Below are 43,230 nucleotides of genomic sequence, written 5' to 3'. Positions count from 1 at the left end.
GGCGCCGGCGTCGCGCCGGCGTGGGCGGCCACGGCGACGGGGGGCGAGGTGACGGCCGTCGCGGGGGTGCGGCCGTCCACCCCGCCCGGCCCCGGCCGGGCCACCGCGGAACTCCAGCTCTACGTCCACCCCGACGCCCGCCGCCGCGGCACCGGCACCCTGCTGCTGGCCGCCGTCGTCGCCGCGGCCCGCGACGAGGGCTGGGACACCCTGCGGGCGGCGGCCCCGGCGGGCACCCCCGCGGACGTGTTCTGCCTGCGCCACGGCTTCGTCCGGGACCGCGTCGTGCACCACCTGCTGGTGCCGCTGGCCGAGGTGCACCGCGCCTGGCTCGCGGAACTGGTCTTCGCCGACCACCCGGGCTACCGCCTCACCACCTGGTACGCCCCGCCCACCGCGCCGGCCGCCGGTACCGCTCCGTCCCGTACCGAAGCCGCGCGCGAGACAGCCGGCCCCGGTGACCTCGCCGCCGCCGTCCCCGGCATCGCCTTCGGCACCGCCGGGGCCCCCGACCCGCGGCACGGCCGGCTGCTGACGGTGGCCGCCGTGCACACCGGCACCGGGACCGTCGCCGGCTACACCGAGGTGCTGGTCCCGCCCGCCCCCGCGCCCCGCGCGCAGCACTGCCACACCGCCGTCGTACCGGCGCACCGGCGCCGCGGCCTCGGTCGCTGGCTCACGGCCGAGATGCTGCGCCGGCTGCACGCCGAGCACCCGCAGATCGCCGAGGTCGAGACGGCCGCCGCCGACGGCGACACCGCGGTCCTCGCCCTCGCGGAACAGCTCGGCTTCCGCCCGTACCGCCGCACCCACACCTACCGGCTGCACGTGCGCCGCTGACCTCCGGCGACGTCAGCCGGAGACCCGCCCCGGAGCGGCAGCGAGCGAGCCGAGGAGCGCGAGCGCCTCGGCGCTCGGCGACCCCGGTTCCGCGTGGTAGACGACCAGTTCCTGGCCCGGGGCCGCACGCACGTCGAACGTCTGCACCGTCAGCGTCAGCGGCCCCACGTCGCGGTGCTCGAAGCGCTTGCGCTCCAGCGCCTTGCCGCGCCCACAGCTCCGCGAACTCCGGACTCGACGCCAGCAGCCCGGCGAGCACCTGCGCCACCCGCGGATCGTCGGGTGCCGTGCCGCGGCCGAGGCGGAAGCCGGCCACGGCGCCCAGCGCCACGTCGTGCCAGTCGCGGTAGAAGGAGCGGGCGTCCGGGTCGGTGAACACGGCGTGCATGAGGTTGCGCGAGTGCGCCCAGCCGAGGAAGAGCGCGTCGGCGAGAGCGTTCGAGGCGAGGACGTCGTAGGCGCGGTTGTGGACGACCGCCGGGTTGTTCGGCCAGGCGTCCAGCAGCGACCTCAGGTTCGGGTCCACCCGCTCCGGTACGGCGCCCGTACGGGCGCGCGGGCCGAGGCCGGCCAGCCGGAACAGGTGCAGGCGGCCGTCCTCGTCCAGCCGCAGGGCGGCGGCGAGCGCGTCGAGGACCTGCGCGGAGGGCGACCGTTCCCGGCCCTGCTCCAGCCGGATGTAGTAGTCGGCGCTGACTCCGGCGAGCAGCGCGACCTCCTCGCGCCGCAGCCCCGGCACCCGACGGTGCCCGGTGACCGGCAGGCCCGCCGCGGCGGGGGTGACTCCGGCGCGCCGGGCCCGCAGGTAAGTGCCCAGCTCGCTAGGTGCCATACCGCCATGCTACGGGCCCGCCATCCCGGGCCGACTCACAACGCCGGCACGGCCGGCCCGCACCCCTGCCTGGGTGCGCCACACCCAGGAGAACGCCGCCTCTCCCGCGGGCACGCCGGGCGGGCGATTCTCGAAGCCATGACCACACAGCACACGGAACACACCCCCGCCCTCGACGTCACCGCGGTCGGCCGCAAGACCGTCCTCGTCACCGGCGCCAGCAGCGGCATCGGTGAAGCCGTCGCCGCCCGGCTCGCCGTGGAGGGCCACCGGGTGGTGGCCGGCGCCCGCCGTATGGACCGCCTCCAAGCCCTGGCGGAGCGTACGGCTGGTGCCGCGGCCCGGGCCGGCGGCGTGCTGGAGCCCGTGCGGTTCGACGTGACGGACCGGGCGGACGTCGCCGGCTTCGTCGCCGGCGCCTGTGAGCGGCACGGCCGCGTCGACGTCCTCGTCGCCAACGCGGGGGTGATGCCGCTGTCGCGGCTGGACTCCCTGCTGGTCGACGAGTGGGACCGCATGATCGATGTGAACGTCCGCGGACTGCTGCACGGCATCGCCGCCGCCCTGCCGGTGTTCGGAGCCCAGGGCTCCGGCCACTTCGTGACCGTCGCCAGCGTTGGCGCCCACGAGGTCGTGCCCACCGGTGCCGTGTACTGCGCCACGAAGTACGCGGCCTGGGCGGTCACCGAGGGCCTGCGGCAGGAGTGCGACCCCTCGGTGCGGGTCACGACCGTCTCGCCCGGCGTCGTCGCCTCCGAACTCGCCGGTACGATCACCGACCCCGGCGCCGCCGAGGCCATGCGCACCTACCGCGCCCATGCGATCGACCCCGACGCCATCGCCGCCGCTGTCTCCTACGCCCTGTCGCAGCCGCCGGAGGTGGACGTCAACGAGATCGTCGTACGCCCGTCCCGCCAGCGCTGACGCTTCCCAGCGGCCCCGGGCAGGCGTTCCGCGGGCGGAGAAGGGTAGTTTGGGGCGCATGGCAACGGCTGCGGCGGGCCCGCCCACGGACCCGGGGACTTCGAAGGACGACGCGCAGGCACTGCGGTCCCGGATGCGCGCGGACCTGCGCTCGGCGATGAAGGCGCGCCGGAAGGAGGCCGTGTCCGCGCTGCGTACCACCCTCGCCGCCTTCGACAACGCCGAAGGCGTCGCCCCCGCCGACGCCCCCGCGACGCCGACGAGCGAGCACGTCGCCGGCGCCCACGCCGGCGTCGGGGCGGCCGAAGCGGCCCGGCGGGTGCTGACCGCCGACGACCTCCGCGCCGTGGTGCGGGCGCAGATCGAGGAGCGCCGCGCCGAGGCCGACGGCTACGAGGCACACGGGCGCGGCGACGCCGCGGACCGGTTGCGCCGCGAGGCGGACGTGCTCGGCACCTACCTGACGCGCTAGGAACCGCGCCGGCATGGGACGGACCGAGTACTGGTACGACGACCGGGCACCCCGCCCCAACTCGCTGATCCCCGCGTGCAACATGCTGGTCGCCCGCGACGACGGCGCCATCCTCCTCCAACGCCGCCGGGACACCGGCCAGTGGGCGCTGCCCGGCGGCGCGATGGACATCGGTGAGTCACCCGCCGAGTGCGCGGTGCGCGAGTGCGCGGAGGAGACCGGGATCGTCGCCGAGCCGGTCGGGCTGCTGGGGGTGTACTCGCCGCCGCGCCATGTGGTCGCGTACAGCGACGGCGAGATCAGGCAGGCGTACGAGGTCACCGTCCTCGGCCGCCCGGTCGGCGGCCGCCCCACAATCAACGCCGAGGCCGACGGCGTCCGGTGGGTCATGCCGGACGACCTGGGGGAGTTCGACGTCCACCCGTCGATGCGCCGCCAGATCGACCACTACCTGACGGGCGCCCACCCGCACGTCGACTGAACCGGCCCCCGGCACCCAACCGGCCCCGCCCGCGGGCGGGTTCGCGGCGCGATGTCAGACCCCCTCGGCACACTGGGGGCGTAGGACAGGTCCGACGAACGGAGGCGACGATGGCGGGCAACACCGCCGAGATCACCGCGGCGCAGGCGTACCGCCGCCTCGTGCGCAGCGCCCAGGCCGCACTCGCGGAGCCCGGCAGCCCCGCGCTGGCCGCAGCAGTGCTGGCCGGCCCGCTGGCCGACGCCGACAGGGCCCTGGCGGCCGCAGGGCTGGCCGGCAACGAACCACGCTTCTTCGCCGCAGTCCGCGTCGCCACAAAGCTCCCCCCCACCCCAACCGACCCCACCCCCACGTAGCACACGCGGCACCTCTGTCTCGGTTCGTCGGCCGTGGCCGGGTTGGAAGGGGAGGTGAAGTTGTAGTCCTTCAGCGGTAGGTCCCGCATGCTCAGCGAGCCGGCGGTATCCGCTTGTTCGGTGGGGCCCCTGTTTGCTGGTGCCTTCACTACATCGGGGTCCTCGAGGAACTCGTTTTGTCTGATCGGACACTCCGTGCACGGTCGTTGTTGCCGTGGGGGTGTCCTTCTCGTCGCGGCCTAATACCACGGCGGTGGCAACGCCGCCGATCAGCAGAACCGCCAGGACAATTCGCAGGATTCGTCTTACACCACCAGGATGCTTCCCGAAGCTGGCCATTCCCCTGGGCCTCGGCTGAAAGGGGAGGGTATGCGGGCCGTCTCGGTTGTACGGGGCGATGGGCTGTCGCAGGCTTCACAGGCACGTGGCGTCGGGCCGCGGACGGCTCAGGGGAGCGGCGCAGCCCTGTCCCGCTGCACGGCCGCATACGGTGTGGCGGTTCTGGCGTGGCTGAGTGCGGCCACGACGGCTTCGATGTCGTCGGGGCCGGTGCGGTGGCTGGTGAGGCACCGTCGGATTGCGGGACGGCCGTTGAGTCGTGTGCGGCTGACCCAGGCGCGGCCGCTGCGTACGACGTGTGCGGCCACCGCTGCGTGCCATTCGGCGCTGTGCTGCGGGCCGCCGGCCTCGGCCTGGGGATCGGCAACGCATACCACCGGCAGCGGTGTGTCGTTCACGCGCTGCCAGCCGTCCTCGGTCAGCCGCCGGGCCAGTAGGGTTCCCAGCTGCGTGTCGCGTTCCACTTGCCGTGCGAAGGCGTCCCGGCCGGCCGCTGCCAGGGCCAGGAACACTTTCAGTCCGGTGAACCGGCGGGACCACTGCACGCTGGTGCTGTACGGGTCGGGGGTCGTGTCGCTGTCCGGGGGCATGTAGGAGGTGCTGACCCGGAAGCTGTCGGCCAGGGCGTCGGGGTGCCGGGTGAGGAAGACGCCGGCGCCCATGGGGGCGGACAGCCACTTGTGCGCGTCGACGGTGACGCTGTCGGCGTGTTCCACGCCGTCGAGCAGCGGACGCAGCCGGTCCGAGAGCGCCACCGCACCGGCCCATGCCGCGTCGACGTGGAAGTGCAGGCCCCAGGTGGCCGCGAGCCGTGCCAGTTCCGGCAGCGGGTCCACGGCGCCGCCGGCGGTGGTGCCCGCGGTGCCGGCGAGCAGGAACGGTACCCGGCCGGCGGCGACGTCGTCGTCGTGCAGTTCGCGCAGCCGTACGAGGTCCAGCCGGCCCGCGGAGTCGACCGGGACGAGCCGGACGGCGCGCCGGCCGAGCCCGGTCGTGTGCGCGATCTTGAGCCAGGCCAGGTGGCTCTCGGCCGAGGCGTAGAGCACCGGCGGGCCCGGGAGCGCGGCGAGTCCGTCGTCCGGGTAGGCGGGGAAGCGGCGGGTCAGGGCGACGACGACGGCGGTGAGGTTCGCCTCGGCGCCGCCGGTGGTGAAGCTGCCGTCGGCGGCGGGCGGCAGGCCCAGGCGGGCGGCGAGGAAGCGCAGCACGTGCCGTTCGATCTCGACCGCGGCCGGGGCGTGTTCGTACGCGGCGAGCTGCGGGTTGACGCCCGCCGCGAGCAGTTCCCCGGCGACGCCCCACCACGTGGGTGTGGGGACGAACAAGCCGAGGTAGCGGGGGTGCGTGGTGTGCACGCCCCAGCGCCGCAGCGCCGCGGTCACCTCCTGAAGCAGCTCGCCCGCCGGGCGCGGTCCGGCGAAGTCGTGGGCGGCCAGCCAGTCGCGGATCCGGTCGGTGCCCGGTTCGGCGGGTGCTACCGGGCCGTCGGCGACCGTCTTCGCGTGCTCGACGACGAGCCTGACGGCCTCGGTGATCAGCCCGGCCCCCGCCTCGGCGCCCACGTCCAGCGGACCGGGCCCGGCGAGGCCGGCAGACGGGCCGGCGGCGCTTTCCTCCATGCCCCCACTCTGGACCGCAATCCCGCGCACCCTCCAGGGCCAAATCCGGCGCAGTCGACCGGGCCAAACGACGTGCCCGCCGGCCGCTGCACACAGGGGGCGGCACGTGCGCGTACGCGGTTGCGAGGAGCTGCTTGCGCAGCAGGGCGGTGCCGGATTCGGCTAGCCAGTCCGCGAACGTACGCAGCCCGGGGGTGGATGACGCGCAGCGCTTCGATGTCCGCGCGCCAGCGCAGACCGGCTGCCCAGTGCTGGCGGACCTGGGCTGATGTCGGGGCCGAGTGCGGCCGCCTCGGCGTGGGTGAGCTGCTCGTAGAGCACCGCGACACCGGTGGCCTTGCTGATCGCGGCGGCCGCCTCGGCCGGGGTGAGGGCATCCCCGGCCAGCTCCAGCGTCCGTCCCGCGAACCGGTCCGGCTGCTCGAAGGCCAGCGCGGCGAACTCGGCGATGTCCTCCACCGCGATGATCTGGACGGGGTCGTCCGGCGTGAAGATGTGCCGGTGCACGCCGCCGGCGATGCCGTCGAAGGCCACGGGCATCGTCCCGAGGTAGTTCGACATGAACCGCACCGGGCGCAGCACGGTCGCCGACCGGATCCGTTCACGCAGGTGGTCCTCGATACGCGCCTTTCCCTCGGAGCCGGCGAGGCGACCCGGTGTGGAGGCGATGCCCGTGAACACGACGTGCCTGACTCCCGCCGCTGCCGCGGCGTCGACCAGCGCCCGGCCCCGTGCGAACTCCTGCTCCACGCCGGTGCCGTCCGGTCCGTACGCGGCGGGCGGCACGGCGAACAGCCCCGCCGCCCCCTCCAGGGCTGCGGGCAGACTCGGGGGGTCGTCGAGGTCGCCGCGCACGAGTTCCGCCCCCGCGGTGGCCAGCGCCCTGGCCGGGGGAGCGGCCGTGTCCCGTACGAGCGCGCGCACCGGCGTGCCGGCTGCCAGGAGCCGGCGCGCGGTGGCTCCGCCCTGCCGGCCGGTCGCACCGGTCACGACGATCAAACGGTCAGTTGCCACATCGTCCTCCACCCGGGATGGTCGGCGAGTACGGTCGGTTCGGGCCCCGGGGTCGATGTGGAATGCTCCACCCGGTTGAACGGCACCGACAAGGGATTACGTGACATGACCGCAGCTCCCCGGGACGCCGGCCGGGCCGATGCCCGCCGCAACCGCGCCAAGGCGCTCGCCGCCGCCTCGCAGGCGTTCGACGAGCACGGTCCGGACATCTCGCTCGGCGTGATCGCACGGCGGGTGGGGGTCGGCGCCGGCACCGTGTACCGGCACTTCCCCGGCAGGGAGATCCTGCTGGAAGCCGTACTCGTCTGGCGAATCGGCGCCTTGGTGGTCGCTGCCCGTGGGTGGTCGGTGCGTAGCGGCCGCGTTGAGGGGCTTTTTGGCTTTCTGTTGGGGCTGTCGAGACCTGGCGGGGGCGCGCGTGCGCGTGGGAGGCGCTGAGCGGGCAGGTGAGCTGGTCGCAGCCTGCGCTGGCGGCGTCGGCGTGCTGGTTGTGTCAGGCGCTGGACGGGCTGGTGCGCGCGGCCCAGCGGGCCGGTGGCGTGCGCCGTGACGTCGGGGTGGACGGCGTTCTTGCGCTCGCTGCCGGGTGTGCGGCGGTGCAGGCTGCGCACCGGGGCCGGACGGGCGGTGCGCGGGTCGTGTGGCTGGTGCTGGAGGGCCTGTGGTCTCCTCAGGCTGTCACGCCAGGGTGGGGTTTTCGTGACAGTGCCCGTGTGGCTGACGCGGAGTTGCGCTGTGCGGACTGCGGGGCCCGGCTCCGGGCCCGTTCCGCCGGTCGTCTGGCCCGCTGCTGCGGGCCGGGCGGCCGGCGACGGGCGCACCGTCGCCGTCGCCGTCGGGCAGTGCCCTCCCGGGCGTCGACGGGTCCGGGAGCGCCGGCGCCGCCGTGACGGGCCGGGCGGCCGGGCGCGTGGGCGGTGCGGGCGTGACGTGTGTCCGCCGCCGCACGTCGCAGAGTCGTCCCCCCGGGCCGCCCGGCCCGGGATTGTGGTGGGGTTGTTCAGGGGGGTGGGGTGGTGGGTTTTGTTGTCTGGTGTTTGGGGGGTGGTTGGTTGGAGGGGCGGCAGGGTGTGGTGGTGGGGGTCGTGAGTGGATGTGTGCGGCTGGCGCTGGGGTTGGTCTTGGTCGCCGCTTGTTTTGCTGTCTGTGTGGGGGGCGTGTTTGCCGTGCCGGGCTGGCGGGTGTGGGCTGGCGGGTGTGGGCTGGCGGGTGTGGGCTGGCTGTGGGGGTGCGGGTGGTGGTCTTTTGGTTGTGGCGTGTTCTTAGCTCTCGGGGTGGCGGGGCTGTTCTGGTTGCTCGGTCGCTGTCTGGGGCTGGAGTTCAGCCGCCCCGCTTCTTGGTCCTCCTGGTTTCTGGTTTCTGGTTTGTGGCTCGGGGTCCGGTTGCACGGACGGGTCGGTGGGTCGTTGGGACGGGATGGGTTGTATGTCTTCGGCCGGGGATGGCTGGTCGCGCCGCGGTGGTCCGGCAGGGTGGTTTCCTGTTGTTGATGCTTGTGGCAAGTACGCCATACGGTGGCTGTGCTGGTGCTGAACGGTGCCGCTGTGCGTGCGTACCTCGATGCTCCCTTTGTCGTCCGCGCCGTGCGGATGGCGGGCTTCGGTGGTGTGGTGGCTGGAGCGTCGAGGGGTCGGACCGGCCCGGACGGGATCTCGGTCTTCTGTTGCGTTGGTCTCGCCGGCATTGAGGTAGCCGTCGCCGCTGCGCTGGGGGGGTGCTCCGCGGCAGCGGTGCACCGTCAGCAGGGGTCCGGTCCTCGTCGAGCTGGATGATGCCGTGTATGCGGCCGGCCCGGGTGCCGTCTGCCGGGCGGCTTCCGGGTCGGCCGCGGGGTGCGATGCCGCCGTCCCCGTCGCGGCCGGGGGCCGGGCGGGGGGGGGGCGGAGGTGTTGTGCGGGCGGGGTGCGCGGGTGGGTGCCGGTGTGGTGTGGGCGCCCGCCCGTGCGGGGGTGGTGCGGGCTGGGGGTCAGTCGGCGTGTGGGCCGGGGGCAGCGCTGCCGACGTATTCGTCCAGGTCGGAGACGAGTTGGGTGAGGTCGGGGAGGCTGTCGTAGCGTCGTTGGTGCATTGCGGCGATCTTTTCGCCGGTGTCGGGGGCCGGGTCGTCGGTGATGTCGAAGGAGGCGAACGTGTCGACCAGCGGCAGCCCGGTCCGGTCGGTGTGGAGGTGGGCGGGGTGGATGAGGTATTCCCAGTAGCCGTCCAGGTCTTCGATTGCGAAGGTGGCTCCCCACTCGTATGCGCCGCCGTAGTCGCGGCCGACGACGAAGGACGTGACGGAGGGGATGACGCGGCCCTGGTTGCGCAGGCTTTCGAGGGCCTCTTCGCGCTGCTGCGGTGTGACGCCGGGTTTGAACGTGAAGCGGATGCCGTGGTGGATCATCAGGTTTTCCTTTCGGTGGGGTGGGTGGGGGGGGGGGTGTCGCGGTCTGGGCTCGTGCGGGTCGGGAGTGCGGTGATGGCGGTGAGTGCGGCCGCTGCCGCCAGTGCGGTCCCGGTCCAGGTGAACGCGGCGGCGATGCCGGTGCTCTGGATGAGGGGCTGGACGGCCAGCGGGGAGAGGAACTGTCCGAGGAAGATCCCCGTGACCAGGCCGCTGAGGACCCGGCCGCGCCGGTGGGGGTGGGCGATCTCGCTGAGCCGCAGGTTGAGGTTGGGTACGACGAGTCCGACGCCGAGGCCGCCTACGAGCAGTCCGGCCGCGATCTGCGCAACGCCGGGTGCGGTGCCCACCAGCAGCCAGCCGGCGCCCAGCAGTCCGATGCCGGCCGTGGTGATCACGGTGGGTGTCAGGCGCCGGCGCAGGGCCGGGAAAGCCAGCGCGCCGGCAGCGCTGGACAGTGTGCTTCCGGCGATCACCGCGCCGGCGGCGGCGGGTCCGCTGCCGTGGCTGCGGAGCAGGAACGGCAGTTGGGTCGGCGCCATGTAGAACACCAGCGTCGCGGCGAGCGCCAGGGCGTACACGCCGAGGATGCTGCCGGTCCTCATCCTGCCGGGCCGATGCGGTGAACGGCCGGGCGCCTCGGCGGGCTCGGTGCGTGGCTCGTGGCGCAGGGCGCGGATCGCCAGGACGGCGACGGCGGCCGAGGCGGTGTAGATCCACAGCGGTGCGCGCCAGCTGATCGTGGCCAGCAGCCCGGCGAGCGGCAGGAAGACGACGCCGCCCAGGCTGGCGAAGACCTGCTGCAGCCCGAGGAAGGAGGCACGCCGCGGCCCGTTGAACCAGTCGGTGATCGTGGCGCTGACCGCCGTCATGATCCCGCCGGCCGCGGCGCCGAGCAGGGCCCGGGTGGCCAGCAGGACGTACAGGTCGGTGACGAAGAAGCCGGCGGTGCCGCTGACCGCGTACAGCACCAGGCCGAAGACGAGCAGCGGGCGGCGTCCCAGGCGGTCGGCGACCAGCCCGCAGGCGGGGGCGCTGACGGCGATGGCGAGGGAGGTGACGGTCAGCGTGAAGCGGACGAGGAGGTCCGCGCCGGGGGTGCCGGCGAAGACCTCCCGCATCGCGGGCAGGCTGGGGGAGATGATCGCCGCAGCCATGATCGTGAGCGTCGCCGACGCCAGGACCGCGGCGCGCGCCGGGCGCGTCGGGGCGCGGTGGGGCCGGGCCGGCTGGGCCGGCACTGCCGCCATGGGGGTCGCTCCTTTCTGCGGGCGGCCGGGGTTCGCCCGGGGTCAGTCCCAGAGCGTGACCATGAAGGCCAGCGCGAGGACCAGGACGGTGAGCGCCGCCCGCCAGGCAAGGCGCTCGGCGCGCCCGGCGCGCGAGCCGGTCGGAACAGTCGGGGTCATGGCGATCTCCTCCATCTGTGTGTGGTTAACCACTCACTCTTCGGGCCGGAAAAACGGCCGCCTGGATGCCGGTGCGAGGGCGCTTTAGCGCCACAGCATGAACAGCACCGCGTCCAGCGCGGCCAGGGGTGCCAGCGCGGCCCAGCGGGCCGCGACGTTGCGCGTCATCTGCTCACCTCCTCCTCTCCCGTCCCGGTGTGGTCAGTAGTGCCGCAGTCCGTCGGACAGCGTCAGCGCCCACGGGGCGTCGATCCGGCCGGCGTCGAGGGCGGCCACCAGGTGGCACAGCATGCCCGTGGCGAAGAACCGCTGGACGTCGGCGTCCGCCGCCCCGCAGACGCCTCGCACGTACTCGACCAGGCGGGCGTACCCCGCGCGCACCGTCTCGCCGATCGCCGGCTGTGAGGCCGCCGCGCACTGCGCGTGCAGCTGCAGCAGCAGCAGGTCCCGGTCGGCGATGAGCCGGGCGTAGGCGTCGCCCATCGCGTCCAGGACCGCCTCCGGCGAGCTGCCGCAGGCCGCGGCCGCCCCGTCGCCCAGGCTCTCGCGGACCAGGGCGAAGCAGTGCTCCACCACCGCTGTGAACAGGGCCTCCTTGTCCGGGAACAGCCGGTAGAGATACGCCTGCGAAATACCCGCCCGGTGGGCCACGTCCGTTGTCGTGGTCCCGAAGTAGCCCCGGTCGGCGAACGCGCTGATCGCGGTCCGCAGGACCGTCCTCCTGCGTTCGTCGGCGGTCGACAGCTGCCGGCGGGACCCTGGTGTCGTCATGTGAGTAATAAACCACTCACACCTGCGGATGTCAAACCCACGGAACCCCGCAACCGGCACCCGGCCCGCCGGCCCGCCTCACCCCGCCACCGCAGGACCGCGCACGAGAGCCGCAGCGCGAGCCGCACGCGGGACGCGGCCGCGCCCCGCGCGGACGAGCCCGGACCGAGGACGACGTGACCGGACCCAGAACCCCCCGACCCGCCGGGACGCACCCGCGCACGTCCCGGCCACTCCTTGACGTCCACGGTCCCCGGGGCGACCGGGGCCGCCATAAGAGCGGGCAGGGCCGCGACGCCGGCCTCCGCCGGGCGCAGCCGGGGTTCACCCTCGGCAAGGACGAGGACGACCTGGACGAGGACGTGCGGCGCTGGATGCTGGGCCGGGTCGACACCCGCGGCGAGTGGTTCAGCTTGCGGGAACCCGCCCGCGGCGAAGCCCTGGGCGACCTCCTTGAGGACCTGCACGTGCCGTGCGTGGCGCTGCCGGGCGAGATTGCGCAGGCAGGACTCGCCTGTGGAGCGGCGCCCACGAGTGCGGGGTGCCCAGGTGCCGGATGGGCGCTGCCCGCGGACTACGACTCCGCCCCGGACAGTTCGCGCCGGAGTTTCAGGCCGCGCTCGGGGCCTGCCTGGACCACCCCGCCTGCGTTGCCCGCACTGCACGCGAGACGGACTGAGGGGAGTCCGAACCCTATCGTCAACAACCTCGGCTGTCGGCAAGCAAATAGACAGCCAGAGCGGCAGCGCAGCCAACGCCCAGCGTCTCCGGGCACACAACCAAATCTGCGAGTATGCCACCCGCGGCGAGGTTACAGAACATGTCATGCGACATGTCGGTTATAACGGGGCCTTCACCTCTAAGATCCTGAGTCTTGGCCCGAATGTTCCTACGCTCAGTCGTTGCTTGCTGGGCTATGGACTCGGCTACTTCCAACCCTCTACGCGCATAGTCGCCATCCCTCGCCGATACTAGACGTAGGATTCCTGCCCGCTGATCCTGAGTGGAGAACTGGCCATCGATCTCATTCTGCACACGTTCGTTCGTCCATTCAGGGTAGGTTCGGAAGAGAATCTCTCATGCCGCCATGTATCGTTCGGAGGCTGCAATCTCCGTATCAATGGAATTCGCCACGGAGATGAGAGTTTCCCGGCCTCGACCGCTTAGGTATTTCTGTCCTTGGCGCGTCCGCAGCCTATCCAGATGTAGAAGCCGACTGATATCGGCTGCGCCGGCGGGCCGCCCCCGCGGATACCGCGGTGCGGGACGGCGGGCCGGTTCGCGGCCCGCCCGCTGGCACCCTTGCCCGCGGCCGCCGTCACCGCATGCCGTCACCGCATGTGGTCGGTGCTGGTCTGGGGTGATGTTGAGCATCGCGCGAGTGCGCGCCGGGTCGGTGTGGCGCTACTACCTCCCTGTCACCGCGGGCGTTTGCCGTCCGCGCCGCGCCCGTCCTCCCTCCGAGCAACTGCAGTTGCCGCTGCCACCGTCGACGACGTCGACGGTGGCAGCGGCCGGCGGGCGGGGTGCCACCGCCCGGGGTGTGGACCGGCTGGGCCTGCCCGGCCCTCGGCGTTGCCGGCGTCGCGACCGAGCGGGAGCTGGAGTTGCTGTTCGGCCAGGGCATGCACCCCCGTGCCGACGCCATCACCGCCGAGCGCCTGGCCGCTGGCCACAGTCCAGCCGCCGCGCACCAGGCGGTCAAGCTCGGTGACGCCGTCCGCGAGCGCACCGGCAAGGGCGGCTCCGTGGCCGCCTGGGACATGGTGCTGCGCCCACCGCCGTCGGTCCACCTGCTGTGGGCCCTGGCTGACGACGCCACCCGCCGAATCCTTGAGGACTGCCACCTTGTCGCCAGCGACGACACCCTCGCATCGCTGGAGGAGCGCGGGCTGATCGTGCGCTCCGGCCGGGGCAGCACCGTAACGGCGCCGCGCCCCGAGGGCGACTGGTCCAACCTGCACGGCCGCGCATTGCTGAAACAGGCGGACGCCGCCGGCACCTTCTACACCCAACGGGTTATGGAAAAGGTGTGCGATCGCCTGCAACTGGCCACCACCGAACGGGAGACCACCCCCGGAATGCGGACCGTGCCGGAGATCGCCGGCATCCCCGGGGACCTCATCGCCTGGATCGGCTCCCGCAACGAGCAGATCATGTGCCGCCTCGAAGCGCTCGCCGCCGAGTACGAGCCGCTCTACGGGTACGGGCCGGGGCCGCGAGCCCGGGTCAAGCTGATCAGCCGGCGGTGCCGCTGCCGGTGCTGCGGGCGACGTGGCGGACCGCCGCCATCGCCCGCTTCGGCGCCGAGCACGTCGACCGGCTGCTCGCGGTGGCGCGCCGCGCGGCCGCCGCGATCCGGGCCGCCGCCCGGCCGGTGGTCGACCTGGCACGCGCGCCGCCGACGTCGCCGCCGTCGTCGTCCACGTCCACCGCGACCGCTTCCGCCGCCGGCACCTGCTCGCCGAAGCCCGCCGCCACCTCACCCACCAACTCCGCGGCCAGCGCGCCGAACCCGGCCTGGACGAACGCATCGTCGACGCCACCCTCGCCCACTGCCGTGCGCTCACCACCCCCGCCGGGACGCTGGCCGCCGATCACACCGCCTACACCCTCACCCTCGCCGACCAACTCCCGCGCCGACCGCCGCCCGGTGCCCGCGTCACCGCCTCCCGGCACCAGCGGGCGCGCATCGCCAGCCTGCGCCTCCACGGCATCACCACCGGCCAGACCGAAACCGGCGTGTCCGGCGGGAGCGCGTACGAGAAGCCCCGGAGCATTGCCCCTCCCCGCCGGCACCAGCCGCCCCGCAGCGCCGAACTGCCGCTCCCACGACCCCAGAAGCCCGCCACAGCGCCTCACACCGGCTCGCCGGGCCCCGCGGGCAGCCATCAAGGCGGCGACAGCCCGTCTGCGACCCGTTAGCTGTGGTGTCTCACGAGGTTGCGCTGCGAAGCCGTCGGGCCGGGAACGATACGGGCACGACCGATGACCTCACCGCCAGCCAGGGCTCCGAGCCGGCGTCGCGCCCCGGCGGCGCGGACGCGCTTGGCCTATGGGCGGCTACGCGCCGGCTCAGCGCGTGGACGACCACATGTTCACTGCTTCACTGCCCCCGGGCTGCCGGGGACGTTCCGGCTGCAGCTGTTCACCGCGTCCGGCGCGCGCCCGGTCGCCGTGGCCACGCAGGTCGCCCTGGCGGAGGGCATGGGGCTGATGAACGGGGCGGACAGCTCCGCCGGCGACGTGGTGGGTGCCCGCCGAGCAGGCGTCGTGCCGGTACCTGAGCGAGTGGACCGCCACGAAGTTGCGCTGGGGCCTCAGCGCTGACGACGCCGAACTCGCCGCGCTCACCGAGCACGCCGAGGCATCCCCGGACGCCACGGTCACCTTCGAGAAGGCGGGCTGACGCCCGGGCGCCGGCTGCGGACGGGGGTGTTCTCGCCGGGGGCGCACTGAGCGGGTGAGCAGACGCGGCCGTCCCGCCGGCGGTGCGGGGCGGGTGGCCGCCGTGCCCCGGTGCCCGGCACGGGGGGCGCCGGGCACCGGGCCGTACCGCACCTGGAGGTGAGGGCCGGGCGTATGAAGGCGCCCGTCGGTCGCCGCGGGGCACTTCGTCGTCGTCACGCCGGACAGCGCTCCGGCCGCCTGAGGGTCCTGCGGTTTAGATGCAGCCCGGCTTGTGCGCTCGCCTTGTGAGTGCCGTGGTCCAGGTGGCGAGAGTGACCCGGCCGGCTGGTGTGGGCGATGCGTTTTCGGTGCAGGTGCAGCCGCCGCGGTCTTGGACCAGGTCGGGCCGCGCCGCCTGGGGCCGGAGTACCGACCGGGCGGTGGCAGGCACCGGTCCGGGTGTGCGGTGTTCGTGCGGGCGCTGCCCGTTCTCCGTACGGTCCTTCGTACGGCTGTTGGTGGCGCGGGCCCCACTTGGGTTCGTACGACCGGGCGTTGCCGGTGCCGGGGGCTACTGTGTGAATCGGCCGTCTCGCGCCGGCAGCAGGCCCGGGAGGGCGCCGTCGGCGAAGGCGTACTCGTAGGCGGCTTCGTGCTCGAAGGACAGGAGCGGCTCCCTCCACTCGGGCACAGCCGGGCCGAAGACCTCCCCCCTGCGGCCGAACGGCCTGCTGCTGGTGACGACCAAGCTGGCACCCGTCCGTGTGCTGCGCCCGAGCGGTGGTCCGGCGGCCCCTCCGGGGAGCGAGGAGGACGAGGGCGTCCGCAGCCTCGGCCGGCCCACCGGCCCGGCCGAGGGGCAATCCGGTGCGGGTGTGTCCCGCGAAGGGAGCCGGTGCGGATCTCCACGTTCCGGCCGCCTCGCGGAAGACGGCGACTCGCGGTGCCCGGACCGGCGGCCCGCGGGGCCGGGCACCGCGAGGTCGTCTACAGGAAGGCAATCGAGGAGGCCCGGTCGTTCATGGCATCCCCGACATAGGAGGTGGACTGCCGGTACTCCTGGTGGAAGCCGGCCGTGGCGGGGGCGTCCCACAACTCCAGCCAGCACGAGAGCGTGGTGAGCGAGCTGATGGAGTTGTTCCAGATGCCGGACAGGTCGAGTTGAGCGTCCCGGCCATTTCCGCTCCGGCACCCGCTGGACGCCTCGAAGATCACAGAAGAGCCCCCGTAGTTCGAGTCCGTGAAGACGGCGCCGAGCTGCACGGCCTGTGCTCCCGCGGTGTCAGAGGCGGCGCTCAGCCGGTCGGCCAGCTTCCGGTCGATGCCCTTGGCGGACAGCGGCGCATTGGTGATCTTTCCGTGCGTAGTGGCGGCGATGGCCTCGCGGAAGGTGCCGAAGCACTGACTGCTGCCCGAATCGACGTTGACGACACAGTCGTCAGCGCGCTGGACCTGAGCGGTGGCGGCATTCGCACCGGACGCGGACAGCCCCGCACCGAGGACAGAGGCAGCGACCGTCGCTAACGCGACCGGCAACCTCCGCTTGAACGTCTGACGCATCGTTCACTCCCGTGATCGATGGGATGATGACGCCCCCACCCTCCCCGCACCACCAATGCACAGACAGTGCCCCGCACAGCCTGTGGACTGCCAATACCAGGCTGTCCCGGCACCGTGGCCACATACTGGGGAACGTGAGCGGATCCAGCGAACTAGGCCGGGCGCTGCACAGCTGGCACGACCGCACATCCCCCGCCGCGGTGGGACTGCCCGCCGGCGGGGTACGACGGGCCGCCGGGCTGCGACGTGAGGAACTGGCGCAACTGGCCAGCCTGTCGGTGGACTACATCGTCCGCCTGGAACAGGGCCGGGCCACCTCCCCGTCGACGCAGGTGCTCTCCGCACTGGCCCGCGCACTGCGGCTGTCGGCAATCGAGCGTGAACACCTCTACCTGCTCGCAGGCCAGCCGGTACCGGGTCCCGGAGAGGTGTCGACATACATCCCGCCGAGTGTGCGAAGGCTGCTCGACCAACTCGACGGCGCGGCGCTGAGCGTGTACGACGCGACATGGAACCTGATCCTGTGGAACCCGCTGTGGGCCGCGCTGTTCGGCGACGCCTCCACATGGCGCGGACGCCAGCGCAACGTCCTCTGGCGCCTGTTCGCCGGTGCGCCCACCCGCGTCGGCCCCGACACCCAGCAGCAGAGCCGGTTCGAGGCCGCCGCGGTCGCCGACCTGCGGGCGGCGACCGCCCGCTACCCCACCGACACCGCCCTGCACTCCTTGATCAAGGACTTACGAGCCGTCAGCACCGGCTTCGTGCGTCTGTGGGACAGCGCGACCGTGGGCGCCCACGAGCCCCACACCAGGACGATCCACCATCCCAAGGCCGGCATGCTCACCCTCGACTGCGACATCCTCACCGCTCCCGGCAGCGATCTACGCATCGTCGCCTTCACCACCGCGCCCGGCACTGACGCCGCCGACCGCCTCAAGCTCCTCAACGTCATCGGCATCCAGGCCATGACCGAACAGGACGCCCCGACATAGCGATTGGCGGACGCCGGCCACGGCACACCAACGATCACCGATCGGTCCTACGGCGTCGTCGAATCCCGACGGCGGCGCCGACCGCTCGTTGAGCCGGTCCAACGCCACATACCAGTCGACCTGAGCCTGCAGGACATCGGCGGGGAACGTGCGGGCCATACTGCCCCGCGCCGTGAGGAAGAGAACGGTTTCCCCCGTGTGGTACTGGACGAGGCGGCACGCGCCGGCACGACGGCAGCACTGCCGCCCCGCGCGAGTCGGCCAGCGCCAAGATCAGCCGAGACCACCACCGGCCGCACGTGGTTGCGCCGGCTTCCTGCCGGGCTTCTCGCGACCCCCACCGGAATGCCGAGCTTCCGGCCGCCGTGATGGCGATTTCCGTGATCAATGAGCACCGTCACCAGCGAGGGCGGACCGCAACCAACGATCCGCCCCCGCTCCGAACCTGCTTATGTCCAGCGCAGCCCGAGCTCGTTCAGCGCCTCGGCACGCTCGGGGGTCAGACTCCCGCGCCTTGAACGCACGTTCGACAACCAGACCCCCATGCTTGTCTGCGGGGGAGTGTCAGTTGGACCTCGTCATCTGAGCGTCAGCGGTACAGGCTTACTGACCTGGCGCTTGGCACTGACAGATGGTGCTTACGTGTTGCTGACATGAGTGACGAAAGCCCAGGTCGTTCTCGCGCCGACTGCTATAGCGGGTGTGGAGTTTTCCCTGGCCAGGAGCGTGGCGCCGGCGGACACGGCCGAAGTTGAGGAGACTTCGCGGCCGTTGGACTGCTTGGCTGGGAGCGGAGCTGCCGGAGTATGGTCCCGGCTTGGATTGGGGAGAGGTGCCGGCTTAGGCGGCGGTGGTACTGGCGGCTGGTGCTTTCGTCGTGAGTGTCAAGGCTCGCCAGGACGGGCGGCGATCTGCGGATGCATCAGCCAAATCGGCTGATGCAGCGGTCCGTTCCGCAGAGGTTGCTGAGGCCACGCTGGCTGATCAGCGACGGGCGGCAGAGGAGGAACGTCGAGCGGGCTCGAGGCCGAGCGTCCTTGCCTGGATGTTCGCGTCGAGTACGTAGGCGGGGATACATGGCGCTGCGTAAGGCAGGGTCCGCTCCTGCCGCCGCTGTGACAGTCGCGGAGCGTGACTGGCCACCAGGCACGGAGCGGCCGGTGGATTGGGAGCTCGCCTGCGGTGAGGCCCGGGTGTTCGTGATGACGGAGGACATGGCGCACTCAGTGCCCACGCAGCTGTGGCGGACGTGGTCCGGCCAGCAGGAACCGGAAGCCCGCCAGGTTCCGCGCCGCGCCGCGTGAGTCCGTGAGGGGTGATGAGTTGCTCGGCCATCGGGTTGGATGGCCGAGTGCAGAGGCTGGCCTCCTGCCGTAGGAAGATGATGGGGACTGGCTCGGACAGTTCGTCAACGGCGGTATCCGCGCTTGAAGTCGGCCTCCTGCCTGGCGTCCTCGTCCTCGATGGCGTCAAGGCGACGCAGGGCATCCGAGGCGAAGGCCCGCACCGCCGCGTTCGCATCGGTCACAAGCGGAGCCAGGGCCGTGCGGCGGGATTCTGGGTCGTCGGGGAGATCGGTGTCCAGGCCGGGCAGAACGATGCCCGCCAGTATCGCGTCCCGGCTGGCAACGTCGATGTCTGTGGCCAGCAGGCTGGAGACGGTTTCTGCCCACAGCGGTGTCTGCCATGCGTGTTGGATGGCGGCAGCGGCCTGCTGGCGCTGGGCCGGTGACCCCGATGCCCACTGCCGTACGCGCCCTGCCCATTGCTCCGTGCCGCGCCCGAGAGCTGACAGCAGCCGCGCGGCTGCCAGTTCGATGCGTTCACTGACCTCTGCTTCGGAGCGGGCCCGGTCCAGCTGTCCGAGATAGGCGCTGACCAGCTGCTCGCGCACGGGCGGTGTGAGCCTGGCAAGCGACCGCGCCCAGGCACCGGGCAGCTCATATCCGCCGCCGACGGCCAGCAGCTGTTCAACGAGGACGGCGGCGAACTGCTCGGGGAGGGAAGAAGCGATCGCGACGGCGCCGGAGGCCGTTTCCTCGTCGAAGTGCACCGTATGGGGGATCTGGTCGGCGTGGCCGAGCCGGCGGCGCAGCGCTTCAGCGAACAGGCCCGCCACTTCACTTTCGACGGGGACACTGTCCTTGCCTGCCTCCTGAAGCAGGAAGCCGATGACCTGAAGAGTATTGGGAAGGGCCGCGGGTGGACACTGCGATGCCAGGGAGGCGAGGACCTTCATGCGCTGTGCGAGTGGCTGCTTGCACGGCACCAGATGCCAGTTCAAGATCCACGCCAGTCGGGACGCCACCTCATCACCTGCCGCCGATCCCTCTGCAGCGGATTCCAGGAGCAGGGGGAGCAGCCGCAACTCACGGTTGGGGTGCTCGTCGGCACAGGTGAGTGCTGCGGCGGCCAGGCGAGGATCGCTGACGCGTTCCTCAAGCCAGGGCCAGACCACGTCCGGATGGCGTTGTGCGAGACCGGCCAGCAGGGCGCCCTCACCGGCTAGCGGGGCGCGGGCGATCCTCTCAAGTGCCGTCCGCGGATCATCCGTGCTGACTCCGACCGCCTGCGCGAACGCCGGAAGGGCACTGACCGCCACCCCTGTGACGTTCGGTGCCGTTTCGTCCAGGAGTTCCAGTGCCTCGATCAAATCCACCTCACCGCCCAACTGTTGGGCGGCGAGATGCTGCGCCTCCTGCGCCTCACGCCAGGGCGTCTGATCGTGCAGCGGCTGCAGTACCGCAAGCCGAGTGAGCGCCGTATCCGCCAGTGCCGCGACGGCCACCTCGTCCCCGGCCGCTGCGGCAGCGCTGAGGGTAGTCGGCCGTGAACCAGGGCCCAGCACCGCTTGCGCAGTGCTGCGTCTGACCGGCAACGGCAGCGAGTCCCACCGGGCCGCGATCTGCGCGGTGAACTCCGTCGCAGCGGTATCCAAGATCGCTTCTGCATACGTCGGCATGACAGTGCCCGACAACAAGGGCCTGGCACCCTCACGGCGCAGGCTGCCCGGCAGGGAGACGAGCGTGTGCAGGACCGTCAGGCCCTCACCGCTGCGCAGCACGGGCTCGTCCAGGAGCGGGACGAGCAGGGCGAGCGCTTCGCGCAGCAACTCAAGCGTCTGCGGCTGGTCCGGCAGGATTGCGGCGTGCAAGGTGATCGTACTCGCCGATTCCGGGCTGCCGCTGGTGCTCTCCACGGTGAGGTGCAGCAGCGGCTGCATTGCGGCCAGCAACACGCGGATGAGGCTGAGAGGACCGCGGACCGCGGCATCCTCCGGATCAAGCCCGTGCGGCGGATAGGCCCCGCGATCGCGCACCCACTGGGCGATGATCCGCAGGACGGTGCCGCGCCGCTCCAGCAGGGCATCGAATCCGCCCGGCAGCGTATGGGCCGGGGCCGAGCACCACCGCTGGATGCCCTGCAGTATCCCATCGCGCCGGTTGGAGCCTTCGGCCGGCAGGGCCGGTTCCATCAGCCAGGCCACGTCCAGCATCACACGCACCGGGCTGGGCACGGTGTCGAGGCTTACGCGCTGGGCGAGTTCGGCGAACCGCTCACCCAGGCGCTGCAGCCCGTACCGGTAGTGTGCCGCCGGGTCACCCTCCCCCCACAGCTGGGGCGACGGTGCCAGCGGCCACCGTTGGACCAGCAGCCCGTGCAGCTCTGCGAGGATCCCGGGAGCCGCGACAGCCACCTCCCCGGCCAGACCCACCACGACCGCCCACGCTTCCAGATCTGCCTCGCCGGACAGCAGCCCACGGACCGCCGATGCCAGCCGTGCCCCGGCCCCCGCATCCGGGCGGTCGTGAGCCGCCTGTGCCAGGGTGTTCAGCTGAGACCCCAGTCCCGCCCCACTGAACACGAGGTGTTCATCGACGGGCACCGCATCCGGTCTTCCCGCACCGAGCCCCGCCCTGTTCAACAACACGTCCAGCGCCCGGCCCGCATCCAGTCGCACCCGGCTGCGCGGATCCAGCGCATCGGCGACAAGCACCGGAGCGAGCAGGGCAGGACGCACCGAGTACGGCGCAGCGTCGGCCAGACCCGCGTCGGCCAGATCGTCCAGGAGAACGGAAAGCCGGTAGGGCTCGGGCGGAAGCGCCGAGATGGCACCCGCCAGTGCGGCCAGGTCTTCTCCACCGGCCACGGGACCCAGCAATGCCAAGGCGACCGCCGCGGCCCGATGCTGCTGCCCGAAGTCGTCGGCCGGCAGCCGGCGTTCGGCCATGGCGCGCAGCAGATCCGCCGCACGCGGCCAGTCGAACCTGTTCTCGGCAAGCCCCACCTCACAGGCCATGTGAGCGATCAAGGGGTTGCCCTGAGCCAGGTCAATAGCGCTCTGCCGGAAGGCTGCACCCCCAATGCCGCGCCCGGTCACGAGCGCGTCGATGGCTGACCGCTCCAGCGGGCGCAGCTCGACCACCGGACCGGCCCAGCGCTCAACACCCCAGTGCTGCAGCACCCCCAACCGCCGCCCGGGCCGGACCGTCAGGACGAACCGCACCCGCTGGAAACGCACATCATGCAGCAGCGCCGCAAGACCACTCAGATCCCGCGCACGGTCGGCATCATCGATCAAGACGATCAAGGAATCGTCGATCGGCACCTCCGCGAAAGCACCGGCCTCCAACGCCACGCCGGTGGGCGCGACCAACACCGCAGACACCACCCGAGCCGCCTCGATCGCCAGACGTGTCTTGCCGGCACCGCCCGGGCCCTCCACCACGACCACCCGGGACAACGGCCCTTCCTCCGCCAGTGCCGTTCCGAGCGCCAGCAGCTCCGCCTCACGCCCCACCACCGGTGCAGTCATCCCCGGCACCGACCCGGCAAGGACCTCCACGTACTGGGCCCACGTCGACAACCGGTAGGGCGCTCGAGGACGCACCCCCAGCTCAAGCTCGGCCACCCACCGCAGGCCATCGGAATCCAACTCAGTGGCCAGCTCGGCCAGAGTGACGATCTCCAGGGCAACGCCGTAATCGTCGCTCGCCGTTTTGCGCCACCGCTCCTTGACCTTCTCGGTGGTGGACCGATTCGTGACGTAGATCGCCTTCGCCCGGCGGTCATGCCTGCGGTTCTTCACCAGCTCGGACTTCAACTTGCTCGTCCACTTCTCCTGCAGGCTCACCCACAACACGACCGAGTCGTCCTTGCCGAACAGCGGGCGGCCAAAGGCATCCCGGCCGAGATCACCTGTGGCGCTGCTGATCCGCAACTCAGGGAAGCGGGCCCGCAGCACATGCAGTGCCACCCGCTCAAAGACCTGATCGTCCTCCAGCTCCCGAAGAGCGGTTCTCGCACTGTCGTACACGGGGCAACTCCGCACGTTGAGACGGCCATCCGCGCATGGCAACAGGCCATGCAGAGACAGCTCCCATCGTCCCGCACGGCCGTTCAGTTCACCCGAGCCCCGCTCTGGTCATCACAAACGGAAGGGCTCAGCGGTATCGGTATCGCCCGCAGATCGCCAGCCACTGACGGGACAGCCAGAACCGCGGCATGGCTCTGCCGGGCAGCAGATCCCGCGCTTTTGCCTATGTCCGGGATGCGTGTGGGTCGTCTCGGGTAGTGTCTGCGTCAGCCGAGTCCGGGTCTTCGTTCGTAGCGAGGACACCAACTGGCGCTCCAGCTTGCCTCTTTCACCGTCCGGGGACGCGGCCGTACCGTGTCCACCAGCGGGTCCTGTCTGTGCGCGTGCGCCGTTCGCCCGGTGAGCACCGCGCTCATCTCTTTTGGAGTCCCGCGATGACGTCATCGCTGTCCGTGGCCCGGGCCATCGATTTCCTGTGCGAACACACCTCCAGCAAGAGCCGCGTGCTGGCCCTCCTGGCACACGATCACGGCCCCAGTTCCCTGGCTGCCGTTTTGACCTGCAAAAACCCCGAGCACGCCGTCGAGGCGACCGGAATCCTGCGCCGGGTCCTGGCGCTGCGTGACGCTGCGGCCGTCGATGACGAACTGGCCGCTCTCACGGCCCAGATGCCGGATGCGCCAGCCGGCTCCCTGCGCCAGGCCGTCGCGCGAGCCGCGAACGGGACCTGGCCCGCCGAACCCGGCGCTCTGTTCATGGCATCGGATCCGGACCCGGAGCCGTGCGACGACGAGCCGGCCTCCGCGGCGTCCGCCGCTGTGGCGGGCCACCCCCGGCTCAAGGACCTGCCGGGGAAGGTCGTGCGGATCACCCACCTGCGCGAGTTCCACATCACCGACGAAGACGCGCTCCTTCAGGCCGCTGCCCGTCGCGGCTGGGAGCCGCTGCCGGCGTCCGAACTCGGTGAGGACGACCCGCGTGACCTGGCCGGCGCGGTGATCACCCTCACCGAGGACAGCGATGTCACAGGGAGCCAGACGCTGGAAGACCAGAGTTTTGCAGAACTCCTGCGGGCCGAGGACGGCGACGAACTGGCCGACTGGAGCGCGGCGCCGCTCGTCACCCGGTTCGTGCACGGCTGGCGCCTGCGCCAGCAGCGCAAAAGGCCCGCAGCCGGTGAGCAGACACCGAACTTCGCCGTCCTCTTCGCTGTCCGGGACTGCCCCTGCAAGGGCGAGGACCCAGACTGCGAGGAGTGCGGCTGGCAGCTCACCCCCCGCACCGCCGACCTGCTCCACACGGCCCTGGTTCTCCTCGCGGACCAGGCCTACGACGACGCACACCGCCTGGGGGACCAGTTCCTGCCGGACGCCGGCTCCACCACCTGGGAAGTCTTCGACCGGTTGCCCCCCCTCACCTGGACAGCCGACCACCGATGGCGGCGGCACATGGCGCGCGCCTTCGACGACCTGGCCGCAGACCTGGCCCGGGGCAAGTGGCCCGAACCCACTTGCACCGCGGAGGAGATGGCCCTGCATCTGGCCATCGAGGACGCCCCGACCTACCTGGAGGACCGCCCTCAGACCGACGCCCACCACACCCTCCCCGAACACGGCGACGACTACAGCTGGGACGGCTGCTCCGATCTGCTGTTCCAGGACCATGACGTCCTGATGCTCTTCGACCCGAAACTCGGCGGCATCGAAGACCCGCAGGATCCTACGAACCAGTCCATGGGCATGGGCGACCTCAGGGCGGCCGCCTGGTTCGCGCCCTTCGGCAGCCACAGTGTCCGCGATCCCAGGCGAGGCTTCCGCCGGTAGGCCAGCGCCTCACGCCGGGCGACCATGATGCGTTCAAGCCGTGGCGGACAGCCTGCCGCTTGGGCGCGGAACTCGCCAGTCGTCCGCCAAATTTGTGCTGTTCTGCAGTGCCGTGAGCTGGCGCGCCAGGTTGTGAGGTGGCATCTCACCCTGCAAGCGTTGATGGCTGGGACGCGGGGACGGCGTGACGCGTGTCAGGCCGTCGGCCCGGAGGTCGGGCGGTGTCCTGGTCGGTTGAGGGTGACAGTGAGCCAGGGATCCACGTGGACGAGGAAGTCGGTGTGCCCGTTGTCCACCGAGCCCGAAGGACAAGTTATGTGGTTTCCGGGCTCTTTGGGCTCGGTAGAGGTCATGCTGGTGCAGGGTTACAGAGATATGGGGGTGAAGGGCCACTTGCCGGATCAGCCTGACTTGTTCTCCGTTCAGCGGGAGGACAGCGCAGACGGTCTTGAACACGTATCGCCGTTCGCGGCACCGGTTGCTGCTTCAGCGAACGCAGTGACGGATGATCCGGTGGCCCTGCGCATCGCCGAGACGATCCGGGACGTGTTCGGTGACTTCGGCTCCGAACATGGCCTGAGCCGCGCGGAGATCGCCCAGGCGTGTGCCGCGGTGGCCTCCGCCGACGCATTCGATGCGAGGTTCCGGGTCTTCACCAAGCTTCGTCTGCTGGAGTCACTGCGCGGCAAGGCCCACGACCAGCGGTATGTGTTCAACCCGACCAGCGGCGCTGCGCTGTTGGTCTACGAGCGTCTGGGGGAGGCCGGCGGCGTCCAGGAAATCACCATGCTGCTGGACCGGGCCCGCGAAGGCCTGCTGAACGGATCCCTGACCGAGGAACAACTGGCCGCCAAGATCGCCCAGGCCCGGCGGAGCCTGGCGAACTACACCAACCACCTGCTGCGGCTCGTGCGGACCAGACCCATCGAAGAACTGCTGGGCCAGCGCCACCACCACGCCCACTCCACCTCGCTCGAGGAGGCGAAACACCTGGTCCACGCCGTCGCCGAGCAGTACCCCGCCCTGCGCCCCGCCGGAACCCGCCTGATCCAGGAAGCCCTGCGCTACACGGCCGCCGTCCATGAGTTCCACGACCGGCTCATGCAACAAGCCACCACCCGCCGCGACTTCAGCATGCTCCTTCCCGAGCAGTACGTGACCGCGGCCCGGCGCTCCTCCGTCGACGCGCTGGCGCAGGTGTTCGCCGCGACTGTCTTCGATCCGCCGCACGTCCAGATCACCACGGGCCAGATCCTCACCGCCGCCGCCGACCACCAGCCCCCGCCACCCCGGCAGCGCCTGCCGCGCCCTCCCACCCAGCCGCCCGGCCCGGATCCGGTCGAGACCGCACGGGCCAAGGCCGCCCTTGCACGGCAGCGACGGGAGGCCACCGTGACCCTGCTCATGGCTGGCAAGGACGTGGCCGACGTCACCGCCCGCCTGCGCGCCCTGCCCTGGCAGGCAGCGGTCAAGCACCTGGTCGACATGCTGCGCGCCGCAGCCGACCCCGCCATCCCGCTCATGCTCGACATCTCCCGCGAGGTCATCGTGGACGCCGCAGGCCCGGTCACCTACGCCTCGCCGGTAACCATGTCCCGCATCCCCGACAGCCCCTAGGACATGAACGACGACGCCGAATCCGCACCGCAGAGCCCCCATGAGTGACCCCTACCTGCTGGCACGCGCCCGAGCCCTGCGCACCGTTGCCGTCCCGGCGGACCGTACCGAACTCACCCGGCTGCGCCGCGCCGTCGACGATGTGGAGCGCCGTCTGGTGGATATCGTCGCCGCCCCCGACGGCATCCAGGAACTCATGGCCGGCTGGGCCGCCGACGTTGAACCGGCCAGCGGCGCCCTGGGCGACAGCGACGTCCACCGCACCGCCTCGGCCGTCCGCCTGGTCACCCTGGCCTGCTGCATCCGCCACTGCTGGCCCGACCCCAGCCAGCCGCTGTACCCGGGACAGCCCGCCCCGCAGGAGGACGTCATCGCCGCCCTGACTCCTCTCCAGGACACCCTCGCCCCCCGGGACAGCGCGGCAGTGCTGGGCCAGACCGGGCACTTCCTGACGGCCCTGCGGTTCCTGCGCGCCTGCGGCCACCTCGCGGCAGACGTCGGCGACGGCATGATCCGCCTCGGGCCCATGGCCGCGCTGTGGTCCGAGTGCGACGTGGCCGAACTGCGCAGCGGCTACAACGTCCTGCCCGCTCCGAGGAAGGGGTGAGCCGGTGGACGTACCGGCACTGCACGCCCTGTCCCACAACCGGCGAGCCGATGTCAGAGCGGCGGTCTGCGCCGTGGAGAGCGCCATGCTGCCCGTGCCGTCCACCCACTACCGCGCCCTCGCGGAAACCCCGCTGCGCATGGTGGTGGAGCAGGTCCTGGCCGCATCCGGACGCACCCTGCTCGCGGTCGGCGGCGGCTACCTCAGCGGCTACAGCGACGAGATCAGACACCGTCTCGCGCACGAAGGAATCGGGGTCCTGCCGCGCGAGGACCGCGCCGTCCTCACCCTGATCCTGCTGTTCAGCGTCGCCGTTCCCCGAGCGTCCGGCACCACCCTGCCCGAGCAGCTGTGGACCCAGGGCGAGCCCGTGCCTCGGGAACAGCTCAAGGGCTGCCAGGTGTCCGACGTCGTCCTCACCGGCGCGCTGCAGCGCCTCACCGATGCCGGCCTGGTCCGCCGCACCAGAACGGGCTATGCACTGGGCCACCAGTTCCTGCGGCTGACGCCGGCATTGGGCGCCGAACTGTTCGAGCAGCTGATCCTGCTCGCCGATCCCGACAGCGCTCTCGCCGAATCCATCCGCCGGCGCCGCGCCCGCCCCACCGTGCCGACGGCCCCTGCTCCCGACCACGAGGTGCACGACACACCATGACCAGCCCGCCCACCTCCGACCCCTCCCGGGGCATCGTCGGCGACCGCCAGCTCATCGCCGTCCAAGCCTTCGCCATCGCACGGCTCACGGCACACGCCGTCCCGATCGTCCCGGAGACCTTCATCGCCGTCTCCGGCCTCGGCCCCAAAGACGACTCCAACGGCTCCGGCAAGACCAGCTTCCTCATCGCCGTCTCCTTGCTGCTCGCCGACCCGCAATGGCGCCTGGAGACCAACGGCGGTCGGCACGCCAGCGGCATCCTGTTCCGCCCCGACGCAGCCGGCGTCGACCAGGCCCACCAGGCATCCCCGGTCACCCACGGCTACATCGTCGGCGTCTTCGCCCACCCAGATGATCCCGCCACCAGCCCCGTGACCGTCTGGGTCCGCATCGCGACCACCACCCCATACCTGCAGGCCAATTGGACCGAAGGCCTCCACGTCGCCGACGCCCCCACCGACCACGAGCGCAGCATCCAGGCCGACACCCTGTGGCGCGAGCTGGGCACACGCCAGCTCCTCTCCGCCCGCGCCATGGCCGAGAAGCTCTACGGCACCGCCCCACGCTGCCTCACCTACCTCGACACAGCCCTGCGCCCACCCGTTCCCTCCCTGCTCAGCCAGCAGCTGACCGAGATGGAGCCCCACGACATCGGCCGGTCCCTGATTGCCCTGTCGGGCATGACCCCCCTGCTGGAGGAAGAAGACGACCTGCGCGGCCAGGGCCTGCAGCACCAGATCAGCCTCGAGAAGGCCCAGGCCGAACACGCACAGGCGCTGCTCGCCGAAGAACAGGTGATGAGCGGCGTGCGCGCCCGCGAGGCCGCCCGCCTCGCCCTCCAGCGCGGCCACGAAGCCTGGCGCCGCTACCTCGCCGCCTCCTACCGCGACGCCCACCACAGTGACCAGCGTGTTGCCGCGCTCATGGACGAAGAGAAACAGGCCGCCGAGACAGCCGAAGCGCTGGTGCGGGCAGCCGAGGATCACGTGAACTCGCTCGGGTCCGCCGAGGAACTTGCCGCCCAGAAAGGCAAAGCCCACCAAGCCTGGTTCGATGCCCGACAGCTCGTCGGTGAGCTGTCCAAGAACGTCACGGAGTTGACCACGCGGCAGGCGGTACTGCGCGCTCGGCGGACCACCCTGCTGCCCCAGGCGCAAGGCTGGGACGGCAGCGACTGCACCACCGCGGCCGACCGCCTGAAGCAACGCCAACGCGAGCACGCCAAGGCAGAGCTGCAACGCGGCGAGGCCGAAGACACCGTCACCCGCGCCCGCACCCGCCTGCACAACGTCGAACAGGGCCGCAGCGGTCAAGCCGGCCGCGCCATCGACCTGCTGAGCGAACACCGCATCCGCGCGCACGGCCTGCTCGACCAGCTCAACGTGGACGAAGCCGCCCGTCCGGAGTGGGAGCCGCGTCTGGCCCCCTGGCAGGACGCGATCGTCGTCGAACCCGAGCACGAAGACACGGCCCGCCGTCTTCTGCATGCCGCTCTGCCCGGCGCACAGATCATCGCGTTCGACGTGCGGCAGCAGCCCCTGCCAGAGGGCATTCACAGCACCCTGAACGTGGCACACTTCCTCGCCACCCTTCAACAGCGCCTGATCCCTTCGTCCGACGGCTTGGCCGTCCGTGACCAGGAGCTGGCGCTGACCGTGGCGGGCGGCTTTCCCACCGCGCTGGCCGGACGCGAAGCTCGGCTCCGACAAGCCCGCGCCGTCCTCACAGCCGCCGAGGAAGCCTTCACCGAGGCCACCGAAACCGTGACCGTCGCCACCGCTGCCCTCACCCTGGCCCAGACCCAGCACGCAGCCGCCCAGGCGGCCGAAGAACTCTTCCGCCTGGACACCCAGGAGAACGACCTCCAGACCAAAATCGACGATCTCGCCGGCCGCGCCACCAAGGCCGTGCGCGACGAACAGGAACTCCAGCAGATCTGGCAGGAGGCCGTGGCCGGGCACGCCGCCCACGAACAGCTCCTCACCAACGCGAAGCTCACCCTGGAAGGGGCCGGCAAGGCGCTCAAGGAACGCCACCGCAACCTGGCGAACCTTGAGCGCCAGCGCGATCAGGTCGCGGCATCCCGGTGGCAGCAGCAGTGGGGCGAACCCCTCGAAGACGCCGTACGCCTCCTGGACCAGGCATCGGACCAGGCCCGTTCATCCCGGCCGGCGGCCCTGCGCCGGCAGGCGGAGGACGGACTGCGCCGGGCCTACGAGCACTACGGCGTCGACGGCACCCCGGGCGCGGACGTCGGCCAAGACCTCCGCACCGGCGAGGAAATGATGCAGGCCTTCGCCGACAGCGATCCCGCCGGCCTTCCCACCCTCACCTTCGCCGACGTGGCGGCCCCGCTCGAGAACCGCCTCGCCGGCCACCGGGACCAGGACGAGGTCGCCGCCGCGCGCGTCACCCACGACCAGCACGCCCGGGAGCAGGCGATCGCGGAACTCACCAACGGGGCCGCCACCAGCGCCCGCAACCTGGAAACCCTCCAGGACATGATCGAAAAGCACCTCGACGGTCTCTTCGCCCAGATCAGCGCGGCCTTCAACGACCTCGACCTGCGCCGCGACGGCCACGGGGCCAAGCTCGAGCACCTCAGCGTCCGCCCCCAAGGGGCCGGCGACTGGCAGTGGCAGGTCATCCCGCGCTGGAAACGCTCCCGCAGCGGCGGATACGTCTCCTACCGAGAGAACGCCAACAGCGCCCAGGTCAAGGTGCACGCCATCCTGCTCGTCCTCGCAGCGCTCCTGGCTGACTCCCAGACCCAGGGCAGAGTTCTGATCCTGGACGAACTTGGCAACAGCCTCGGGGAGGTCAACCGCAAGGACATGCTCGCCGCCCTGCGCGACGTCGCCCGTGACCAGCACCTGACCATCCTCGGCACCTGCCAGGACAGCGTCCTGGCCGACGCCGCCGATGTCTGCGGGGAACTGCTGTGGTTCGTCCACGCATCAGAAGCCGACATCGTCAACCAGCCCACCAGCGCATGGGCCTTCGACAGCAACGGCGCCCGCACCCAACTCACCGAAGACTGGGTCACCGCAGGACGCGCCCATGCCTGACCTCACCCCCCGGCCTCCACTCCTCATCGGCGAGGCACACGGCCGCGAGACCGTTCCCCTGCGCGACCTGCCATCGGGCATCACCGCCGTCACCCTGCCGCGCATCACCAAGGACAGTGACGACATCGTCCAGGTGCGCGTCCCCAGAGACCGTCGACGACGCATCAGTCCCCGGCAGGTCGACCTCGTCGCCGATCACCCCGTCAGCCCCTACGATCCGCCGCCCACCCTGAGCAGCCGACAACTGATCAAAGTCCTGCGGACCAAGAGCACCAAACGCTGGCCCACCATCCAAGGCGACCTCGGCGACAACGCCTGGCAGATCGTGGTCGACCTCATCCGCTGCGGCGCCGTCATCCTGCGCTGCGACGTCGTCAACGCCACCGGCTACAGCCCGCGCTCCTGGACCCTGACCCAGTCATGGGCCGAACTCGCCGAGGACAAACTCGCCGAACTCCAAGGCCGCCAGCACCCCGAGGACCTGCACCGCGAGCTCCTCGACATCATGTCCAACGTCCCTCAACTCGCCCACGAGCACGCGTTGCTGGCCAACACACCTCCCGGCCGGGTCCTGAAAATTCCCGAGGGCACCGCCACGCGTGCCGAGGACTGGCGCGTCTACGAGGTCGCCATCCGGGCCGCCGGCACCTGGTGGCCCGCCCAGAGCGCACCACGCAAGATCACCGCCAAGGCACTCGCCGGACGCAGCCTGCGCGACACCAAAAGCGCCTGGACCTCCGTCAGGCAACAGGCCTTCTCCAACCTGATCGGCATCCCCTTCGACCAGGCCGTCGACAAGGCCGACACCGAACTGCGCATCCGCGGCCCCCTGCAGTGGCGCGTCGGCACCGTCATCGCCGACGCGGCAGCCTGCAACCCCTGGCTTGCTCTGCCCGCCCGCGGCGTCCGCAACCTCGGCATGATCTCCTGCGACGCCCAGGGCATCTTCCTGATCGAGAACGAGGACACCTTCGAACAGGTCTGCAAGATCCCAGAAATCGCCGACAGATGGCTGTGCATCTGGGGCAAGGGCTATGCGACCGACGGCCTGGCCGAATTCCTTCGCGGCCTCGATGGCTTGCCCGTCGCGGCATGGGGTGACCTCGACGCCCACGGCATCCGTATCATCGGCAACCTCGCCGACCGGATCGGACGGCCCATCACACCCGTCGCGATGACCGTCGACCTTTACCGAGGCGGCACCAAATACCGCCAAGAGCCCCAGAAACTAGAGGAGAACCGCAAGCTCGCCGCCCGGCTCGCGCACCAGGGCATCGAGGCTCTGCGCGATCTGGCCGAAGAGATCGCTCAAGCCGACGGGCACGGCTGCGAACAGGAGACCCTCTACGACGACGTCCTCCCCACGCTTCCGGACCTGCTGAAAGCCGTACCCGTGCCCGGCAGTTCCTGAGCTCGCAGCAGACGGCAGAGCGGGGGAAACCGGTTGGAGTTGTTGTCGGCGTACTCTCCCTCCGCTCCTGGACCCTCGACCGTGGACGGCGGCCTGTCACGTCGCCGGTCCTGGCGCGGTGTCTGTGGTGCGCAGCGATGGAGGGTCAGTACGTCACGGCTCAGGGGACAAGGATGCTGGCGCGCGGGGTCAGATCGAGGTGGGGCAGGCGTCCCGCGTGCGCGCGCAGATGACGTGCTTCGGCGACCATCACGGGGGCGAACACGTCCTCCCCAGGCAAGCGATTCGTCAGACGGTGGTGGGCGCGGGCGCCGGCCAGCAACGGGCGCGCCCAGACGGGGACCACATACAAGGGGCAGTACCGATGACGGACTCCGTGGAGCTTGATAGAGCTGACGTCGCCGGTGAGGTCGAGGTCGCGGGTGAAACGCAGGCGGCCCAGACTGGCCTGGGTGAAGGCCAGCACGCTCAGCGCTCCAGCGATGAGCGGATGCGCGAGGGCGGCGAGAGGGGCTGCCGCCTCGGGTGCGATCTCGATCGCGGGGGCGGGCCGCAACAGCTGCGCCGTGGCCATCGCACCAGAGCACGGGGAAGTCTGCTGTTTTGTTGGTTTGCTGAGAGATGAGGTGAGCGGTTCCCGCGGGTAGTTCGAGGGTTGTGGGCTGGGGTTATGCATTCTGTGTTGAGGGCGGCTGGGTTCGTTGTAGGTAGTTCTAGCGTGTAATGGACCGGTCGGTGTTTGTGCTGTTCAGGGCTGCTCTTGCTGTCTGATGGATGGGTTTAGCGGTTGCGGGTGGGGCGGTGGTGGGTTTCGGCGAGGTGGTCGAGGCGGATGGCCTCGAGTGTGGCCTTGGTGATGCGTTCGGTGCCGTCGCTGATGGCGGTGATGGCGGCTTGGCGGATGAGCCGGGTGAGGGATCCGATGCGGCCGGCGGTGCGCTGGTGTAGGTAGGAGGCGTGGCGGGGGAGGGTGCCGCGTTTGTGGTGCTCGAGGTCGAGGGCGTTTTCGATGTCGGTGATGACGTCGCGGAAGGGTTGGCGTCTGCCGTGGCGGGCGGGGAGGGGGCCGCAGGTGATGAGGGTGGCGCGTCCGGCGAGTTGAGCGCCTCTCACGCCGTTGAAGAGGGGTGTGTCGGTGACGTTGATGCCGGCGTAGACGAAGGTGGCGGGCAGGCGTTCGGTGAGGTCTTTGATCAGGTCGGCGGTTTGGGCGCCGGTGGTGGTGCGTGGGTTGAGGCGATGGATCTCGTCGATGAGGACGAGTTGGACGCCGGCGGCGGTGTAGGTGTGGCAGACGGCGTCGGTGATCTGGGTCTGGGTCATGCGGGTGGCCACGGGGATGCCGAGGTAGCGGGCGAATTCGGTGATGAGGGTTTTTGCGGTGGCGCCGGGCGGGACGAGGACGTACGCCACGGGTACGGCAGGGTGGGCTGATCCGGGTGGTGGTGGGTTTTTGCGGGTGTGGGCGAGGTGGCAGGTGCGGCCGACGTTCAGCAGGGCGGTGGGTTTGCCGGCTGCGGCGGGTCCGGTGACGATCAGGGAGGGCCGGGCGGTGGTCTGCTGGTGGCGGCCGAGGATCATCACTGGGCGTTCTGGATAGACAGTGGAACTCGGTGGCGTAGTGTCCTCGCTCTGCCGCCGGGCTTAGGCCGACAGGGCAGGCAGTGAACAGACCGAGTGCGTCGCGTCGGACGCGGTGCTGTCCTGATAATCGCGGTATGCCCGTCAACCCGGAGTACACGGAGACCAACGTCAGGATCCCGGTCTGCGCCTTCGATGCTCTGGCCGCTGTCACTGCCAGGCAGGGCGGCTCCCGGGATGCGACCGTGCGTCGGTTGCTGGCCGAGCACGTCGAGCGGCAGGAGCAGGAATATCCCGAGGACCGGCTGACGCACATCTCCACCGTGTTGCGCTATCCGCCGCCACCGCGCTGGCGAGGCGACCCGCGTGCCGACCGACCCCTGCGGCTGCGGGTGAGAGCAGGCCTGCTGGAACGGGCCCGCGCGGTCTCGCTGCGGCTGCCAGGGCAGTACCAGCGCGCCTTTAGGGACTACCAGAGCCGGCTGCTGAGCGATGCGGTGGTGACCGCCATCGCGGTGGCCGACCCGTTCACGGACGAATTCCTGGGCGACTTGCTTCCCCTCTTGCGCCACCGTGCCGCCCGCAACCTGTGGAGGCTGGCTGCCGCCGCACTCTGCACCGGACCGGAGATCGAACTCCTGGACGCGGCGGAGGAGGTGCGCATCGCGATGTCCTGGACGTCCGACACAGCGCGGGACGGCGGCCAGCACCTGCTGGCGGTTGCGGTGGCCCTCGAGGAGGACGTGGCTTGGCACTCCCCGGCCCGCTTCCAGATCGCGGCCAACATCGCCCGTGACCTGTTGACGGGGCCGCGGGCTGCGGATAACGAGCGGCTGCTGCAGGAGGAGGGCGAGGCCTGGGACCTTCTGTACCAGGACACCCTCCACGCCGACAAGGAGCGTCGGGCGTACCTGCAGCGGGGAACCACCAGTTACGACTACAGCGGGCGCGGCGGGACTGTGGTGTGGCGCGCTGAACGCCAGGTTGGTCTACAGGACTTCGAGGACTGGCTCACCGGCCGCACCCAGACGGACGCGGCCGAGTACATGATCAAGCCGCCCGGCTGGGTGCTGTCCCGCCCGCCCAACTGGCATGCCGCCGTCCCCACCCTCACGCCCGCCGGACGGCTGCCGCAGCCGTACGCGGCGTGGACGGCCGAGGGCCGTACCCTGGCCTTCCCCTACCGCAACCGGCAGGCGGTGTGGCCGCTGCAGCGCTGGCCGCACGAGCCGGGCTTCGAGCCCGTGCCCGGCGCCGAAGTGCTGCTCGCCGCCGCGAGTGGACTGCGGCCCGAGCAGATCACCGGCTACATCGAGGCCCTTCTGGTCGACTGGAACCACGAGTTCGACGCTGAGGACGACCCTGACCTGTGCCTCGCACTGGATGTCCCGGTGGGCAGGGCGTACGACTTCGGCCTCATTAGCGCCGAGGAGCGCCGGCGCGCCATGGCCGAGGCCCGCGCGGCGACCCTGCAGCACATGGACGAGCTCATCGACGACCTCACACTCGACGGCTGCGACCAGGAGGATCTGCAATATCTACGGGAAGCACGCGGCAACGTTCGGCAGTTCACGCTCGTGGCCAGCCGTCTCAACAGCCGGCTAGGTTTACGGTTTCGGGTGCACAAGGCGACGTGGCGGTGGCCGGGACTGTCGGTTGCTGATGAGTTCCTCGCCGGGACCTCTACCGACTTAGTGCGGTGGCTGGCCGCCGTCGTGCACCCAAGGAGCTCGCTGATCGCGGGGCAGTCGATGCAGCAGGCATGGCGCTACGCGTTCGACCGCTACGCGCCCAGGAAGCGCAGTGCCCGACGGTGCGTGTGACACCCACCGATACAATCCCGAAGAACCCTCTTCGTAGAACTGGATGCAGGCCGAGCAACAACGCCCGGACTTCCGACATCCCGCGTACCGCACATGTACGCCCGCCCGAGGGGGAAGCCTTCGATGAACAACCCGACCCGACCACTCATCTCGTCGACGGCCACCGGCATCTGCGGCCTCGTCCTGGCCCTGATCGGTGCCCCGTGGTGGCTGACGGCCGTGGCCTTCACCTGCTTCGCCCTCGGCCTGCTCGTCACGGTCATCCAGTCCGTCTTTCCTCAAGACTCCGAGCACCGGCTGGCCTGGTGGCGCGCCCGCTGGCACCACCAGCAGCGCCGGTCACTCCCCACTTCCGGCCCGCCGTCAGATTCTCCGGGCCACGCGCCAGTCCTCCGGTCCGGACTCCGACGCGTCTGACGTCAGCGGCCGCCGGTGAGGGCGCCGGGCAGGTCGGTGGCGCGGCCGAGGAGCAGCAGCACCAGGCCCCGGCCACGAGGGCGGTCAGATTCTGCGACTGACGTCCGGCCGGGGCGGCTACTCCCAGGGCTTCGGCGGCGCGTGCCACAGGGCTCTGAGCCAGTGGGGGGCGGATTGGTGAGGAACTCTGTGTGCGCCTCGCATCGGCGGTCCCGCTACGGCACTCTGCCTACATCTCGTCTGGGAAGAAAGATCTCGATCTGCCGGTACCTGGCCGCCCTGCCCTCCATCCTGAGACACATGACGTCCAGCGACTCCGCCCCGGCACACCCGCAGCCATCGATCACATCGGTGACGCGGCACGACATCTTCAACTACCTGCGCGAGATACCGAGCCCCTGGTGGGGGAAACTGGACGAGGTCACGTTCCTGGGGGGCCTCTACGACCTAGACCAACCTACGGTCGATAACAGCCGGCTCCCGACTGTCCGCGCTGACATCCAGCAGCACCGGATTAACAACTACGACCTGGATGACGACTGGATCTTCGAGGACCCCCGGTTGAAGCTCTCCGACGGACCGGACGAGGTGCTGCTCGCTTTCCTTGCGCGAACCGTCCATCCCGAGGTCGTGGCTGGTGTCGAGGAGGCGACGAGGCAGGTTGAGGAGTTCAACCGACTGCTGGCACCGGACGGGTGGGGCCTGCGTCCACACGACTTCCTCTCGGGCCGCCCTATCTACATGCCGGTTCGGCTTCCGGCCACGGGGCCGCTGGTCCCGCTGCCGCTGAACGACGACGACACGAGCAAGCTCAATCTGGTCCTAGGACAGGCGTACAGCCTCCTCGACTGCGCCGGCGAGGGGACTGCGTGTGACCTGTTGCGCACGTCTGTCCTGACCCTGCGCCGCGACGGCGGCATTTTCAACCCCATGCCTGGTGACGATTGGACGGCGGACACCTACGAGGCGGTCCTGACCGCCGAGCGCGAACTCCAGCCCACCTGCACCCCGGAGATGAAGGAGGTGATCTGGCGGACACTAAAGAAATTGCTCAGCCAGTTCGGACGCACCGACGTCCAGAACCTTGTGGTCGTAGGCGATAACCGGCCGCTGCCCAACATCTCCCCGGACTGGCGGACCGAGGCTGCGGCCCCCGCTACCCCCATCGTTCGCGGTCTCCGCCTCTCCTTCTCCACTACCGAGTTCGACGTCACCCGCAGGGATTTCGCCGATCTAGAGATCCGTGCCTCGCAGGATAACAACGGGTTCCACTATCTCTACGACACCCGCGCACGCCGGATGATCACCGACTTCGTCCTCGACGACCGCCCTCGGGTGGCCACCCTGTGCAACGTCACCATCATCAAGAAGGGCGACACCTTCACGCCGAGGATCAAGCTGTGGAAGAAGGACAAGAGGAAGGCAGGGGAGACCTCCGCCACGTATTCGGTGCCTGATACCGGGATCACCCGAGCTGTCAAGGCGCTCGTCGACACCGGGGGTGTCCACGAGAACTTCTGGAAGGCCATCAACTTCCTCCAGGGATGCGCGGGGCTCAGCACGCCCGGCGACTCCCTTCAGCTCGTGGCCAGGGACGAGGACCAACTGACCCACCTGCTGACCGGCCAAGATCGGACGATGGTTCTCAGCGCGGTCAGGACCGCGATCGGCGGTGGACTCACCGAAGAGGACATCCGCCTGATCAGCAACCGCAGAGAGCAGCTCCGGAGGTTCGAGCGGTTGCTGACCGATCCGGACTACTTCCAGCAGGAGGAGAACCTGGCAACAACGCGCGGGGCGGAAGCGGTCTGGCAGGCCTTCTTCGAAGCGAACCAGTGGATCTTCGGCTACGGCCTCAACCTCATCGCCTGCGAATCTATCGACGACGGCAAGCTGGAACGCATCACCACCGGTGCGAACATCTTCGGCGGAGCCGGGAAACGCATCGACGCCATCATGCGTTCCAAGGGCCTGATCAGCAGCATGCTTTTCTGCGAAATCAAGACCCACGACACGGAGCTGCTCGCCAAGACCCCGTACCGCGCGGGCGTCTACCAGGCCTCAAAAGAACTGAGTGGTGGTGTGGCGCAGGTGCAGAAGACCGCCAGCAAGGCCCAACAGCTCATCTCCCGCGAGTTCCTCACCCGCATCTACGACGACGACGGAACTCCGACCGGTGTCGAAATGTCCACTACTCGGCCCCGGCAAGTCGTGGTGATCGGTAGTCTGCGCGAGTTCACTCACAACGGCGCCGTGAACCCGGAGAAGATCAACTCCTTCGAGCTGTACCGGACATCGATCCAGGACGTCGAGATCATCACGTTCGACGAGCTTTACCAGCGAGCGTGCTTCATCGTCGAAGATCGCTAGGCCGCCCATCGTCGGCCTGGACGGCGTGTGTGAGACGACGGCCTACAGCCTGGTGTGATCCGGGCTGTCAGGGGCGGCTGCCAGGCTGAACGGATGGACCGTGATGACGAGTAGCTGCTATGTCGCCGGGTCTATAGCGCGCTGACCACGACGAGCCCGATCCGTGCTACGCCCGAACTGGTCGGTGGCCCGCTGGATTGCCTGCTGCTCGGCGTCGCAAGCTGGACGCAGGGCGAGGCCGACACCGTTGTCGCGCTCTCCTCCGAGCTGGGGTAGTTCGGGGCTGGCGGCCGACCCTGTACGACCCGCGCCAGCTTGACTGCACGGCCCTGACTCATCGCTCGACCGCGGTGGGCACGCGAAGCGATCGTGTCCCGCCGGGTGGTGTAGGCGGTTGGGGTTGTGAACGTGTGGGTGTCTGCCGGGGGCGTGCACCGGTTGTGGGTGCGTACTCCCTGAACAAGGGGTAGGCCATCGCGCAGTCTCCCTGGTGAACGGCCAGTTCAACCGGAGGAGCACACGATGGCCTTGTCCCAGTCTGACCTGATGCGGCTGCTTGAGTCACTACGCACGGCCGACGGAGTTGAAGCGATCAGGATGCTGGTGGAGCGCATCCTGCAAGAACTCATCGAGGCCGAGGCCACCGAGGCCATCGGCGCCGCCCCCGGCGAGCACTCCGAAACTCGCAAGACCTGGCGCAACGGCCACCGGGACCGGCTGCTGACCACCCAGGCCGGCGATGTGGACCTGAAGATCCCGAAGGTGCGGACCGGGTCGTTCTTCCCCTCGCTGCTGGAGCGGCGCCGGCGGATCGACCGGGCCTTGTTCGCCGTGGTGATGGAGGCATACGTGCACGGAGTGTCCACCCGCAGCGTGGACGACCTGGTCAAGGCACTCGGCGCGCAGTCGGGCATCTCCAAGTCGGAGGTCTCCAGGATCTGCGGCGAACTCGACACCGAGCTGACCGCGTTCAAGGAACGGCCGCTGGATCACACCATCTTCCCCTACGTGTTCCTCGACGCCACCTACTGCAAGGCCCGGGTCAACCACCGCATCGTCTCCCAGGCCGTGGTCATCGCCACCGGCATCTCCGCCACCGGTCACCGCGAGATCCTCGGACTGATGGTCGGCGACAGCGAGTCCAAGGCGTTCTGGACGAAGTTCCTGCGCTCCTTACGGGCCCGCGGCCTGGAGAACGTGCAACTGGTGATCTCCGACAGCCACAGCGGCCTGGTGGCCGCGACCCGGTCGGTGTTCCTCGGCGCGGCCTGGCAACGGTGCAGGGTCCACTTCGTCCGCGACGTCTTCTCCGTGATCGAGAAGGGCTCCGGGGAGATGGTCGCCGCCACCATCCGCACCATCTTCGCTCAGAGGACCGCCGAGGCCGTCCGCACCCAGCTGAACGTGGTCGCCGACATGCTCGGACGACAGTTCCCCCAGGTCAAGACCATGCTGATCGAGGCAGCCGGGGACATCACCGCATTCGCCGACTTCCCGACCGCGCACTGGAAGAAGATCTGGTCAACCAATCCGCTGGAACGGCTGAACCGGGAGATCAAACGACGAGCCGACGTCGTCCAGGTCTTCCCCAACCCCGCCGCCCTGGACCGACTGACCGCCGCCGTCCTGGCCGAACTCCACAACGAATGGCAGGTCTTCGACCGCCGCTACCTCTCCGAAGCCTCCATGGCCGAACTCCTCACCGACAACCCCACCAACCCCCGGCAGCAGATCAGGGCGCCGTCGGGGACGATGTGCTCCAGTACGCGAATGGCACGGGTGACCGGGGCGATGGCCACCCAGAGGGCTTCCCGTGGGATGCCGGACGACAGGTGGTTGCCTTGTTCGTCGAGGGCGGTCTTGTACACGTTGCCGTAGATCAGGTGGGGTCCGCTGTGTGGCTCGGGGCAGCAGCCGGTGCGCAGGCCGAGGACCTCCCCGGGGCGCATGCCCGTCAGATAGGCGACGACGATGAAGCAGGCGGTGACCAGGCGGCGCAGCAGCGTGGCGGCCCCGCAGCCCGCACCAGCCTGCGCCGCATGATGCGCACCGAGAACACCACCCGCTGACCGTCGACAAGAGCCACCGACCTCGGCTCACACCCACCGCAGCCCGAGCTCGTTCAGCGCTTCGGCGCGCTCCGGGGTCAGCGTGCTGCGCCTGGTTTTGATGTTGGTCAGCCATACCCCGAGCCGTACGTCGTGCTCGGTCCCGTCGTCGTCGACGACGGTCTCGATGTGCTTGCGGGGCACGGCCTCCAGGGTTCCTTCGCGTTCGCGGTACTGCCGGGCGGCGCGCAGGCCGCGCTCGAACGCCGCTGCCCTCGCCCCGCCCCTGGGCGGCGCCGTACGGGCCTGGGCGGGCTTCTCAGCGGCTGCCACGCCCAGGGCGGACAGCCGGCGCCGCTGCTCGGCGTTCAGGGCGTCCCAGCCCTCCTGTTGCCGCTTGACCCACCGTCCGACATCCTCGGCACCGATTCTTCCCCCCGGCGCCAACTCCTCCAGCGACGCGCCAGCCTCCACGCAGGTGCGGACTTTGACGTACATGCGCTGCCAGTCGGTCGTCCAGCCCAGCTCGCGCGGATTCCATTCGGGGTCGATATCCGCCAGGTCCGCGGCCCGCTGTGCGGCTTTAATGGGATCCTTGCCCAAGCCGCCCGGGCGCCTCAAATTCGTGAGCCATTGCCCGATCGGGCGGTTTTCCGATGCCGCTCCCTGTGGAGCGCATAGAGTTCGGTGTTCGGCGTAGTAGGCGCGGGCGGCGGCCAGGTTCTCCTCCCATGCCAGATCCGGAGCTGACCAGACCATGCCGATCTCGTTCAGCTCCCGTTTCCGCCGCCGTCCCTCGGCGTTGTCGTCCATGCGCCCCGCGGAATTCTCCGTCCGCTGGTCGGAAATCCACCGGCCCAGCGGGAAGTTCGTGCCGGCTTCGCGGTACGTCAGCGGAACGCGGAGATTTCCGTACTCCTTCGCGTAGCGCACCGCGGCGGCGTGGCCACGTGCCCACGACGCGCCCACGGGGTTGATGACCTGCATGCTTACGAATCGCCTGATTGCCTCAGGGCTGCGCTTGGTGGAGAAGCGCAGCAAGAGCCGCCCCTCTTCCTCGCCTTCCTCCGGGGCCATCCCGATGGACTCGGACGGCTCTACACGCTCGGATTTCTCCTGCGGAATGGCGAGCATCTCCACCATTTTGGAATCGTGAGCCCGTAGCGCTTGCATCACGGCAATGAGCGACCTCCACCCGATTCCGCGCATATCCTCCGGATCTTCCCTCTCCTCCAGGAAGACGGGAACGAGGATGCTCGCCATCTTCCCTTCCCGGGGCTTCTGCCTAAGCGCCCGGCCGAGGGCCTGGACGATGTCCACCACCGACCCCTTCGGGTCGACGATGGCGACTGACTCCACCTCCGGGCAGTCGACACCCTCCCCCAAGACCTTGCAGTTCGCGACCACGGCGCGCTGCACCGGCCGGCCCCGGCCGTCGACGCCGTCGCCGAGCTGGCGCAGCACCTGGCGCCGGCGCTCCGGCTCGTGCTCGCCGCACAGCCAGTCCGCCCACACCAACTCCGGGTTCGGATGCCGCTCCGGCTCGGCGGCGTGCAGCTTGGCCGCCACGCCGGGCAGCCCGGCCGCCCAGGCTTCGGCTTCCAGCCTCCGATGATGGAACGTGATCATCTTCCTGAGGCCATGCGCCGCGGCGGCCTCCAGCACCGCGGTCTGCAGTGCCGCCATCCGCTTCCCCCGCACCTGCTCACTCCGCTTGTCCTCCCCGTACAACTCCCCATTGCCGAGCTCGGGGTCCCGAATTTCGCAAACGATCAGTTGGAACTGGGCCAACAGCTCCCTGCGCACGGCCTCCGCCAAGGGGAGCTCGAACACCGTCGGCCCGAAGACGGCCTCATCGTCCATGGACGCGGCCATCTCCTCCGGCAGCGCCTCACGCATCCCCTCCACCACCTCCGCCGGCGGACGCACCTCCCAGATCCGCGGGGTGGCCGTCAGGTACAGCCGACGGTCGGCCGGCACCTGGTCCTGGTGGTGGACCGCCGTCCACGCCTTCCCCATCGACCCCGACACCCGGTGCGCCTCATCCACACAGATCAGATCAAAACGATCAAGGCGCTGACCGTAAGCGCCCTCATGCGCCTCGATCAGCACCGGCAGGCTCGCGTACGTCCCGAACACGGTCACGTGAGACTTGCCACCCAGCCACAGCGCCAGCTGGATCGGGTTGGTCGTCACCCGCACCCCGGCGTTCCACAGCACCGGGTCATCGGTCAGCGAGCACACCGCCACCGCCATGCCATCCCGGCCCTCGGCCTGCCACGCCGCCACGGTCTGCGACAGCAGCTCCAGGGTGGGAACGAGGACCAGCACGCGGCCATACGGCGCGAGACGCTGCGCGGCATGCGCGGCCATCGCCGTCTTGCCGGTACCGCACGCGGACACCACCGTCGCCCGCAACCCATCCGCCGGGAACGGCCTCCCGGGCGCGGGCTCCAGCGCCCTTACTGCGGCGTCGACAGCCTCAACTTGATGGGGCCTTAGAGTGCTCGGTCCCGTGCGCATCAATTCCTCCCCTGAGGCAGAAGCGTATGCTGCTGGAGCTGCTGAATTCGGGTCTATGGAGGCAACGTTGGAGCTTCGCGCCCGGCGCTTCGACTGGTCCCTGGCGGGCCTCCGGAGGTAGAGTTTATCTCGGGATTCTACATGATGCATCCTAACGATGCACTACCGTGCGAATGCTTCCCTCTATCGAGTGCATCCGGTACGCTCCCCGTGTGAGGAACCGCGCCCTGACGATCACTTCCGGTCAAGCCCGGAGCCTCCAACGGCAATCCGCGCAGGGGCGCCCGGAGAGACGCATCGTGGAGCCTCGCGGGGCCGTCTCGCCTGATGCCGACGCAGCGTCATCTAGGGGGAGTGGCCTGGCTTTCGGAACTTCACATGGTGCATCACTTGCGATGCACACCCGCCCGGAGCCTCACAGCCGGCCGCTTCGCTCCGGCGGAGCGAAGCGGAGCCGGTGAAACCCGCGCAGCGGGTTTTCTGAATCACGCGGAGCGTGATTGCCGAGCGAAGCGATGCTCCGTGATCCGCGGAGCGGATCACGGTCGTTATGGGCTCGCGCAGCGAGCCCATAACCCGCTCCGCGGG

32 protein-coding genes and 3 pseudogenes are annotated in these 43,230 nt (G+C 70.3%); 22 read left to right on the top strand and 13 right to left on the bottom strand.

The window, feature by feature from the left end; genetic code table 11:
• A partial coding sequence (locus ABD317_RS06880; RefSeq protein ID WP_344288857.1) for a GNAT family N-acetyltransferase occupies positions 1-840 on the top strand: 840 nt, incomplete at its 5' end.
• A gap of 12 nt (positions 841-852) precedes the next feature.
• Here ABD317_RS06880 and ABD317_RS06875 read toward each other — a convergent pair.
• Positions 853-1,672 (bottom strand): annotated as a pseudogene (locus tag ABD317_RS06875) (helix-turn-helix domain-containing protein).
• 138 nt (positions 1,673-1,810) lie between these two features.
• Between ABD317_RS06875 and ABD317_RS06870 the strand changes: the two are divergent.
• From ABD317_RS06870 to ABD317_RS06855, 4 genes are all read left to right on the top strand, one after another.
• A complete protein-coding gene (locus tag ABD317_RS06870; RefSeq protein WP_344288855.1) occupies positions 1,811-2,596 on the top strand; it encodes an SDR family oxidoreductase in 786 nt (261 codons plus the stop codon).
• 58 nt (positions 2,597-2,654) lie between these two features.
• A complete protein-coding gene (locus ABD317_RS06865) occupies positions 2,655-3,068 on the top strand; it encodes a GatB/YqeY domain-containing protein (RefSeq protein WP_344288853.1) in 414 nt (137 codons plus the stop codon).
• A 13-nt stretch (positions 3,069-3,081) separates the two neighbouring features.
• Positions 3,082-3,549, top strand: a complete 468-nt coding sequence (locus ABD317_RS06860; protein ID WP_344288852.1) for an NUDIX hydrolase — start codon at positions 3,082-3,084, stop codon at positions 3,547-3,549.
• Positions 3,550-3,659: 110 nt separating this feature from the next.
• On the top strand, positions 3,660-3,905 hold the full coding sequence (locus tag ABD317_RS06855) for a hypothetical protein (RefSeq protein ID WP_027756307.1): 246 nt from the start codon (positions 3,660-3,662) through the stop codon (positions 3,903-3,905).
• A gap of 446 nt (positions 3,906-4,351) precedes the next feature.
• Here ABD317_RS06855 and ABD317_RS06850 read toward each other — a convergent pair whose 3' ends face one another.
• Together ABD317_RS06850 and ABD317_RS06845 are read right to left on the bottom strand one after the other, a co-directional pair.
• Complete coding sequence (locus tag ABD317_RS06850; RefSeq protein WP_344288850.1) at positions 4,352-5,863, bottom strand: pyridoxal phosphate-dependent decarboxylase family protein; 1,512 nt, start codon at positions 5,861-5,863, stop codon at positions 4,352-4,354.
• A gap of 162 nt (positions 5,864-6,025) precedes the next feature.
• Positions 6,026-6,877, bottom strand: a complete 852-nt coding sequence (locus ABD317_RS06845) for an NmrA/HSCARG family protein (RefSeq protein ID WP_344288848.1) — start codon at positions 6,875-6,877, stop codon at positions 6,026-6,028.
• Positions 6,878-6,952: 75 nt separating this feature from the next.
• Here ABD317_RS06845 and ABD317_RS37775 point away from each other — a divergent pair, with 75 nt between their 5' ends.
• Both ABD317_RS37775 and ABD317_RS37770 read left to right on the top strand, forming a co-directional pair.
• On the top strand, positions 6,953-7,315 hold the full coding sequence (locus ABD317_RS37775) for a TetR/AcrR family transcriptional regulator (protein ID WP_425582298.1): 363 nt from the start codon (positions 6,953-6,955) through the stop codon (positions 7,313-7,315).
• An 8-nt stretch (positions 7,316-7,323) separates the two neighbouring features.
• The gene (locus ABD317_RS37770; protein ID WP_425582297.1) at positions 7,324-7,767 is read left to right on the top strand and encodes an SbtR family transcriptional regulator; all 444 of its coding nucleotides are present in this window, start codon (positions 7,324-7,326) and stop codon (positions 7,765-7,767) included.
• A 1,076-nt stretch (positions 7,768-8,843) separates the two neighbouring features.
• On the opposite strand, the gene ABD317_RS06835 is transcribed toward ABD317_RS37770, so the two are convergent.
• The 3 genes from ABD317_RS06835 to ABD317_RS06825 all read right to left on the bottom strand — a co-directional run bounded on the left by ABD317_RS06835 (position 8,844) and on the right by ABD317_RS06825 (position 11,440).
• Positions 8,844-9,260 (bottom strand): Dabb family protein, encoded by a 417-nt coding sequence (locus tag ABD317_RS06835; RefSeq protein WP_344288846.1) that lies wholly within the window; start codon positions 9,258-9,260, stop codon positions 8,844-8,846.
• Complete coding sequence (locus ABD317_RS06830; RefSeq protein WP_344288844.1) at positions 9,260-10,510, bottom strand: MFS transporter; 1,251 nt, start codon at positions 10,508-10,510, stop codon at positions 9,260-9,262. Before ABD317_RS06830 ends, ABD317_RS06835 begins: the two co-directional genes overlap by 1 nt.
• Before the next feature lie 360 nt (positions 10,511-10,870).
• Entirely contained in the window at positions 10,871-11,440 is a 570-nt protein-coding gene (locus ABD317_RS06825; RefSeq protein WP_344288842.1) for a TetR/AcrR family transcriptional regulator, read from the bottom strand.
• A 1,526-nt stretch (positions 11,441-12,966) separates the two neighbouring features.
• Between ABD317_RS06825 and ABD317_RS37765 the strand changes: the two are divergent.
• Positions 12,967-13,605: pseudogene (locus ABD317_RS37765) on the top strand (relaxase domain-containing protein); the annotation flags it as partial.
• A 73-nt stretch (positions 13,606-13,678) separates the two neighbouring features.
• Here ABD317_RS37765 and ABD317_RS06820 read toward each other — a convergent pair.
• Positions 13,679-13,996 carry a hypothetical protein gene (locus tag ABD317_RS06820; RefSeq protein ID WP_344288840.1) on the bottom strand — a complete coding sequence of 106 codons (318 nt, stop codon included), beginning with the start codon at positions 13,994-13,996 and terminating at the stop codon, positions 13,679-13,681.
• A gap of 697 nt (positions 13,997-14,693) precedes the next feature.
• Here ABD317_RS06820 and ABD317_RS06815 point away from each other — a divergent pair.
• Positions 14,694-14,849 (top strand): hypothetical protein, encoded by a 156-nt coding sequence (locus ABD317_RS06815; protein WP_344288838.1) that lies wholly within the window; start codon positions 14,694-14,696, stop codon positions 14,847-14,849.
• 552 nt (positions 14,850-15,401) lie between these two features.
• Here ABD317_RS06815 and ABD317_RS06810 read toward each other — a convergent pair.
• On the bottom strand, positions 15,402-15,578 hold the full coding sequence (locus ABD317_RS06810) for a hypothetical protein (RefSeq protein ID WP_344288836.1): 177 nt from the start codon (positions 15,576-15,578) through the stop codon (positions 15,402-15,404).
• Positions 15,579-15,817: 239 nt separating this feature from the next.
• The gene (locus ABD317_RS06805; RefSeq protein WP_344288834.1) at positions 15,818-16,390 is read right to left on the bottom strand and encodes a hypothetical protein; all 573 of its coding nucleotides are present in this window, start codon (positions 16,388-16,390) and stop codon (positions 15,818-15,820) included.
• Positions 16,391-16,524: 134 nt separating this feature from the next.
• Here ABD317_RS06805 and ABD317_RS06800 point away from each other — a divergent pair, with 134 nt between their 5' ends.
• Positions 16,525-17,382: a helix-turn-helix transcriptional regulator gene (locus tag ABD317_RS06800; RefSeq protein WP_344288832.1), complete on the top strand. Its 858-nt coding sequence runs from the start codon at positions 16,525-16,527 to the stop codon at positions 17,380-17,382.
• A gap of 1,160 nt (positions 17,383-18,542) precedes the next feature.
• Positions 18,543-18,686, top strand: a complete 144-nt coding sequence (locus ABD317_RS06795) for a hypothetical protein (RefSeq protein ID WP_344288830.1) — start codon at positions 18,543-18,545, stop codon at positions 18,684-18,686.
• A gap of 104 nt (positions 18,687-18,790) precedes the next feature.
• Here ABD317_RS06795 and ABD317_RS06790 read toward each other — a convergent pair whose 3' ends face one another.
• Positions 18,791-22,699 (bottom strand): hypothetical protein, encoded by a 3,909-nt coding sequence (locus ABD317_RS06790; protein ID WP_344288828.1) that lies wholly within the window; start codon positions 22,697-22,699, stop codon positions 18,791-18,793.
• Positions 22,700-23,133: 434 nt separating this feature from the next.
• On the opposite strand from ABD317_RS06790, the gene ABD317_RS06785 reads away from it, so the two are divergent.
• The 6 genes from ABD317_RS06785 to ABD317_RS06760 all read left to right on the top strand — a co-directional run bounded on the left by ABD317_RS06785 (position 23,134) and on the right by ABD317_RS06760 (position 31,880).
• Positions 23,134-24,522 carry a hypothetical protein gene (locus ABD317_RS06785; RefSeq protein WP_344288826.1) on the top strand — a complete coding sequence of 463 codons (1,389 nt, stop codon included), beginning with the start codon at positions 23,134-23,136 and terminating at the stop codon, positions 24,520-24,522.
• Between the two features lie 315 nt (positions 24,523-24,837).
• Entirely contained in the window at positions 24,838-26,139 is a 1,302-nt protein-coding gene (locus ABD317_RS06780; RefSeq protein WP_344288824.1) for a hypothetical protein, read from the top strand.
• Positions 26,140-26,179: 40 nt separating this feature from the next.
• Complete coding sequence (locus ABD317_RS06775; protein ID WP_344288822.1) at positions 26,180-26,746, top strand: hypothetical protein; 567 nt, start codon at positions 26,180-26,182, stop codon at positions 26,744-26,746.
• Positions 26,747-26,750: 4 nt separating this feature from the next.
• On the top strand, positions 26,751-27,401 hold the full coding sequence (locus tag ABD317_RS06770; protein WP_344288820.1) for a hypothetical protein: 651 nt from the start codon (positions 26,751-26,753) through the stop codon (positions 27,399-27,401).
• The gene (locus ABD317_RS06765) at positions 27,398-30,469 is read left to right on the top strand and encodes a hypothetical protein (protein ID WP_344288818.1); all 3,072 of its coding nucleotides are present in this window, start codon (positions 27,398-27,400) and stop codon (positions 30,467-30,469) included. The genes ABD317_RS06770 and ABD317_RS06765 overlap by 4 nt, the downstream gene beginning before the upstream one ends.
• Positions 30,462-31,880 carry a Wadjet anti-phage system protein JetD domain-containing protein gene (locus tag ABD317_RS06760; protein WP_344288816.1) on the top strand — a complete coding sequence of 473 codons (1,419 nt, stop codon included), beginning with the start codon at positions 30,462-30,464 and terminating at the stop codon, positions 31,878-31,880. The genes ABD317_RS06765 and ABD317_RS06760 overlap by 8 nt, the downstream gene beginning before the upstream one ends.
• A 160-nt stretch (positions 31,881-32,040) precedes the next feature.
• On the opposite strand, the gene ABD317_RS06755 is transcribed toward ABD317_RS06760, so the two are convergent.
• Entirely contained in the window at positions 32,041-32,454 is a 414-nt protein-coding gene (locus ABD317_RS06755; protein WP_344288814.1) for a hypothetical protein, read from the bottom strand.
• A 206-nt stretch (positions 32,455-32,660) separates the two neighbouring features.
• Positions 32,661-33,461 (bottom strand): ATP-binding protein, encoded by an 801-nt coding sequence (locus tag ABD317_RS06750; RefSeq protein ID WP_344288812.1) that lies wholly within the window; start codon positions 33,459-33,461, stop codon positions 32,661-32,663.
• A gap of 137 nt (positions 33,462-33,598) precedes the next feature.
• On the opposite strand from ABD317_RS06750, the gene ABD317_RS06745 reads away from it, so the two are divergent.
• From ABD317_RS06745 to ABD317_RS06725, 5 genes and pseudogenes are all read left to right on the top strand, one after another.
• A complete protein-coding gene (locus tag ABD317_RS06745; protein ID WP_344288810.1) occupies positions 33,599-35,284 on the top strand; it encodes a hypothetical protein in 1,686 nt (561 codons plus the stop codon).
• Between the two features lie 123 nt (positions 35,285-35,407).
• The gene (locus ABD317_RS06740) at positions 35,408-35,701 is read left to right on the top strand and encodes a hypothetical protein (protein WP_344288808.1); all 294 of its coding nucleotides are present in this window, start codon (positions 35,408-35,410) and stop codon (positions 35,699-35,701) included.
• Between the two features lie 300 nt (positions 35,702-36,001).
• Positions 36,002-38,071, top strand: coding sequence for a Shedu anti-phage system protein SduA domain-containing protein (locus ABD317_RS06735; RefSeq protein WP_344288806.1), 2,070 nt, complete (start codon positions 36,002-36,004; stop codon positions 38,069-38,071).
• 522 nt (positions 38,072-38,593) lie between these two features.
• Positions 38,594-39,787, top strand: a pseudogene (locus tag ABD317_RS06730) (IS256 family transposase); the annotation flags it as partial.
• Between the two features lie 167 nt (positions 39,788-39,954).
• On the top strand, positions 39,955-40,140 hold the full coding sequence (locus ABD317_RS06725; RefSeq protein ID WP_344288804.1) for a hypothetical protein: 186 nt from the start codon (positions 39,955-39,957) through the stop codon (positions 40,138-40,140).
• 27 nt (positions 40,141-40,167) lie between these two features.
• Here the strand turns inward: ABD317_RS06725 and ABD317_RS06720 are convergent, their stop codons facing one another.
• Complete coding sequence (locus ABD317_RS06720) at positions 40,168-42,642, bottom strand: DEAD/DEAH box helicase (RefSeq protein ID WP_344288802.1); 2,475 nt, start codon at positions 42,640-42,642, stop codon at positions 40,168-40,170.
• Between the last annotated feature and the right edge of the window lie 588 nt (positions 42,643-43,230).

It is taken from the genome of Streptomyces synnematoformans (assembly GCF_039531005.1).
Classification (GTDB): domain Bacteria; phylum Actinomycetota; class Actinomycetes; order Streptomycetales; family Streptomycetaceae; genus Streptomyces; species Streptomyces synnematoformans.
Note: the sequence above shows the minus strand (reverse complement) of the source record. Positions and strands in the feature narration are given on the sequence as shown.

What these genes read in the sequence shown, in the direction of transcription:
- ABD317_RS06870 (WP_344288855.1), top strand. Translation starts at nt 1,811, where the DNA reads ATGACCACACAGCACACGGAACACACCCCCGCCCTCGACGTCACCGCG.
- ABD317_RS06865 (WP_344288853.1), top strand. Translation starts at nt 2,655, where the DNA reads ATGGCAACGGCTGCGGCGGGCCCGCCCACGGACCCGGGGACTTCGAAG.
- ABD317_RS06860 (WP_344288852.1), top strand. Translation starts at nt 3,082, where the DNA reads ATGGGACGGACCGAGTACTGGTACGACGACCGGGCACCCCGCCCCAAC.
- ABD317_RS06855 (WP_027756307.1), top strand. Translation starts at nt 3,660, where the DNA reads ATGGCGGGCAACACCGCCGAGATCACCGCGGCGCAGGCGTACCGCCGC.
- ABD317_RS06850 (WP_344288850.1), bottom strand. Translation starts at nt 5,863, where the DNA reads ATGGAGGAAAGCGCCGCCGGCCCGTCTGCCGGCCTCGCCGGGCCCGGT.
- ABD317_RS06835 (WP_344288846.1), bottom strand. Translation starts at nt 9,260, where the DNA reads ATGATCCACCACGGCATCCGCTTCACGTTCAAACCCGGCGTCACACCG.
- ABD317_RS06830 (WP_344288844.1), bottom strand. Translation starts at nt 10,510, where the DNA reads ATGGCGGCAGTGCCGGCCCAGCCGGCCCGGCCCCACCGCGCCCCGACG.
- ABD317_RS06825 (WP_344288842.1), bottom strand. Translation starts at nt 11,440, where the DNA reads ATGACGACACCAGGGTCCCGCCGGCAGCTGTCGACCGCCGACGAACGC.
- ABD317_RS06805 (WP_344288834.1), bottom strand. Translation starts at nt 16,390, where the DNA reads ATGCGTCAGACGTTCAAGCGGAGGTTGCCGGTCGCGTTAGCGACGGTC.
- ABD317_RS06785 (WP_344288826.1), top strand. Translation starts at nt 23,134, where the DNA reads ATGACGTCATCGCTGTCCGTGGCCCGGGCCATCGATTTCCTGTGCGAA.
- ABD317_RS06780 (WP_344288824.1), top strand. Translation starts at nt 24,838, where the DNA reads ATGTGGTTTCCGGGCTCTTTGGGCTCGGTAGAGGTCATGCTGGTGCAG.
- ABD317_RS06775 (WP_344288822.1), top strand. Translation starts at nt 26,180, where the DNA reads ATGAGTGACCCCTACCTGCTGGCACGCGCCCGAGCCCTGCGCACCGTT.
- ABD317_RS06765 (WP_344288818.1), top strand. Translation starts at nt 27,398, where the DNA reads ATGACCAGCCCGCCCACCTCCGACCCCTCCCGGGGCATCGTCGGCGAC.
- ABD317_RS06760 (WP_344288816.1), top strand. Translation starts at nt 30,462, where the DNA reads ATGCCTGACCTCACCCCCCGGCCTCCACTCCTCATCGGCGAGGCACAC.
- ABD317_RS06755 (WP_344288814.1), bottom strand. Translation starts at nt 32,454, where the DNA reads ATGGCCACGGCGCAGCTGTTGCGGCCCGCCCCCGCGATCGAGATCGCA.
- ABD317_RS06750 (WP_344288812.1), bottom strand. Translation starts at nt 33,461, where the DNA reads ATGATCCTCGGCCGCCACCAGCAGACCACCGCCCGGCCCTCCCTGATC.
- ABD317_RS06745 (WP_344288810.1), top strand. Translation starts at nt 33,599, where the DNA reads ATGCCCGTCAACCCGGAGTACACGGAGACCAACGTCAGGATCCCGGTC.
- ABD317_RS06740 (WP_344288808.1), top strand. Translation starts at nt 35,408, where the DNA reads ATGAACAACCCGACCCGACCACTCATCTCGTCGACGGCCACCGGCATC.
- ABD317_RS06735 (WP_344288806.1), top strand. Translation starts at nt 36,002, where the DNA reads ATGACGTCCAGCGACTCCGCCCCGGCACACCCGCAGCCATCGATCACA.
- ABD317_RS06720 (WP_344288802.1), bottom strand. Translation starts at nt 42,642, where the DNA reads ATGCGCACGGGACCGAGCACTCTAAGGCCCCATCAAGTTGAGGCTGTC.